The organism is Tritonibacter sp. SIMBA_163, assembly GCF_046535935.1.
Taxonomy (GTDB): Bacteria; Pseudomonadota; Alphaproteobacteria; order Rhodobacterales; family Rhodobacteraceae; genus Epibacterium; species Epibacterium scottomollicae.
On record NZ_JAWJBP010000023.1, the window covers coordinates 1 to 52,616 of the forward strand.

40 protein-coding genes and 8 pseudogenes are annotated in these 52,616 nt (G+C 57.0%); 31 read left to right on the forward strand and 17 right to left on the reverse strand.

All coding sequences use genetic code 11. The features are described 5' to 3' along the window. Positions 1-379 precede the first annotated feature (379 nt). Together R0J92_RS19270 and R0J92_RS19275 are read right to left on the reverse strand one after the other, a co-directional pair. Positions 380-1,069: a phytanoyl-CoA dioxygenase family protein gene (locus R0J92_RS19270; protein WP_411052790.1), complete on the reverse strand. Its 690-nt coding sequence runs from the start codon at positions 1,067-1,069 to the stop codon at positions 380-382. Positions 1,070-1,187: 118 nt separating this feature from the next. Beyond that, positions 1,188-1,562, reverse strand: coding sequence for a hypothetical protein (locus tag R0J92_RS19275; protein WP_411052791.1), 375 nt, complete (start codon positions 1,560-1,562; stop codon positions 1,188-1,190). Positions 1,563-1,641: 79 nt separating this feature from the next. Between R0J92_RS19275 and R0J92_RS19280 the strand changes: the two genes are divergently transcribed. After that, positions 1,642-2,655, forward strand: a complete 1,014-nt coding sequence (locus tag R0J92_RS19280; protein WP_411052792.1) for a LacI family DNA-binding transcriptional regulator — start codon at positions 1,642-1,644, stop codon at positions 2,653-2,655. 595 nt (positions 2,656-3,250) lie between these two features. Here the strand turns inward: R0J92_RS19280 and R0J92_RS19285 are convergent. From R0J92_RS19285 to repA, 4 genes are all read right to left on the reverse strand, one after another. Beyond that, entirely contained in the window at positions 3,251-3,496 is a 246-nt protein-coding gene (locus tag R0J92_RS19285; protein WP_411052820.1) for a DDE-type integrase/transposase/recombinase, read from the reverse strand. Between the two features lie 481 nt (positions 3,497-3,977). Beyond that, positions 3,978-5,057: a plasmid replication protein RepC gene (gene repC, locus R0J92_RS19290; protein ID WP_317387139.1), complete on the reverse strand. Its 1,080-nt coding sequence runs from the start codon at positions 5,055-5,057 to the stop codon at positions 3,978-3,980. 211 nt (positions 5,058-5,268) lie between these two features. Then, positions 5,269-6,261: a plasmid partitioning protein RepB gene (repB, locus tag R0J92_RS19295; RefSeq protein ID WP_411052793.1), complete on the reverse strand. Its 993-nt coding sequence runs from the start codon at positions 6,259-6,261 to the stop codon at positions 5,269-5,271. Beyond that, on the reverse strand, positions 6,261-7,418 hold the full coding sequence (gene repA / locus R0J92_RS19300) for a plasmid partitioning protein RepA (protein WP_205321634.1): 1,158 nt from the start codon (positions 7,416-7,418) through the stop codon (positions 6,261-6,263). The genes repB and repA overlap by 1 nt, the downstream gene beginning before the upstream one ends. 689 nt (positions 7,419-8,107) lie before the next feature. Here repA and R0J92_RS19305 point away from each other — a divergent pair. Continuing rightward, positions 8,108-8,621, forward strand: a pseudogene (locus R0J92_RS19305) (recombinase family protein); the annotation flags it as partial. Position 8,622: 1 nt separating this feature from the next. Here the strand turns inward: R0J92_RS19305 and R0J92_RS19310 are convergent. Together R0J92_RS19310 and R0J92_RS19315 are read right to left on the reverse strand one after the other, a co-directional pair. After that, positions 8,623-8,769, reverse strand: a pseudogene (locus R0J92_RS19310) (recombinase family protein); the annotation flags it as partial. A 58-nt stretch (positions 8,770-8,827) separates the two neighbouring features. Beyond that, positions 8,828-9,943: a tyrosine-type recombinase/integrase gene (locus R0J92_RS19315; protein WP_411052794.1), complete on the reverse strand. Its 1,116-nt coding sequence runs from the start codon at positions 9,941-9,943 to the stop codon at positions 8,828-8,830. A 155-nt stretch (positions 9,944-10,098) separates the two neighbouring features. On the opposite strand from R0J92_RS19315, the gene R0J92_RS19320 reads away from it, so the two are divergent. Then, the gene (locus R0J92_RS19320) at positions 10,099-11,007 is read left to right on the forward strand and encodes a DUF1403 family protein (protein ID WP_411052795.1); all 909 of its coding nucleotides are present in this window, start codon (positions 10,099-10,101) and stop codon (positions 11,005-11,007) included. A gap of 3 nt (positions 11,008-11,010) precedes the next feature. After that, positions 11,011-11,652: an SMC-Scp complex subunit ScpB gene (scpB, locus tag R0J92_RS19325; protein ID WP_411052796.1), complete on the forward strand. Its 642-nt coding sequence runs from the start codon at positions 11,011-11,013 to the stop codon at positions 11,650-11,652. 67 nt (positions 11,653-11,719) lie between these two features. Here the strand turns inward: scpB and R0J92_RS19330 are convergent, their stop codons facing one another. Beyond that, positions 11,720-12,349, reverse strand: a complete 630-nt coding sequence (locus tag R0J92_RS19330) for an IS6 family transposase (RefSeq protein ID WP_411052797.1) — start codon at positions 12,347-12,349, stop codon at positions 11,720-11,722. Between R0J92_RS19330 and R0J92_RS19335 the strand changes: the two genes are divergently transcribed. The 9 genes from R0J92_RS19335 (at position 12,302) to R0J92_RS19375 (ending at position 22,502) form a co-directional block, all read left to right on the forward strand. Further along, the gene (locus tag R0J92_RS19335) at positions 12,302-12,733 is read left to right on the forward strand and encodes a recombinase family protein (RefSeq protein ID WP_411052798.1); all 432 of its coding nucleotides are present in this window, start codon (positions 12,302-12,304) and stop codon (positions 12,731-12,733) included. The two genes, R0J92_RS19330 and R0J92_RS19335, sit on opposite strands and share 48 nt — an antisense overlap. A 350-nt stretch (positions 12,734-13,083) precedes the next feature. Further along, complete coding sequence (locus R0J92_RS19340) at positions 13,084-14,250, forward strand: radical SAM protein (protein ID WP_411052821.1); 1,167 nt, start codon at positions 13,084-13,086, stop codon at positions 14,248-14,250. Continuing rightward, positions 14,250-15,854 (forward strand): hypothetical protein, encoded by a 1,605-nt coding sequence (locus R0J92_RS19345; RefSeq protein ID WP_411052799.1) that lies wholly within the window; start codon positions 14,250-14,252, stop codon positions 15,852-15,854. Before R0J92_RS19340 ends, R0J92_RS19345 begins: the two co-directional genes overlap by 1 nt. Then, positions 15,851-16,852 carry a hypothetical protein gene (locus R0J92_RS19350; protein ID WP_411052800.1) on the forward strand — a complete coding sequence of 334 codons (1,002 nt, stop codon included), beginning with the start codon at positions 15,851-15,853 and terminating at the stop codon, positions 16,850-16,852. The genes R0J92_RS19345 and R0J92_RS19350 overlap by 4 nt, the downstream gene beginning before the upstream one ends. 75 nt (positions 16,853-16,927) lie before the next feature. Then, the gene (locus tag R0J92_RS19355) at positions 16,928-17,293 is read left to right on the forward strand and encodes an inorganic diphosphatase (RefSeq protein ID WP_411052801.1); all 366 of its coding nucleotides are present in this window, start codon (positions 16,928-16,930) and stop codon (positions 17,291-17,293) included. 12 nt (positions 17,294-17,305) lie between these two features. Next, on the forward strand, positions 17,306-18,355 hold the full coding sequence (locus tag R0J92_RS19360; RefSeq protein WP_411052802.1) for a GNAT family N-acetyltransferase: 1,050 nt from the start codon (positions 17,306-17,308) through the stop codon (positions 18,353-18,355). Further along, a complete protein-coding gene (locus R0J92_RS19365; RefSeq protein WP_411052803.1) occupies positions 18,352-19,707 on the forward strand; it encodes an MATE family efflux transporter in 1,356 nt (451 codons plus the stop codon). Before R0J92_RS19360 ends, R0J92_RS19365 begins: the two co-directional genes overlap by 4 nt. Next, positions 19,700-21,733 (forward strand): zinc-dependent alcohol dehydrogenase, encoded by a 2,034-nt coding sequence (locus R0J92_RS19370; RefSeq protein ID WP_411052804.1) that lies wholly within the window; start codon positions 19,700-19,702, stop codon positions 21,731-21,733. The genes R0J92_RS19365 and R0J92_RS19370 overlap by 8 nt, the downstream gene beginning before the upstream one ends. Positions 21,734-21,743: 10 nt before the next feature. Next, a complete protein-coding gene (locus tag R0J92_RS19375) occupies positions 21,744-22,502 on the forward strand; it encodes a class I SAM-dependent methyltransferase (protein WP_411052805.1) in 759 nt (252 codons plus the stop codon). 151 nt (positions 22,503-22,653) lie between these two features. On the opposite strand, the gene R0J92_RS19380 is transcribed toward R0J92_RS19375, so the two are convergent. Then, positions 22,654-23,298 carry an IS6 family transposase gene (locus R0J92_RS19380; protein WP_411052806.1) on the reverse strand — a complete coding sequence of 215 codons (645 nt, stop codon included), beginning with the start codon at positions 23,296-23,298 and terminating at the stop codon, positions 22,654-22,656. Between the two features lie 450 nt (positions 23,299-23,748). Here R0J92_RS19380 and R0J92_RS19385 point away from each other — a divergent pair, with 450 nt between their 5' ends. Beyond that, the gene (locus tag R0J92_RS19385; protein WP_411052807.1) at positions 23,749-24,333 is read left to right on the forward strand and encodes a hypothetical protein; all 585 of its coding nucleotides are present in this window, start codon (positions 23,749-23,751) and stop codon (positions 24,331-24,333) included. A gap of 79 nt (positions 24,334-24,412) precedes the next feature. Here the strand turns inward: R0J92_RS19385 and R0J92_RS19390 are convergent. The 3 genes and pseudogenes from R0J92_RS19390 to R0J92_RS19400 form a co-directional block, all read right to left on the reverse strand. Continuing rightward, positions 24,413-25,193 (reverse strand): annotated as a pseudogene (locus tag R0J92_RS19390) (IS5 family transposase). Between the two features lie 120 nt (positions 25,194-25,313). Then, the gene (locus R0J92_RS19395; protein ID WP_317387142.1) at positions 25,314-26,084 is read right to left on the reverse strand and encodes an alpha/beta hydrolase; all 771 of its coding nucleotides are present in this window, start codon (positions 26,082-26,084) and stop codon (positions 25,314-25,316) included. 71 nt (positions 26,085-26,155) lie between these two features. Then, positions 26,156-27,025 (reverse strand): LysR family transcriptional regulator, encoded by an 870-nt coding sequence (locus R0J92_RS19400; protein ID WP_165798178.1) that lies wholly within the window; start codon positions 27,023-27,025, stop codon positions 26,156-26,158. A 159-nt stretch (positions 27,026-27,184) separates the two neighbouring features. Between R0J92_RS19400 and R0J92_RS19405 the strand changes: the two genes are divergently transcribed. The 6 genes and pseudogenes from R0J92_RS19405 to R0J92_RS19430 form a co-directional block, all read left to right on the forward strand. Further along, positions 27,185-27,697: a TRAP transporter small permease subunit gene (locus R0J92_RS19405; protein WP_411052808.1), complete on the forward strand. Its 513-nt coding sequence runs from the start codon at positions 27,185-27,187 to the stop codon at positions 27,695-27,697. Continuing rightward, a complete protein-coding gene (locus R0J92_RS19410; RefSeq protein ID WP_317387144.1) occupies positions 27,694-29,004 on the forward strand; it encodes a TRAP transporter large permease in 1,311 nt (436 codons plus the stop codon). The genes R0J92_RS19405 and R0J92_RS19410 overlap by 4 nt, the downstream gene beginning before the upstream one ends. Before the next feature lie 28 nt (positions 29,005-29,032). Continuing rightward, on the forward strand, positions 29,033-30,145 hold the full coding sequence (locus tag R0J92_RS19415; RefSeq protein ID WP_243395107.1) for a C4-dicarboxylate TRAP transporter substrate-binding protein: 1,113 nt from the start codon (positions 29,033-29,035) through the stop codon (positions 30,143-30,145). Positions 30,146-30,426: 281 nt separating this feature from the next. After that, positions 30,427-31,130 (forward strand): annotated as a pseudogene (locus tag R0J92_RS19420) (IS6 family transposase). Positions 31,131-31,174: 44 nt separating this feature from the next. Then, positions 31,175-31,444 (forward strand): annotated as a pseudogene (locus R0J92_RS19425) (integrase core domain-containing protein); the annotation flags it as partial. A gap of 49 nt (positions 31,445-31,493) precedes the next feature. After that, positions 31,494-31,646: pseudogene (locus tag R0J92_RS19430) on the forward strand (IS5/IS1182 family transposase); the annotation flags it as partial. A 285-nt stretch (positions 31,647-31,931) separates the two neighbouring features. On the opposite strand, the gene R0J92_RS19435 reads toward R0J92_RS19430, so the two are convergent. Further along, the gene (locus R0J92_RS19435) at positions 31,932-33,164 is read right to left on the reverse strand and encodes a helix-turn-helix transcriptional regulator (protein ID WP_317387145.1); all 1,233 of its coding nucleotides are present in this window, start codon (positions 33,162-33,164) and stop codon (positions 31,932-31,934) included. A 230-nt stretch (positions 33,165-33,394) separates the two neighbouring features. Here R0J92_RS19435 and R0J92_RS19440 point away from each other — a divergent pair, with 230 nt between their 5' ends. Beyond that, complete coding sequence (locus R0J92_RS19440; RefSeq protein WP_411052809.1) at positions 33,395-35,323, forward strand: serine hydrolase; 1,929 nt, start codon at positions 33,395-33,397, stop codon at positions 35,321-35,323. A gap of 521 nt (positions 35,324-35,844) precedes the next feature. Next, positions 35,845-35,961: pseudogene (locus tag R0J92_RS19445) on the forward strand (transposase); the annotation flags it as partial. A 603-nt stretch (positions 35,962-36,564) separates the two neighbouring features. On the opposite strand, the pseudogene R0J92_RS19450 reads toward R0J92_RS19445, so the two are convergent. Both R0J92_RS19450 and R0J92_RS19455 read right to left on the reverse strand, forming a co-directional pair. Beyond that, positions 36,565-37,196: pseudogene (locus R0J92_RS19450) on the reverse strand (tyrosine-type recombinase/integrase). Positions 37,197-37,345: 149 nt separating this feature from the next. Next, the gene (locus R0J92_RS19455) at positions 37,346-38,551 is read right to left on the reverse strand and encodes an MFS transporter (RefSeq protein ID WP_411052810.1); all 1,206 of its coding nucleotides are present in this window, start codon (positions 38,549-38,551) and stop codon (positions 37,346-37,348) included. A gap of 91 nt (positions 38,552-38,642) precedes the next feature. On the opposite strand from R0J92_RS19455, the gene R0J92_RS19460 reads away from it, so the two are divergent. The 4 genes from R0J92_RS19460 (at position 38,643) to R0J92_RS19475 (ending at position 42,350) form a co-directional block, all read left to right on the forward strand. Then, a complete protein-coding gene (locus R0J92_RS19460; protein WP_411052811.1) occupies positions 38,643-39,974 on the forward strand; it encodes a PLP-dependent aminotransferase family protein in 1,332 nt (443 codons plus the stop codon). Between the two features lie 273 nt (positions 39,975-40,247). After that, the gene (locus tag R0J92_RS19465; RefSeq protein ID WP_411052812.1) at positions 40,248-41,012 is read left to right on the forward strand and encodes an SDR family NAD(P)-dependent oxidoreductase; all 765 of its coding nucleotides are present in this window, start codon (positions 40,248-40,250) and stop codon (positions 41,010-41,012) included. Positions 41,013-41,105: 93 nt separating this feature from the next. Continuing rightward, a complete protein-coding gene (locus tag R0J92_RS19470) occupies positions 41,106-41,474 on the forward strand; it encodes a MerR family transcriptional regulator (protein WP_411052813.1) in 369 nt (122 codons plus the stop codon). Between the two features lie 138 nt (positions 41,475-41,612). Next, entirely contained in the window at positions 41,613-42,350 is a 738-nt protein-coding gene (locus R0J92_RS19475) for a putative quinol monooxygenase (RefSeq protein WP_411052814.1), read from the forward strand. A 1,223-nt stretch (positions 42,351-43,573) separates the two neighbouring features. Here the strand turns inward: R0J92_RS19475 and R0J92_RS19480 are convergent. After that, positions 43,574-43,807: a helix-turn-helix domain-containing protein gene (locus tag R0J92_RS19480; RefSeq protein WP_091428958.1), complete on the reverse strand. Its 234-nt coding sequence runs from the start codon at positions 43,805-43,807 to the stop codon at positions 43,574-43,576. Positions 43,808-43,926: 119 nt separating this feature from the next. Here R0J92_RS19480 and hsdR point away from each other — a divergent pair, with 119 nt between their 5' ends. From hsdR to R0J92_RS19505, 5 genes are all read left to right on the forward strand, one after another. Beyond that, positions 43,927-46,281 (forward strand): EcoAI/FtnUII family type I restriction enzme subunit R, encoded by a 2,355-nt coding sequence (gene hsdR / locus R0J92_RS19485; protein WP_411052815.1) that lies wholly within the window; start codon positions 43,927-43,929, stop codon positions 46,279-46,281. Further along, positions 46,282-47,760, forward strand: a complete 1,479-nt coding sequence (locus R0J92_RS19490) for an N-6 DNA methylase (protein WP_411052816.1) — start codon at positions 46,282-46,284, stop codon at positions 47,758-47,760. It begins immediately after the preceding gene. Then, positions 47,757-49,496 carry a restriction endonuclease subunit S gene (locus R0J92_RS19495; protein WP_411052817.1) on the forward strand — a complete coding sequence of 580 codons (1,740 nt, stop codon included), beginning with the start codon at positions 47,757-47,759 and terminating at the stop codon, positions 49,494-49,496. The genes R0J92_RS19490 and R0J92_RS19495 overlap by 4 nt, the downstream gene beginning before the upstream one ends. Before the next feature lie 97 nt (positions 49,497-49,593). Then, positions 49,594-50,355, forward strand: coding sequence for a hypothetical protein (locus tag R0J92_RS19500; protein ID WP_411052818.1), 762 nt, complete (start codon positions 49,594-49,596; stop codon positions 50,353-50,355). Positions 50,356-50,364: 9 nt separating this feature from the next. Next, positions 50,365-52,212 carry an ATP-dependent nuclease gene (locus R0J92_RS19505; RefSeq protein WP_411052819.1) on the forward strand — a complete coding sequence of 616 codons (1,848 nt, stop codon included), beginning with the start codon at positions 50,365-50,367 and terminating at the stop codon, positions 52,210-52,212. Positions 52,213-52,616 lie beyond the last annotated feature (404 nt).

The following is a 52,616-nucleotide window of genomic DNA, read 5'->3' on the forward strand; positions in this document are numbered from 1 at the left end:
CCGAGATCGAAGCCGTAACCTGAACTCAGGTGGGAAAGGGCAAACTCATCCCCGAACCTGATTTGCGCAACAACGCCCTCGGGAATGAACTTTGACTTGGGATGGAGGAGCTACACCACACTCTCAACGTTTCATCAGGGCCTTGGGGGGATCGGATACGCCCTACTCGATAATTCCACGCCTGGCTCGTTGCCTCAGATCGCACTGTTTCAATAGCCAAAAACAGTGTGTCGGATAGTTCGCACAGGTCGTTATAGGGTTTCGCTTACCATTAACGCGCGGCCTCCCCGGCCTGACAGGAATACGACCGTGAGTTTTCCAGTTGGTATGCATGTGTTGATTGCCTCCGAATCCAAATTCTATGTCGCGACGTTCGGATTTAAGCCCTGTTTGCCATAAACATCTGATCGATCCGCTTGGCGAAGCTATGCTCCTCGATCCCCTCAGCCAATGCACGCCGAAAGAAGGCGGCTCGGGTTTCTGGTGCGAGACCGTTTGTCGGCGGATCCCGATCAAGGTTCGTCGGGAACGAGTACCCTTCAGCGGTCGCAGCAATTGCCGCGGACAATTCGGCGGCGCTAAGACTGTTCTCCTGTTTCACGCGATAAGCGTGCGGGTATAGCAGCTTGCACATTTTTTCCCGATCAACTGTCTCCATTGCGCGACCGAACGCCGATGAGACCTGCAAAAGGTTGGCGAAGCGGTGGATGTCGTGACTCGTGTTGGCTCCGGCCGCTTGAAACAAAGCGGGTGAGAAAAACACAGCAGCCCCTTTGGTCAGGGGCAACTGCACATGGCGTTCCTCGAAAAGCGCTCGGAAGTCATCCCGGCGCCATGCCGCATAACCGGGACGATATGCTTGCGAGAACGGCAGCAGTTTGGTTGGGCCGCTCTCCAATGGCATGTCGCAATGCGCAACGGCGCCCTGAAGTGTCATAATTGGCGAGACGTCATGGACATGCGCAGGATAAGACATGCTGACGTCGGCGGTTTGAAACCCCAAATGATAGTCACGATGAGCCTGCTGAGCTGCGCCGCCGGGGTGAACGAGGATTCCCTGCGCTGTCATCTGATAATTCGGCCCTAGCCAAGCTTCGCAGACTGCCGCGATAGAAGTGTTTGCGAAGTAACGCAGAAACGCCTCAGGCGAGGTTTCACAGAGCTTTTGAAGCGCGTTCCATATTCGATCATTCGTTCCCGACGCAGCGAAGTGATCGCCTGCCCCCCCCAGGTCGCTGCTTCTCGTCCGCAATGATACCCTTGTAGATGCGGGTTGCCTCATCCAGAATTGCCAAATGCGGATAGGCTCCCTTCAAGGCTATGACTCCCGCCCCCGAACGCAGGACGTGTGCCCATTCCGCCATGATTCCTCGACGGGCCCGACCATCTTCGAGAGCCGAACGCAGGTTCGCCATGTCATAGATCGGAATGTTCTTCTCAACGGCGGCCGCATGCGGCACCTGCTCGCGCTGCGTCTCTTGTTCAATAAGTGCGGTGAACTCTTCCAGATCACAGGTACTGGGCTCGTAGTAGGCGACTGTGTTGTCGACAGTATCTTTCATGACAGCTCCTCCTTTGTCGCGACCAGGATACAGTCGCGGGGCTTGCGTTGTCTTCAGAAACGCATCAAAAACACATCAAATGACACATCGTTTTCCTATAAAAGAGATCGCGCGGCAGGCAGGTCTTGGCACCGCCACTGTCGACCGGGTTCTGAATGGTCGGGCTCATGTGAGCCCGCAGACAAAGATGCGTGTTACGGCCGCAATGGACGAGTTGAAGGCCCAAGAAGCCCAGCTCGCTGCCCGTGGGAGGCGATTGTTCTTCGACTTCGTTATTGAGGCCCCGTCGCGCTTCAGTCGCGAAGTCAAGGCGGCCGCAGAGGCCATGCTACCTCAGATTGGAACCGCTGTTTGCCGTCCGAGATTTCTACTGCAGGACATTATGGAAGAAGATGAAGTCGTCGCGGCGCTCATGCGGATCATGAAACGCGGTAGCCACGGCGTCTGCCTCAAGGCCCGGGACACAGCGAAAATAAGAGAAGCAGTCAAAATGCTGGCCAACGCCAGAATCCCAGTGGTCACGCTTGTAACCGATATCGGAGGCACCGACCGTCTTGCTTATGTCGGGTTGGATAACGCCGGTGCAGGCCGCACTGCTGCCTACCTTATCTCACTAACAATTGGAGAGCCGCAGGGTATGGTTTTGGCCACTCGCAGCCATGAACGCTTTTTGGGAGAAGAAGAACGCGAGTCCGCGTTTGTCGAAGCCTTGGCTAGCGAACGCCCGGGTCTAAAGGTCCTTGCTGTCCAAGGCGGCGGAGTGGACTTTGAAACGTCAAAGCTTCTAACGGAGAGCATGGGTGACATTCGAAATTTGCGCGCGGTCTATTCGATGGGGGGTGGCAACCGTTCGATCATACGAACGCTGGAGGACAATGGTATTCGCCCTGAAGTTTACGTGGCTCATGACCTCGATAGGGAAAACAGAGAGCTGATCCTGAACCGGCGCCTGGACTTTATCCTGCATCACGATCTGCAACTTGACATCAGAAACGCCTTCAACGCGTTTCTGGGGTACCATCGGCTGTCAAACGAACTGTTGGAGACGCCAATCTCAACCGTTCAGGTGTTAACACCCGAGAATGTTCCTTAGTGAATTGTACTATCTAGGTGTGCCCCATCATCCAAAAAGGTAGACATTACCGCTTTCATTGGCAACTGCCGTTTTCGTCAAATTCGGATGCGCCCTAACGACCACTTGCGGCTGACCGCGGTCCTCTGGGGTAGTTCGCGCCGTTTCTAAGGGGATGCGGAAATAGAATCTCCTCGCCAGGATGAACTAGGAGTTTCCGATGAAGAAGACAGGTTTCACAGCGGCCCACATTATGAGCATCCTGATCCAGAAGGAGGGCGGTGTACTTGCCGTCGAACACTGTTGCGGACATGGCATGAGCAGCGCGGCGGGCGTTGTCACGTTAACTCGCGGAGCTTGTAAGTCGGCATGGTGGTCGTTGATCAAGCGACGTTTACCGCGGATTTCGACTCTCGAATGCTGCTAGTCGATGGTAGCGGATCGTGAGGGCGGCGTGGGGGCGGGCTGGGACAGAGAAACAAATGCGGGTTGCGGGCTTCATCGAGACGAAGCGTTGCAATCCACTCGAAATAGGAAACTCAGCATTATCCGCTCTAATTTTCGGAAAGGGAGATGGCTGTTTTCTATACGTTTATAGAGCCGCATAGGAGCGCGGCTAGTCCGCAATGATCCTTTTGGGAATGAAGCCCCAGCGGTTTATTAACTTGACCGGAAGCCGCTTTGCAGCGTGCTTGTATCTTCTGGATTGAAGGATTTCTTCAAAAACGATGCCGTATTGACTGACCGCGGGCCACCGCGAATATGAGCCGCCCGCTATCTTTACGACGACTTCGTTTATGTGCCAAACATCGCCGGGTCCGGGTCTATGGTTCCGGACACGAGTCGGGAACTTTGGACTGATCCGGGTTCCCTGAAGCGGATCGCCTCGCGGCGGACGACGACATCGTACTCGGCGAGAAAATCATCGACAGTTGCGGCGCACAGCGCAACACGATGACAGGCCCAGACGGCATAGGAGATGACCCTGTGCGGAAAACGAAAGCCTTTTCAGGCATGTAAACAAAGCTGGTATTGTCATACTGTGTCGCTGTTCGTGAAGCTGAGTGCGACTAACTTGGCAGTGCCGTTTGACTATACTGCAATGATCGTCACCAGGTCTGGTTTCGTTGGTCTTGGAACAGTATTTGTTATTGGATGCTGTGTATATAGATCATCTTCGAAAGATGATCTGGATTTCGTTTGCAGAGGAGCTGAGGCGCCATAGATACGCAGATTGTCAGCTGACAATTCATGGCGTTCGAGTGGATAGTCTCGACTTAAAGGACATGCTATCTCTGTACGATCACAGACAATCCTCTTCTCCCGATCTGTCGTAGATGCCTTCACATTGCCGGTGCCCGTGTCATTTTGAGAGAATTGTCAGCTGACAATTCCGGTCCTTTGCGCAAAGCATGCAACATCGGTTCGAGAGAAAAGCGACCGTCCGCGGCTCGCTGTGATAGGCGACGGAGATAGCCGCCAGGGTTTCTGATCAAGTGCAATCGTTCCAACATGCAGAGAATTGTGGAAGCCGCTGTTTCCGATCCCATCATGCGCTGTGCTTGCAGATAGACCGGTGTTTCAATGCCAATCATTGGCACAAGGCGGCTAACCATTGCGTACAGATCCGACCATGATCGGGGTTGTTCTGGAAAGTAATTTTTGTACTCACGGCAGCTTTCCAGAATTTCTATCAGCGCAGGTTCTGGTGGTGATCGGTGCGGGATCTCTTCGTCGTTCTCGTTTTCTTCAGAGTCAAAATATGATTTTATTTCAGTCTGTATGTGCCGCTCATTTTGCTTGTCTGTGCTGCTCATTTTGGGTGATGTCGTGACGGGTTGTGACACGGTTTCGAGCTTTTGCGCAAGTTGGTCTCGCAGCTCTTGCAGGGTAGCGACGGCGAGTTTGCGGCGCAGATGGCGTTGGCAGTTGAGCAGAAGCTCGTCCTGCACCGTGAGACCGTGCTCCAAGAGGTCTCGACGTAAACTGTTGATTTCGTCACGCAGGTTTTGACGATGCAGGGCTTCTGCCGCCGCCGTATTGGCCAGCTCGCAAATATGTCTCGCATGGACGGCCAGGGGAGATAGATCGAAGCCATAAGCCATAGCGCTACCTCGCCGGGAAAAGCGTTTGCGATTGGCACTGTCATGACGGCTGACAATCCCGAGATCCACGAGCCGGGCGAGATGACGACGCAGAGTGCTCTCGGGCATTCCGTGAAGCCGTTCAGACAGGCTGCGGTTGGACGGAAAAACGATGGTGCTGTTGCGTTCTGGATGGATGTCCCGTTGCGGAAGAAAGGAGATCAGAGCGCGCAATACCGACAGGGTACGGTGGTTGAGCTCAAATTCCTCCGCGGCTGCGGTCAGCGCATCAAGGATTTGCCATTTGTCGACCGGGGGCAGGGCGCTAAGCTCCGCCATCCCAGTGACCATTTGGGCGCCATTGGACATAAATTTTATCACGAAGGCAAAGGAATACCGCCCCTATGCCGTGGCACAGAGTTGACAAGACGAGTGAATTGCGGCTATTTCAGAGGTGCTAAGAATGAAATGAGCCTTCTGGGACGTCTGTCCTGGGGGGCTTTTTCTTTACCGGTGCTCGTGCCTCCTGTTCTGTGATTGCATAGGTGCCTCAGTCTTCTGCCGCTTGGTTTTTCCAGCGGTCATGAAGGTCTTGCAGCAGCGCTTCGGCATGGGCTTCGAACCACGCATCAAAGCCGTCGGCGCTGCGGGATGGGATGGTTAAAGTTACGCCACGGGCATTGGATTTGAGATCCGCAAGCGGACTGCCGTCGCGCCGGGTGAGTTGTCGTTTCTGCGGTTTCGCCGGGGCTGCGGGTGGCGCCGGTGCCGGCGCGTCAGCGGCTGTTTCAGCTTCCATTGCAGCGAGAAGCAGTTCAAACCGTTCGTCCGAGGGCAGGGTGGCAAAACTGTCCTTAATGAACAGCCGTGCTAGGCGTTCATGCTTGTCAGGGACGGTCTTGAGCAAGTTGGCGAGTTTTAACCAACGCTCGCGGCCGATGCTTGGGGCCGATCCGACCTTGCGCAGGAAATCTATGGAAAAAGCGTTGCCGACCTTCAGCATGCGCGAGAGCATGGGCAGGTCGACAGAGAGCGCCGCCGCAATTGTCTGCCGGTCATAGTCACTGGCCTGCAATTGCGCGGCAAAGGAAGCCTTCTCGATGAAGGACAGGTCCTGCCTAGAGGTGTTTTCTTGCCCTTGCGCCATCACCAGTGCCTGATCATCCAGATGCCGCACCATCGCCTTAACTGGCTGGCCAAGGTTGCGCAGCGCCATTAGGCGGCGGCGGCCATAGACTATCTCGTAACGGCCCTGAACCTCTGGGTGCGGGCGCAGAAGGACCGGCACTTGTTGGCCATAAGTTTGAATGCTCTCAATAAGCTGCGCCTGAGCGTCCTGATCTATGCCAAGCCGATCCTCGACGCCGGCATCGTCAATCAGAGCGGCGTCAATGTCCTGCACCGCGTTTTCCTGTAACTTGGTGAGGGATGACTGCAAAGCCCCGACCGCCCCACGTGGCATCAGCCGCGGCTTGTCGACCGCGGCCTCATCGGATGGGGCAGGGGAGGTGAGTGCGGGAGTCAGAATTCCTTTGCGTGCCATCAGCGTCCCCATGCAGTTTGAAGAAGGGTTTCGATCTCGTCATTGACCTGATTGAGAGAGTCTACGGCACGATCGTAAGTAGTTCGATGGAACTGCGATCGCTCCACTTCATAGACCGTTTGCTGGGTCAGCCCGGCGTCTGAAATCGCGGTGGATTTCAACATATGCGCGGTCATGACCTCCTTGTTGAACAACTGCCGCAGGAAAGCGACCACCTGCTGCTGCGGGCCGTCATTTGGCTCGTAGCGGTTGATGAGAAAGCGCAGGAAATCGAACTCCATCTGCGCCCCGGCATTATGCACCACATCAAGCAGATCGGCGCTCATTTGCAGGAATTGCGACATCGAGGCCACATCGAGCATATTGGGGACAACAGTAATCAGCACGCCGGTCGAGGCGCAGAGCGCTGACATGGTGAGGTAGCCAAGCTGAGGCGGGCAGTCAAAGAGGATCACATCGTAATTTTCCTCAACCTCTTGCAACACGGTGGCCATGCGGGCAAAAAACGGTGGCTGAATGTTGTTCAGCAAGGCTTGTGGCGTTTCATGTTCGAATTCCTGCAACATGAGACCAGCCGGGGCGAGGTCGATGCTACTGAAATAGGTTTTCTGGATGACCTGGCTCAGGGGGACCGGATCCACATAGCGGATCGCGTCGTAGATGGTGCCGGACTCGAGGAAATCATACTCGGGCCGATAGCCGAACAGTGAGGTCAGCGAGGCCTGTGGGTCGATATCCACGGCGAGAACCCGATACCCCTTGAGCGCAAGCCGCTGTGCGGTGTGAATCGACGAGGTGGTCTTGCCCGATCCGCCTTTGAAGTTCAGAAAGGACAATACCTGCACCTTGTCGCCCTCACGACGACCCTTGAGATAGGCGCCAGGCGTCTTGGCACCGGCTTCAAGCGTTTGGCGAATGGCAATCAGGTCATCTGCCGAATAGTGACGCCGCCCACCGGGGGTTGTATGTACATCCTGAATCCGGTTGTCGAAATGCAGTTTGCGCAGGAAACTGGCGGAGATCCCCAGCATCTCGGCGGCCTCGCCAGCGCTGAACAGGCGTAACTCCTTGCGGGCATCCGGCGCAAAGCTGGCCAGCATATGATGCTCCAGCGCAGCGGTCAGCGCTTCTGCATTCTGACGAATGCGTTGGTTCATATCCAAGGTTTTGGTCACTACCTGCCTCGTGTTGTAACGCTCTGTTTCAGCAAAGCTATATTTACCGTTTCTATAGTTCATTCTGCGTCCGTCTGACAACAGAGTCGTGCAAGTTTCGGTCAGAAAACACTAAATATTGAGGGGGACAGGGGCAGGGGGCGGTATAGCGGATTAGTGCATTTTTGCCCTATTGTCGCCTAAAAAAGTTATCTAATATATTGTAATTATTGATGAATAATAGGGGCCATTCGTTCGAATGGCCTTGCCACGCCGAGATGGGCCTTTGCGAAGGCGCATCGGCCCGTCGTCTAACCCGAAGAGGAGGGATCAGACCGATCAAGACAGCTGCATCATTGCGATTCGGTGGTCGTGTCGCAAAATTCGCCGGTGCGATCAACTTGGCGGTGCCCCTGCACCCCATCAAAAATCGAGGGATGACCGCTAAGGTTTTTCGCCGGTGTCGGCACGTTTATGGGCGTGAGGTTGCTGGCGCATTGATCTGGCGTAGGGGATTTCGATGCAGACATTGAAAATCGGCTGCGAGCCCCACCGGTTTCCACCTCAGATCGTCGCACATGCTGTCTGGCTTTACATCCGGTGCAACCTGAGCCTGCGCGGTCGAGGTGATGATACTGGCTGCGGCGCGCGGTCGATCAACACGGCATCGTTCTTGAGGAAATCCTTCAATCCAAAGCGACACGCTGGTCGTCGTTCGGATCGACCGTCTGGCGCGGACTTTGTCGCGCCTTTTCAAGGTGATTGAACGCTTGGAGGCCAAGGGTACCTTCTTTCGCTCGTTTCAGGACCTGATCGACACTTCACCTCAGGGCAAGTTCACACTGCAAGTCCTCGGTGTGGTGGCGGAGTTTGAACGCGCTCTGATCCGCGAGCGTACCAAGGCGGGCCTTGCCTCTGCGCGCGACGAGGGATGTGTGGGCTGCAATACCGGGCTTCGCACCAAGGATCCCGCCGCGCTTCGCAAGGTACGGCTTACCCGTCAGGATGGCTACGTGGTGCGCCTGAACGAGACGGCGCAAGATTGGGTGCCGCATGTGCGCGCCTATGGGCGAATATGGCCTCGGAGGACGTTCTGCGGATTATCAATGGCTTCTGCCCCACGAATGCCGCTGGACACAAAGTCGATTGCTCCGCGCCGTGAAGGCATATTTGAGCGACGGATTCTCGCCCAACCAAGTGCTTGGTCTACGCGTGCCAACAAAGGCCGCGCGCGATTACCGTCCGAGGTATGCTCTTCAAAGATCTCGGCGCATCCCGCAGACCGCAGGGCCACAGACTGGGGCAGGGAGAGCTGATCCTCGGTGGAGACGCGCACATGACTTATCATGGGCATGAAAGTCGGCCATTTGCAGTTTCATATACCGTCACTAAACGAACGAACGACCGCGCGATCAGAGCCCTGCGGCCTTCGTCAGATTCACGCGGAACCGATCCCGGCTGCGCTGGTAGCGACGGGTCATCTCGGCCGAGGCGTGCCCAAGCTGCTTTTGCACGTAGCGTTCGTCGACTTCCGCAGAACTGGCAAGACCGGCGCGCAATGAGTGTCCGGAGAACAGTGCTAGCCGCTCGCTATCGGGCAAATCTGACCGGATGCCTGCGTCGAGGACCGTGCGCTTGATGAGACGCGCGACATGTTTGTCGTTCAGTCGCGTTTCAAGCGCGCGCTTGCCATCCCGAGAGGTGCCGACAAAGACCGGGCCGAAGTCGATCTTTGCGAAGCGCAGCCATTGTTCAAGCGCATGTACGGGGCAGGTCTGATCCTTGGATCCGCGACAGATCTCGACCTCGCGCCAACCGGTCTTGGCATTTAGCGTGAGCAGTGCGCCTTTCTCCATGATCTCGATCCAGCCGCTGGAATCCGGCGTGTCGTCCTTATGAACGTCGAAGCTGACGATTTCCGAGCGGCGCAGACCTCCGGCGTAGCCGAGCAGCAGAATGGCCCGATCCCGAAGCCCGCGCAGGTCGAAAGGAAGTGTCGCCACCATCGCGAGGATGTCCTCGGCCAGGATCGCCGCCTTTTGCACGGGCGGTCGCGCATGCTTCCGTTTGATCCCGGCCAGTACAGTGGCGATGTGGCGGTTCTTGCGATCAAGGGTGAAGCCCCGCTGCGCAAAGCTCCAGCCGAGACCTGACACGCGGCGGTCAATGGTCGAGACGGAGAGGGGTCGGGACGCCGACCGCGAAGGGGAGCGGCCCGATCCGGACGCTAGATCTGCCAGATACAGCCCGATCATCTCCGGAGAGGGTGGCAACGGTTCGGCGCCCTTCATCCGGCACCAGCGGGCGAAGTGCGCCCAGTCCTTTGCGTAGGCCTTCAGCGTGTTGTCGGACGCCGCAGCGCGCGCGTAGTTGCGCGCGGTGTTGACAAGCCGATCCAGCGCGCCAGAGGCGGCAACGTGAGATGGCAGCGCGATGTCATCGCTGTTCCGTTGATCTCTCTCGTCGAGGGGAGCATCATCAAGCTCATCAGAGCGCGCTGACGTCGATCTCTCGGTCTCTGAGGCCATTTTCCCGTAAATCCAGCCATGAAATTGAACTGCATTGCAGCGTATTCAGTTATGTCCGATAATGCAAACTTATTGGACATAATGAAGAACCGTAAGGCGGGGCGGTTTTACATCATATTGTGGACGAAAGCGCCGTCAAGAGATAGTCTTGTGGCATGACCTATCAGCCAGCTGCCATCTATGACGACGTGGATACCTTACCGAAGTTGCCTTCCTGGGTCACCTCAACGCGTGCCGAAACCATTGAAGATGTTGCGTTTTTGTCGGGCGCAGCCCTCAGCCATCTGCATCTTGTATTGAGCGATGAAAGCGTCCCCCAGACCTTGCTGCGGGCGCGCCTGGCGCTGCGCGTCGCGGAGGCCTGCATGACGCATCAAGGACGCCCGGAACGGGCCGCGGAGCTCCGCGATGCGGTGGCGTTTCTGCAGCCCGGCGACAGCGCGGGACCTGCCGGCGAGGTCACCCTATCTTGGAAACGAGCGGTGGGGCGACCGGTCTCGGTCAAATCGCTGGACCGGGCGCTGCCGGCGATCGACGCGAACCAGATCGCAATGTGGCTCGACGGGTGCGACCTGTGCGGCGCGCGGCAGGGGGCTCCGGTCCTGCGGGCCGCGTCCGCGTTGCAGGCGGTTCTCGCGGATCGTCCGCGGGATCCCGCCGCGGCGTTGATCCTGGCGGACGCGGCTTTGGCGCAGGCGCTTGGGTGGAGTCATGTGCTGCCCGTCTTGGCGCTTGGCCTCAAGCGGGCCGATCTGCGGAAAAGTGGCGCGGAACTGCAGTTGGCTTGTCATCGGGCGATTGTATCGGCAGCGACCGAGGCGGTGCGGGAGGGTGCCGACCTGGCTCGACGTGCGGCCCGATTGAATGCTGCAGCGCCGAAGCTCCGAGCCAAGGGCGCGGAGGAGGCCGTCGCACTGTTCCTGAACCGGGACGCGGTCGCGCCGGCGGTGCTCACCTCGCTCCGGTCTGATCGCGCGGCACGCAGGTTCTGCGACCGGCTGGTGGAGCTCGGCGCAGTGCGCGAACTGACCGGGCGCGACACGTTCCGGCTCTACGGGATCTGAGCGATGTCGAAGGATCACGCAGACCAGGGGCTGGATCGGGAGCTGGAGGATCTGCCCACCGATCTGCGCTGGCGCGAATGGATGCGCCGGATCGAGGCCGTGCTCTTCGCCTCAGCCTCGCCGGTGCCGCGCGAGGACCTTGCGCGCGTGGTCGGGCAGGGGGTTTCGGTCGATCTGTTGATCGACGATCTGATGGCCGATCTTGAAGGACTGTCCTTTGAAGTAGCCAAGGTGGCCGGCGGCTGGATGCTGCGGACCCGCCCGGTCTATGCTGCGGCGATCCGGACCGCAGCGGATGTCGGCGACCAGGATCTCGATCTGCGCGACTATGATGTCGCGGTGCTGGTCGCCATCGCCTATCACCAGCCGATCACCCGAGACGGGCTCAAGGACATCTTTGGCAAGGAGATCAGCCGCGACTTGATTGGGCGGCTGCATGCGCGGGGATTGATCGGGACCGGACCGCGCGCGCCGAAGCGTGGTGCGCCCTATACCTTCGTGACCACGGAGCAGTTTCTGGTGGCGTTTGATTTGGAAACTCTCCAAGACCTACCGGATCGGGAGCAGTTGGCCGATGCGGGATTTGCGGAAGGTCCAGAGGACGGCAGCATGGTTCCGTCGCAAAGTTTCGAGTTCACCAGTTAGGGGCTCGCTTGATCGCCGATTTCGCGGCAAGGCTTGCGTAGGCCGCGAATGGGCAACCACTGCCCAACTACCCTTTCCTGATCATGTGTGCCGTTTCTATCCCGTCCAAAGTTGCTGTTGCCGATCTGAGTGATTTGAAACCCATCATCGGCCTGATCCGCCGTTTGATGCCGCGATGGTCCTGCTCCACAATGTTGTTGAGGTACTTGGATCGATAAACCCTGATCTTGCGGTCAGAGCCAGCCTTGGCAAGCGCAGCGTTCATTCTTTTCAGACCGGCGGTGTTCGCACCGCTCTTGTCAATGGCGCAGGCTCGGGGGAGCCCATTTGAAGATATCGTCTTGGCCAGAAACCGCAGCGCCGCCGTTTCATCCCGGTGTTCAGACAACATGAAATCAAGGGTCTGGCCGTGCCGATCCACAGCGCGATACAAATAGCACCAATCGCCGCGAACTTTCACATAGGTCTCGTCGAGACGCCAGGACGGCGCTGTTCGAGCCTTCCGCCGTTGCGCCACAGCGGCCAAAGCTGAGGCGTATTTCACGACCCAGCGGTTCAGCGTCGCATGGTCGACGCGGACGCCACGCTCGGCCAGAATCTCTTCGAGATCGCGGTATGAGACAGCATATCGGACGTAGAAGAAGACGGCGTGCAGGATCACATCCCGCGGGAACTGCGCACCTTTGAACGAAACCATCGGCTCAACCTCATCGACAAAACGGCCAAGTCAATACATCATCTGCTCGAAAGATGCGACAGAGCCGTCGTGGCTATGAACGGCATGACCTTCGAGCTCGACACACCTCACGGTCGGATGATGGCCACCATGCTGGCCGGGATCGCACAATTCGAGCGCGATCTTCTCAGCGAGCGCGTGAAATCCGGCCTCGCCGCGGCGCGAGCACGCGGCAAGAAGCTTGGGCGCCAGCCGGGACAGCGCCCCAAGTCCGACAAGCTGGCTCCAAAGGTGTTGCAGGCCATCGAAAACGGAAGGTCATACAGATGGATCGCCCGGGACCTCGGCATCTCGAAAAACACCGTCACGGACATCGTCAGGCGGCACCGCCAAAATGCCTTGTGATACGATCCTGCCGCCTACCGGAATCTACCCCCAGTACCCCGATCCGGGCTTAACGCCCTATTCTGCACCGAGCCGGAGTCGATCCCATCCTTTGCCTTTTTGATCCCATCAATCTGATGCTCGGCACGGATTTAGGTTTCGAACTGGCCGATGGCCCCGAGCATGTTGAACAGCAGGCGGCCAGTTGCGTCGGACGTGTCGATATTCTGATCTAGTACGTCACAAATTCATTACAACAACAGCCTAAGATTGAACGATAAATAGGGAATTCAAGGCCTAGATGCAAAGGTATATTTATGCATAGACTCGATACACAATTCAGTGAATTTGACCATTATAGTAAGAAAAAAATGGGTCCGACGCACGAATTCGGAACTCTGCCAGAGATTGACGTAGACATTAAGAATATCGGTTGGACACTTGGTAACGATTGCCCGTACCGATGCACGCACTGTTACAGTATGAATGCGCGTGTGAAAGGCCGGGACATGTCGGTGGAGATGATCGACCGTATTGTCGATCAGCTCGCAATAAACAAGGTAGAGACCGTTAATCTTGGCGGTAACGAACCTCTTTTCACAAACGGCCCGAACCCAAAGAACACTCTTCTTCCTTACATCATCAAGTCTCTTTCTGAACGCGGGATTGAAGTCGGGCTCACCACCAGCGGGATCACACTGATCCATCTCTACAAAGACTACCGGGAGGCGTTTGATCTCCTTAACGATGTCGATGTCTCGTTCGACTCGCCTTTTGAGGAAGAGCACAACAAGAACCGTGCCGCGAAGATCTTCCACCAGGCCGAGCAGTGCATGCGGATTTGTCAGGACCACGACAAACCGCATACCGCGATCATGTGCGGCATGAGCTGGAACTTTTCCCGCGCCCATATCGACGGGTTGGTGGCGCTGGCGAAGAAGTATGATGGAAATGTGCGGATCAACTCAATCAAGCCGACCATGCCCGAGCACATGGACATCTGCCTGACGCCAAAGCAGTTCTACGACGGGTTTAGCCGCCTGATGGAGCTATGCGAGCCTGTGGATCTGGGCGAGCCGCCGATCGCGAGTGTGGCCGACTACGAGGCCGCGCGGCGCTGCCCCTGTGGCCGGACGTCGTTTCGCATCCACTCCATCACCCCAACCGGCGAAATCTACATCAGCCCCTGCGTCTACCTGCATGACTACAAGTCGTCGCTGAACCTCCTGGAGCATGACCTCTACGACATCATTCACAGCGAGCAGTTCAGGGTCTTCCGGCAGAGGAATGCGAACGGCGATCAAGTGGACGGGTGCGCAAGCTGCGAACGCGTGGAGAAGTGCGGCGGCGGATGCGTGGCCCGGTCGTACCTTTACAACCTCCACTCAAATGGAGACCGCAGCATGCTCGCGCGCGACCCCTACTGCCCCAAAGAGACCTACGAAGGGCAAGAGTTCCCGCAGAAGCCTCAACTCGTTGACGATCAGAAGCTCGTTCACATGGACTACCTCTGCACTTGGATTGGGAAGCCAAAATAATGTCGATCCCTCAAAGCTGGTACTCAACCGCCATGGACCTCTTGAGGCATGAAACGCAGGTCGTTGCGTCTGTCGGGTGTTTGCACAAGCTGACACTCGCGGAGGCGGCCATCGTTGCAACCTCCCCGATGCAGCGGTTACGACGGCTCCGCCAGACAGGCTTTGGCTACTTCGACAACCCCTGCTCGGAGCACACAAGGCTGTCCCACAGCATCGGGACGGTCTATTGGGCCAACGCGCTTTTTGAGGGTCTGACCTCGCCGCAGAACTCTGAAGCTTCACAGAATGCCGAGCATTTTCTGGCGCTGACGGACAGGCTGGCGCAGGAGAACGTCAGCTTCGAGCTGCTGATGCGGGTCTTTGCCTTGGTCCACGACATAGCACTTCTGCCGTTCGGGCACACGCTGCGGTTCCAACTCAGTCACTTCTTCGACCGCCGCACCTTCTTCGACGCCATGCGGAATCAGCTTTCGGGCGTCATCCGAGAGCTGGAGCACGGGCCGCTGCGCACCGATCCAGCGGCCTTGCAGGAGCTGAAGCGGCACATCGCCTTGGCCGAGTGCGTCGCCCATGCGCCGCGGATCATACGGGGCGAGGCCGTGCCCGCGCTGCCCGACACCGATGGGAGCGCGCTGACACCTGCGCTGTCTCAGGCCATGCTGGAAGTAATCACCCTAACCTATGACATCGTGCATGGCGTCTACTCCGCGGACCTGATCGACATCTGCGACCGCGATCTGGCAAGCGCTGGCATCAGGTGGACGATGCCCGACAGCCTGCTGAACGGCGGGGTCTTGATCTACGCTAGCAAAGGCGAGCCGGTCTTTCCCGGGCCCGATTCTGCGCCCACAGATCGGGTGCTGCGGTACGGCGTCGGGCGCGGGGGCCAAGCGATCTCGCTCCAGCCGTTGCGCGAACTTGCCGGGGTGCACCGCGAGCGCCTCGAGATCGCAGCGCGCTGCTTTTACGGCGAGCACAAGTGCAACGCGGACGCGATGCTCGACAAGGCCATCCGATGCCTTCAAGGTGATCTGCCGGGCCTCATGGACGACCCGGCGTTTGCTCTGTCCGAGCGCCTTGTGATCGGAGACGACGACTTTCTCGACCTGTTGATCGACACGGCTGAGACGGCGGCCTCCGACACCGCGTTGGCGCTTTTGACGGCGCTGAAAGGGGGGCGGTTGCTCGCCCCTGCCCTGTCCGTCGATGTGATAAAGGAAGAGGCATTGGTGCGACGCCTGGGCGAGGCCTTGGCGACCCCAGCGCTGCGCACTGCGTTCGAGGCAGAGCTTGCCGCAGCGCTTCCAACCGTGCGTTCGGATCAGATCGTCGCACTGGTACTTCCCGAAGACATGCAGGCTAAGTCGGCCGAGACCCCGGCTTTGGGGGCCGACGGGGTCTGGCGCGCCTTCAGCGACCTCTGCGCGCGGGAGCCGCTCGATGCGGGCATTCCGGATCTGCCACAGGCCTACCGGACGCTGCGCCGGGCAAACGTCTATGTCGCGCCCGAGCTTGCGGATCGTGCCGAGGAGGTCGCAGGTGCTGTGAGGCGCAAGCTGACCGAAGAGCCAGTGGAACGGGTCGACGAAGGCCTCGTCGAATGAGCTACGGAGACACCGACGCCGCACTGAGGGGGGCTGAGGTGCCGCGTGGTTTTGCCCGCGCCGCGCCGCTGCCCGTAGGGACAGGGTTCATCGATCTGCATGTCGGAGGGGTCTTCCCTCCAAAAGTTCTGGGGCGCGACACCGTGCGCGCCGTGGACCAGCAGTTGCGGGATCTCGATGCGCTCTTGGCGCGGTGTGGTGTCACCTCAGGCCTGATCGCGGTGACCCTGGACAAGCCAAAACATGTGCCTTGCCAGCAGAGGCATCGCGACCTTCTGGTAGGGTGCATCAAGCGGCTCATGGATCAGGGCGAGCTGCCCTGCGTGGGGGGCGTGCACCTGCGCTGTGAGTTGAGCGACGCGGGGGTAAGCGCGCTGCTCAACCGTGAGCTTGACGCGCACGGCGACATCGTGAAGCTCGTCACCGCGATGGACCACAGCCCTGACCAAGGGCAGTACAAGGAGCCGCGGCAGTGGCGAAAAGCCTTCGCCTACCTGACGTTCGAGCCCGGCTACGGCTTAGACGATTTGGCCGTGGCACGGGCGGAGCACGCCCGATCCGCCTTCATCCGCGACCTTGAAGGTCTCGCGAAGGCGGCGACAGGCCGCGGCATCGCCTTCGGCCTCCATGATCCCGAGTGCCCGGAGCGGTTGGACTGCGCCCACGCCCTTGGCGCGCGCCTCTGCGAGTTCCCGATCACCCTAGAGATCGCCCGCAAAGCCCATGACCTGGGGCAGACAGTTCTGGTGGGCGCCCCAAACGTCCAAAGGGGCGGATCGAAGTTCGGGAACGTGTCGGCAAACGCGCTGCTCGAGTTGGGCCTGGTGGACGCCATCTCGCTGGATACTGACCCAAGGGCGCTGCAACCGGCCTGGTCGCACGTCGAAACAACCTATGGGAGAGATAGGGCGGCACGGCTCTTCACGTCCGGGCCTGCAACCCTGCTGGCGGTCCTGGGGGCTGACACCGCCCAGAGCCTGATCCAAGCTCTGCGCTGATTTGGAACACTGACGACACCCCAACCAACGTGCACCTGATTACTCAACCGGAAATAAGGGACATCGGACCGACACATGCCAAAGCAACTTAAAGAGCTGAAGGATTACACCGACCTGATCGGGCGCCGCCTGCACGTCATGATTGATCGTCCCATGGGCACGGCGCATCCCCGCTTTCCCCAGACGACCTATCCGCTGAACTACGGGTTTGTGCCTGAGATCTTCGCCGGCGATGGGTACGAGGTCGACGCCTACATTGTTGGTGAAACGACACCTGTCGAAGCCTGCACCGGCAAGTGCTTGGCCGTTGTCGAGCGCCTCGACGACGATGAAAACAAGCTGATTGTGTCCACCGGTCCAACCGAGCTGGCAGCAGACAAGCTTTACGGATTTGTCCGGTTTCAGGAAGACTACTTTGACACCCGCATTCATATCTCTTGAGGGGATGGATTGATGTCGTTGTCAAACACTGCTGTTGTAGAGACGATGAGGTGCTCAGGCGTTCCGCATGTCGACAGCGACGCCTACCTCTCGGCGGTCTACGGTAACACCTGGGAGCGGTACGCCTATTCCGACGGTGATGGCGCGTTCCGGCACGTCTGCGTGACACAGCGCCTGAAGGGCACTGGGTACGCGTTCGCGGAAAGCTGGCGCGGCTACTTCGATCCGGTCCTAAGCCGCCAGGATCCGCACCTTCTCGTCAGAGCCTTGGAGGACTACAGCGCCTGGTGCCGGTCCCGCGGCATTGTCTGCGAGTTCATGCGGTGCGACCCGACGGGCGAGGTGGCCGAGTTGATAGCGTCCACGGGCTTCTGCACCGTGGAATGGGGCCAATACGTCGCGATGCTGGACTGCCCGTCATCGATGGACGCCTACCTGTCGTCGCTGCGCAAAAAGCACCGGTACACGATCAAGTCTGCCCGCGATCAGTACGAGGTCGAGCGGGTGACAGCCGCGTGCCGCGACCAGGTTGCCGCGGTGCATGAAGTACTCTTCCACAGCCTTCAGACGCTCGGTACCCTGCCGCGCTGGTACCTCAGCCAAGAGAACATAGCGACCCTTGCGAACCTGAGCTTCTTCGACATCTACCTGGTGCGCTCGAACGGCACGCCGGTCGGGGCCTGCGCGGCGATGACAAGCGGTGCAACGACACACTTGTTACTTTTAGGCGTTAGGGAGAAGTTACAGAACCCCGGCGTTTCAGATCTGATGTACTTCAAGACCATCGAGGGCGCGACCGCCAAGAACAAGGACAAGACATTGGTCCGCCAGATCTGCTTCGGCGGCGGCAGAGGCACCAGCGATGGCGATGGCTTGATCCGGTTCAAGAAGAAATTCGCGCTGGGGCGGCTTGTGCGCTGTCCCTACCTGGTCCTTGCCCATGACGCGGACGCGGTGGCAGCGCTGTCGCGCGCGGCCGGTCAAACACGCCCGTTTGCAGACATCGACCCGTCTTCGCAGCTTAAACTCAAGCACTTTCCATTCCTGTTGTGCCAGACATGACGTCGCAAACCGCTCCCTTGTCGCTCGACCGGATGTTCAGGTCGTCCCTGCTGCCCTGGGGCTCCATCGCCAGCGAGATCTCGCTGGGGCTCCTCCTGGTGGGCATGCTGACGTTTCTGGACAGCCGATTGCTCGGTGTTTTCGGCTACACGGCGGCCTTCCAGGGGTTCTCTTTCGCGTTTGCCTTGGCGACATCGGAGACTACCACCATCCTCGTCAGCCGAAGCCTCGGCGGCAAGACCCCCTCTCAGGCCCCGGCGATTGTCGCAACCGCGGCCGGTCTTGGCGCCCTTGCAACGCTTGCGTTCTGCTTGGCGGTGCTTTTGATGTGGCCGCAGCTGGTCGACATCCTGTCGATCCCGCCCGACCTGCAGGGCGTGACGCTTACGCTGTGGATCTTCCTCTCCGCAGAGGTGCTTTTGCGCGTGTTGCTCTTCGCGCTCCTTGGGTACCTGAGGTCGCTGGGGCACATGCGCCTTTACAGTGCGCTCAACATCGCCCCCGCCGTCCTTCAGCTGGCCGGTATTCTGGCGCTGATCGCTTGGTACACCACCACAGAGGCGCCAGAGCTAACGAGCATCGTCGTCCATGTGGGATGCGTGCTGGCCCTTGCCAAAGCCGTCGCACTTCTGGCGGCGCTGACCATCATTTCCTCTCGGCTGCAGGGGGTGCGGGCAGAACTGCGGTCGGTCTCTGTGACGCAGGTCTTCGCGACCCTGCGGTCGATCTTCATCACGTCGATCTTTACCCCGATCGTGATGTTTCTGTTTGGCTTTCTGATCTCCGCGTCCGGCGAGGACAGCGCGGCCGCCTTTGCGTTGATCTCTCGGCTCCAACCGGTTCTCTTCTCCTATGGTCTGGCGCTCAGCAGCGTGGCTGTCCCGATCCTGTCTTGGTACTTCGGGCGCGCCGACTTTCAGAACATGAGGCGCGCGTTTGACAAATGCCTCGTCTACCTCGTAGGCGTGCAGCTTGCGGTCTACGTCGCGGCCATTGCTTTGGCGGAGGCCTTCATCTTCGCCGCGATGTCTGTGTCCGACCAGGTCATCAGCAGCCTGCGGATCTTCCTTTGGATCGTGCCGTTGACCTATGCTGCGATGTCGATGTTTTCGATATCGGTCCGCGTCTTCAACATCTTCGAGCGCCACAGCGCCGCGATGGTGTTTGCGATGCTGCGCTCGTTCGCGATCTCTATCCCTTTCGTGTCAGTGGGGTTCTTCCTTGCTGACTATCTGGGCGTGTTGCTGGGCTATGCCGCGGCCAACATGCTGTCTGCCATCCCGCTCTACGTTCTGGCGCGGAACTTGATGCAGACGACCCCCGCTCCAACCAGAGAGGCTTCCCATGGCTGAGACCTGTCCGCGCCTTGTTCCGGTGTCCATCACCAGCACGACGGATGCGCAGCGCATCTTGATCTCGCAAGAGCATTCGAGCGCGCGGGTCCACACCTCCTTTGCGCCCTGGAGGGCCTACGGGCCCGCGCATCTTGAGCGCATCCGCGCGTTCTTTGGGCAGTGGCTAATGTACCGCGAGGGCGACGCGCACAGAACGCAGCGCAAGCGCGCCGCCAAGGCCCTTTCGCAGGTGACTTCCCAGCAGGCCTTTCGCAACCTGCCGTGTCACATGCTGATCGACAGCGATGGCCGCATGCACACCGAGACAGTGGCCACGTTCTGCCGCTACGCCCACCGCCAGCTGTGGGGCCTGTCAGAGCAGCAGCATCGCGACATGCTGGCCAAAAGCCGAGCCATCCTTGCGTTTCTGGGCGACCAGCATCCAACCCAAAGCAAGCTCGAACAGACCGTCCACGCGATCACGGATCTCGAAACCTGGTTCCAAACCGAGATATTTGCCGCTGAGGCTTGGCCCTCCATCGCCCGCGAAGCCGGGGTCGATGACGCCGTCTCGCTGAACATGATGGTGGATTCCTATGACCCGATTGAAGCGGCGATGTCGTCGTTCCTGTTCACGTGGGCCCAGTCCGAGGTCAACGGGAAGGCGATGAGCTTCAGCGCGCTGGTGGACGCCGCACTGCGCGCTAGCCCGCCCTTTCGCTACATCAACCGGATCTGCGTCAAGGACGCGTCGACCATCGAGAAGCACTCCATCGATCTGCTGGCCTGCGCGGCCGAAGACACAGGCGCAACCCCGTCCCTCCATTTCGGCTTTGGGCGCCATCTGTGCGTTGGCGCCGCGGCGGCCAAATCGATCTTGCAGTCGGTGCACAACTACCTCGCGGCCCCTGTAAATCGCCTAACCGTGTCCGACGTCCGGGGCGAGCGGGACGCGCGCGACGGGCTCTGCTTTGTCAATGGGATCGCGATCGCGACCACCCCAACACGGACGCATCGCGCGCGTATGCTTGAGGACACCCGAGAGCTTCAGAGAACCGCTGAGGGCGCGTTGGTGCTTGTGCCCGCGCCCCCGGTGCCAGCCCTTGGCCGGACGGATGCGCGCGTCGAGGTGATCGAGGTCGGCGTGTGCGGCTCCGACATCGGCGCCTATCGCGACCTTCCGGGGACGCTCCGGACATGGGGACACGAGATCCTATGCCGGGTTCAGCATGTGGGCCAAGATGTCTCGGGTGTGGCCGCCGGGGACTACGCGGTCGTCCGGACCACCGCGCCCTGTGGCCGATGCGAGAAGTGCCTCGCGCACCAACCGGAGGCGTGCCCTAACTTCAAGCGGCACGCCTTCAATGGCTTTACGAGCGCGTTGGTGCTGCCGGCCCGGCTCTTGCTGCGGGTGCCGGACCGATCCGCCGCGCCCTTTGTTCTGACAGAGCCCTTGAACGTGGCGATTGACCTTCTGAGGGACGCCTGGGACGTACCAGCCGAGCGCGTCCTCTTCGTTGGCACCGGCATGCTCGCGCTGATGGCGATGACCGTGTTGCGGCAGGCAGAGCGCACCGGGGTCACGGCCGTGACACGCCGCGCCGACACCGCGAAGTCCAAACACGCGCGCGCCCTGGGCGCCAAGCTCTTTGAGGGGTTTGCCGCCCTGCCCCAGGCGCATTTCGACCTGGCGATCGTCACCGCGCCCTATGCCCTGATCCCTGCGGTCGTCCCACATATGCGCTACGGCGGGCTAATCACCTACAACGGGATCTCGCCGCAAAAGGAGGTCTGCCTCAACCTGTTTGACCTGCATATGCGTAAACTGACCTTGAAGCCGTCTTTCCCGCATCCCCAGGGCGATTTCGCCCAAGCCATCCGCCTGCTGGAAGGGCACGCAGACGACTTTCGCCCGTTCTTGTCGCATCGGGTCCCGCTGACGGACGCCGCCCAAAGGCTGCCGCAGCTCATCTCCGACCCCGCGGCGATCAAGATAGTTCTTCAGCCCGGCAGCCCGCGGCCCCCAAACGACACACAAAGCTAGGACATACCACATGGCAAAGTACGACATCGATTTTATTTTTCGCGACGGGAAGCGATACGACCAGTTCGGTCTCATGAAGGCGAAGGACATCCCGTTTTGGCTCGGCATGGCAGAGACCTACGGGCCGCGCGTGCTTGAAATCGGCGTTGGGACGGGCCGCGTGGCGGTGGCGCTTGCAAAGCACAGCAACGCGGTGACCGGCATCGATGTGTGCCCGGACATGCTTGCCGAAGCAGAACGCAAGGCCGACGCGGACGGCGTTCGCTTGAACCTCTCGGTGGCCGATATGATCCACTTCGATCTCGCGCAAACCTTCGACACTGTGATCATGCCCCACAACGTGCTCTGCCACCTCTACGAGGTGGAGGACTTCGTGTCCTGCATGGCCGCCGTGCGCAAGCACCTCGCGCCAGACGGACGCTTGATCATCGATGTGTTTGTTCCCGCACCAGAGTTGTTGGTCGCGGCCGAGGCAGCAGAGTTGACCCCGTTTGCCTCGCACAGAGTCAATGGCGACGGGAAAGAGCAGCAGCTTGTGCAGAACTACGCCTACCACAGCGACACTCAGATCCGCGAAGTCTCGATCTTCGATGCGGAGCGGGACACCCAGTCGCTCGGCAAACTGCACATGCGGATGTTCTTTCCACAAGAGCTGCTCGCGCTCATGCAGCTGTCGGGCTTCGAAGTGGAACACAGGTTCTCGAGCTATGAGCGCGATGCGTTCAGTTCGGCGTCGAACAAGCAGATCCTGGTGTGCCGTAGGACGTGATCGCGCAGGCACACTCTTCGTCAGCGGATCCGCTCACAGCGTGCGCCTAGGGTTCCGTCGCAAAGTTTCGAGTTCACCAGTTAGGGGCTCGCTTGATCGCCGATTTCGCGGCAAGGCTTGCGTAGGCCGCGAATGGGCAACCACTGCCCAACTACCCTTTCCTGATCATGTGTGCCGTTTCTATCCCGTCCAAAGTTGCTGTTGCCGATCTGAGTGATTTGAAACCCATCATCGGCCTGATCCGCCGTTTGATACCGCGATGGTCCTGCTCCACAATGTTGTTGAGGTACTTGGATCGATAAACCCTGATCTTGCGGTCAGAGCCAGCCTTGGCAAGCGCAGCGTTCATTCCTTTCAGACCGGCGGTGTTCGCACCGCTCTTGTCAATGGCGCAGGCTCGGGGGAGCCCATTTGAAGATATCATCTTGGCCAGAAACCGCAGCGCCGCCGTTTCACCCCGGTGTTCAGACAACATGAAATCAAGGGTCTGGCCGTGCCGGTCCACAGCGCGATACAAATAGCACCAATCGCCGCGAACTTTCACATAGGTCTCGTCGAGACGCCAGGACGGCGCTGTTCGAGCCTTCCGCCGTTGCGCCACAGCGGTCAAAGCTGAGGCGTATTTCACGACCCAGCGGTTCAGCGTCGCATGGTCGACGCGGACGCCGCGCTCCAGCAGCATCTCCTCGACCTCGCGGAGGCTCAGATTGAACCGAACATACAGCCAGACCGCGTGTGCGATGATCTCGGGCGGGAAGCGGTGACGCTTGTAGCTGATGCTGGAAGGTGTCTGCATCAGCGCTGACTATGTCCAAATCAGCGGCGCGGCAATCGGAGCTCGTTAATGTGACAACTCCGCCTGGAGCATTCCTCGCCAGCCCGTTGCTACATTCGGGTGAACGTCAGACCGCTACCGTTTCGGCCACCGCCAGCGCACGATGAGCTTCTGTCCAGTTGGATCGGGCGATTGGCAAAAGCCAATCACTGTTCTGTCTAAGAGCTTTGCGGCTATCTCGGCTTGGGGCAGGGCAGGGTGCCGGAGCGTATCAACGATCCCGGAGAGATGGACTGGGCCTGTCTCTGCTCGGCAGTTCAACGGACCCGGAATGAAATCGCCGCCATGACCCTTCCTGATACGGTGCATCATGCCGTACGATACGTGTCACGGCATGACTTCCAGTATTGTCCGGGGTGCACGGAGCAAACGCCCGGTCTCGCTCTTCGTCATTGGCGATTCGCGTGGTCGATGACCTGCGAAACCTGTGGTCAATCCCTCGCGGCGAATCATCCAGCCGAAGCCGTATCAGACCGGCTACTTGCGCGCGCTGCACGTGGCGCGCAGGTCTTGGAAACGGCTGTGGCGAGCAACGATCTCAGGCGTTTGCGCCGAATGGATTTGACCCTGTCTATTGTATCGATTCTGGGCGTCGGCAACTCAGCGTCCGTCATTTCCACGAACGAACTCGAAAGATTGATGGTACTTGCTGCGGTTGGTGTCGGCATGACCCGTCCCTTGTTGGGTGCCGCCATCATGCTGAGAGGAAACGGCCAGGTGGTTCGGGAGTTGCGCCGCGTCTTTCCTCAGCATCGCAGGGTGATCGAGCGGGTCCGTGGGTTGTCGCGTGACCTCGATCAACGGTTGACGGGACTGCGCGAAACGGGGCATCCGACCGGCCAGGAAACACACGGAATGAGCCGCCCAAATGCATCCGAGAGCGCTTTGCGAGCAGCACGTCAGGCCATCTCAGAGCTCGGACATGATGCAAATCGTCTAGCGTTACTGGCGTGCGCCGATGCAATCTGGACGCGCTCAAGTGGGGTTAAATCCTGAAGCGAGCAGCCTGTGGATATATTGTAATTAAGGGTACAAAAGTGCCCCAAAATGCCCTGAACCCGCAGATTCTGATTAATTAGGGTACAGTGACACATATCCGGATTGACGTGATGTCTATGAACGCAAGGTCGCTTTCCGCGGTTTTGTCATATCGGGTGGCGACGCGGCGTGCGTTCTTGAGCAGGTTGAAGCAGCGCTCGGCCATGTTGCAAAGTCGGTAAAGCCCGTGATCGACACCGACGCGCATTTTACGGGTCTTGCGCATCAGGATCTGGGTCAGGATATCTCGGTCATTCATGGTTTTTCGAATGCGAGCAGCATCATAGCCTCGATCCGCGAGCAGCACACGCGGCTCTGGCAGGTTGTCATCCATGACCATATCGAACCCCAAATAGTCGGATGTTTGTCCCGCCGTGATGTCCGTTCTCATGGGCAGACCGTGCGCGTTGACGCGGAGGTGGATCTTGGTCGTGAACCCACCTCTTGAACGGCCAAAACCCTGTCTCGGAGTCCCCCTTTTGCGCCCGCTGCCTGATGGTGGGCGCAAATGACGGTGCTATCGATCATTTGCAGGGTGTTCGGGACAGCCCCGCTTTGGTTCAGGGCTTCGAGTATGCCCTCCCAAAGGCCCGCCAGCGTCCAGCGTCGAAACTGCCTGTAAACGATTGACCATTTGCCGAAGTCTTCGGGCAAGTCTCGCCAAGGTAATCCGGTGAGCGAAATCCAGAAAATCCCTTTTAAAACAAGACGATGGTTAGCGAGTTTGCGGCCATTAGGGGCTCGGATCGCAAGAATGAAGTTTCAAACAGCGACCATTCCTCGTCGCTCATCAGGTGTCGGGGCAAGCTGATCTCCATAGCAGATACCAGCTTGAATCACGCATTAGCCGACTTGTGAATCCCTTTTGTCAACATGGCCTAGGCATTAAAATCCAGTCGTAAATACCGCACTGCGGGAGCCGACAGCTATTGCACGATCTACCTCGATGACAAGTTCAGGAAATCTGCGATCCTCGTCGCGATCAGCACACGATCATAATCCAATGTTGCGACATGATATGAGCGTTCCAACCAGCGAAGTTGAATATCGGCCGATCCCACCAAAGTCGCAATGCGATGACCGTTATCGGGATCCACGACATTGTCCCGTCGCGATTGCAGGATAAGCACTGGCTGTTGGATAAGCGGCAGCAAAGCGCCGGTTGTGTTCGTTAGCAGAAAACGCTCTCTCAGCGTTTCTCGCGGAATTTGACCATAGCATATTTCAGACATCCCCGGTTGGGCGATATCCGATCCTATTCCCGCAACGAAATCCTGCCCGTCGGTGTCATAAAGCGGTGCTACGACCTCGGGCCGATAGAGGCCGGTCGATCCATTGATACTGACGACGCCATGTATTTTGCTTGGCATCCGCGCAGCGAGGTTGAGTGATAAAGTGGCACCTAAAGAAAGCCCACCCACAATGATGCGATCACATTGGGACGACAGGGTTTCCAGCGCGGCTTCTGCGGATGCCACCCAATCGCGATGGCCCGTCTGGGCCAGGGCGCTAGGGGTCTTGCCATGGCCGACCAACAGCGGACAATGCACAGTAACACCGCTCATCGAATGCACGTGCTGCGCTACTTCGCGTACGCTTTGGGGGGTGCTCGTAAAGCCGTGAAAAAATAGAAAGCCGACATTGCTGCCTTCGAGAATGAAGGGCTGCGCCTCGGGCACATCGAAGGGATCCATCGTGGTCTGTTTCATATTTGCATACATTCGCGCTATCACCCCGCTAAGCAAATAGACTCGCGGTATCGTCCGATAACTGGACGTGATCAAGCGAGTTGAGGAAAGTGGTTGCGAAACTGGCGCAGAAGGCTGGTATCGGCTTTGGTGCTCCAGGCCATAGAGATCGTTGCTTCTGCGTCCAGCCCGTCAATCAGTGCAAGTTCCAGTGCGGCGGGAAGACTGTCGGCCATGCTCATAGGGAAAAACGTAACCCCGCGGCGCTCGGCCACGCGTTGCAATATCACCTGAACGTCCCAAGCCTCATCGACAACCACCGTGCTAAGGTTGGCATGATCACAAGCGCTGTCGAGAAGCGCGCGCCAAGATCGCCAGTTCTCGCGCAGGCCCATAACAAAAGGCACGCCGTCCAAGTCCTTGACCCGTGCGGGTGCCTCTCCAGCAGGTGTGACGATACCGATGGATGAGCTCCAGACCGGCATCTGGTCAATCCCGGGAGCACCTACCGTAGGATGGGACAGCAAAAATCCAAGGTCGATCACACCAGACTTTAAGTTTTTCAGCATGTTATCGGTAGACATCACATGCATCTCGACCTGCACCCCCGGGATACTATGATGAAAAGCGTCTAGTGTTTCGGAAATTTGGCGTGAAGCTGCGAGCGCGGAGTATCCGACGATAATATGCCCACGCGCACCCGCTGCATTTTGTCTTGATGCTCGGATCGTACGCTCAAACTGCGCCACCGTCTGGCGCGCGTCATCAAGAAAGACTACCCCCTCGGGCGTAGGTAAGACACGCGGCCCACTGCGATCAAAAATCCGAAAACCAAGATCAACCTCAGTGTCTTTCACCGCTTTCGAAATTGCCGGTTGCGCGATATTGAGCAGTTCAGCCGCCGCTCTGAACCCTTGCGCATCTGCCACGGCCAAGGCGTATCGCAGATGGCGAAGGTCCAAGCGAGTGGGTTTCCTGCTGTCGTGCATTCGCATGCTCCATGATGATCGCGTTTCGTTATCACTCGATCAGCTATCGCTATTTGTCAACTGAGCCTCGAGAGAAGAGGTTAAATCGGAATTACGGGTATAAATCCCGTCTTGGTATGGGGAGGAGGCCCGATGCTGAAGCTTTTCAACAGATTGTGCTCTTGGCTGATGTTCGTAGGTGGTATTGGCGTCATTGCGATGATGCTGAACATTGTAGCTGATGTCGTCGCAAAGCTGGTGTGGAATGCGCCAATCCAAGGCACGGTCGAAATGTCTTCCTACTATTATATGGTTGTGCTGGTCATGCTGCCGATGGCGTTTGTCGAGATGCAGGACCAGCAGATATCTGTCGATCTATTGTTCAATCACTTTCCGAACTGGCTTCAGAATCTGGCCTTGTTCCTAAGCTGCATAGCCGCCGCGGCGATCCTCGCCGTTATGGCGTGGCGAACAGGTCTTGATGCGGTGCGGGCGTTGCGTGTGGGCGAGGTGGTCATGGGCGGACGCGAGGTCATCGTCTGGCCGTCACGGATGGTTTTGCCGCTTGGTTTTGGCCTTGCCAGTCTCGCTGCTTTTATACGCGCCGTCCTTCTGGTGCGCGGGCAGCCTGTGACGCAATCGCAGCTAAATGGAAACATGTCATGAGCAACCTTTTGATCGGTTGGATCGGCGTAGGAGCGTTGTTTGGCTTGTTGGCCTTCCGGATGTCCATTGGCACGGCACTCATGGCAGTATCCTTTATCGGCATTACTGTGATGTTCAATCTTCAAGCCGCACTTGGCATCGTCAGTGCAATGCCTTTCAACTTGATCGGGGATTGGTCGCTGACGGCGATCCCGATGTTTCTGTTTATGGGCTTTATCGCGGCCAATACCGGCCTGACGGCGGGTGCGTTTGATCTACTGCGCGTTTTGTTGGCGCGGGTGCCGGGCGGGCTTGCTTCTGCGAGCGTCGGGGCGTGCGGCCTTTTTGCCGCGGCCTCGGGTTCGTCGATCGCGACGACCGCAGCCATGTCAAAGATTGCCGTGCCCGAGATGCTGAAAGCGAAGTACCATCCGTCGCTGGCCACAGGGGTGGTCGCGGCGTCGGGCACGCTGGGTTCGCTTATTCCGCCATCGATCCTGATGGTACTTTACGGCATCTTCACCGAGCAATCGATCGGCCAGCTGTTTATCGCAGGTGTCATTCCCGGCGTGCTATCGGGTTTTGTTTATATGGCAATGATTACCGTACGTGCCACGGTGACGCCCGGGCTTGCACCCGCTGTAATTGAACGGGTTGATCGTAAAAAGCTGCTGGGTCTGCTCTGGTCGGTCTGGCCTTTTCCTGTACTGGTTCTGGGCGTCCTTGGCGGCATTTTTGGCGGGTTTTTCACCCCGACCGAGGCGGGGGCCGTCGGGGCGTTTCTGGCTGCAACGGTCGCGCTGCTACGCCGCTCACTAACCGGCAAAGCACTGGCCGAGGCGATCCGTCAGACGACGTTGGCGACGTCTTCAATCTTCTTTCTGTCCATTGGCGCGGTGATGTTTACCCGGTTCATGGGGCTATCTGGTGTGCCACGGGCACTGACGGATATGATGTTATCGGTCTCTGACAACCAGTTCGTAATCATCCTGATGATCGCTGTGCTGTTTGTCTTCCTGGGCATGGTAATCGACTCGATCGGCCTGATCCTGCTCACACTGCCTATCCTGCTGCCGGTGCTAGAGGCCGCTGACATCAACCTGATCTGGTTCGGCATTATCTGCATCAAACTGCTTGAGATCGGCCTTGTGACGCCGCCTGTCGGGTTGAACCTTTACGTCCTACACAGCGCGCTATCGGGCGAGGTCAAGCTGCGAGACATCATCTCGGGCACCACGTGGTTTATTGCTATGGATATTTTGACCCTGTTTATCCTGATTGCCTTTCCCGCGATCAGCCTGTTCCTGCCCTCGCTCATGGCGCAGTAAAAACATTTCAAACGGAGGAGACGACACAATGAAACTGAAGACATCCCTTTTGGCCTTCGCGGCCTGTGGCCTTGGCACTGCTGCCATCGCACAAAACGCCAACCACTTCTTTGCCGAACGCCATTCGATGGTACGCGGCCCCTATGTCGAGTTCGCCAAACGCGTGGCCGAGGAAACAAACGGGGACGTGAACTTTACCGTTTTCGCCGGTGGGTCGCTTCTGCCGCCGGCCGCGTCCTTGCAAGGCGTGCGAGATGGCGTAGCTCAAGTGACCTATCACGCGGGCACCTACACCCCGTCCGAACTGCCTGTTGCCAACCTGATCGGCAACTTCGCTTTCTATAACACCGATCCGATGGTCATGGCCTTTGCGTCGACCGAATTCGGCCTCACCAACGAGGCCGCACTGGCCGAGTGGAAAGAGAATGGCGTCGTTTTCGGTGGAGGCTATTCGACTTCGCAATATTACATGATGTGCAACACACCTGTCGCTAGCTACGAGGATATTCAGGGCAAGCGTCTGCGCATGGCGGGCGGTGCCTGGTCACGCTTTGCCGAACATGTGGGCGCGGTACCCGTGTCTATCCCGTCAAGCGAGATGTACACTGGCCTCGACACAGGATCGCTTGATTGTGCGGTTGCGGCTGCGGATGCGTTGGATTCCTTTTCGCTTTCGGATGTGGTCACGCACATGAACAGGCTTGCAGTAGGGAACTACTATGCCGGATTTGAATGGGGCTATAACCCTGCGTTTTGGCAAGGCTTGTCTGAGGCGTCGCGCAACGTACTGTTCGACCAGATGGCATACTATCTTGCGCAGCACCGGGTCGAGTTCGACAAGGATGTTGAAAAAGCGGTTTCCGCCGCCAAAGAGGGCGGCATGGAGGTTTTCGAACCTGATCAGGCTCTGACGGCAGCGCTGGCGGAATTTGTGACCGCCGACGAGGCCGTGCTGATCGAGAACGCCAAGAGCCGCGGTATTGAGAACCCCGAAGCGCTGCTGGCAGACTACAAGCGCATCGTTGATCGCTGGGCCGCGCTGCTGGCGGATGTGGACCACGGCGATACCGATGCATTGGCAGCATTGGCCAAAGCAGAGATCTACGACAAGCTGGACGGCGCAAACTACGGTATGAACTAACCCACATATATTATGTACAGTCCCGGGGCGCTGCCAAAGCGCCTCGGGGTTCCTACCGCCCTGCGACCTCATAGCGTTTTGATCGAAACCTACCAGCAATGTAGACTGTCGTTCGAAAGCGCGCAAATGATCAGAAGACGGTTTGCAGCACATGATGACTCTGTTGCACAAATCCACTGATAGACAGAGTTCCCCTTTCCCTAGACGGACTTATTCCACGGGAGTTGTCACATTAACGAGCTCCGATTGCCGCGCCGCTGATTTGGACATAGTCAGCGCTGATGCAGACACCTTCCAGCATCAGCTACAAGCGTCACCGCTTCCCGCCCGAGATCATCGCACACGCGGTCTGGCTGTATGTTCGGTTCAATCTGAGCCTCCGCGAGGTCGAGGAGATGCTGCTGGAGCGCGGCGTCGACGTTTCCTATGAAACCATCCGGCGCTGGATCGCGAAATTCGGGCCGCAGATCGCGCGAAACCTTCGGCGTCGGCAGGTCCGTCCCGGTAATGTCTGGCACTTGGACGAAGTGGTGGTAAAAATTGCGGGCAAATCCTTCTGGCTCTGGCGCGCCGTCGATCAGCATGGCGTCGTTCTCGACGAGATCCTCCAGGCACGACGGAACAAGCGCGCCGCGAAACGGCTTCTGGTCAGGCTGATGAAACGCACAGGTTTGGTGCCCAAGCGGATCGTCACCGACAAGCTGCGCTCATACGGCGCGGCCAAGCGCGAGGTCGCGCCGGGCCTCGATCACTGGTCGCACAAAGGCCTCAACAACCGCGCCGAAAACAGCCACCTTCCATTCCGGAAGCGGGAGCGCGCGATGCATGGATACCGATCTCCCGGTGCGCTGCAGCGTTTCGTCTCTAATCACTCTGTAATCCGCAAAGCTTTTCCGTCCCAGCCCGCCGCTGAAAAGCGCTGACCATACGTTATCACCGGATGCAAGCCATCGATGCCTGGAGGTCGGCGACCGGCATCGCTTGAACCGTTCAGCGAGGCCGTCATGCAGTGGTTCCGCGTTAACGTGACAACTCCGTTCTCATGACTATCAGAAAATCCTGCGCCAGCACGTGTTCAAGGTATCAATGTCTGGCAAAGGTAATTGCTACGATAACGCGGCTGTTGAGACGTTCTTCAATACGATCAAGGCAGAGCTGATCTGGCGGCATCCTTGGGAGACACGGCGCAAGGCTGAGATGGCAATCTTCGAATACATAAACGGCTTTTACAATCCGCGCCGCCGACACTCAGCATTGGGTTGGAAAAGCCCGGTCGCTTTCGAACGCAAGGTGGCTTAAACGAGCACTTGGGGCGGCACTAAAGCGTGACAGGTCCAATGGAGATGCTCTTGCACACCTCAAACTGATCCTTGGCCTGAACTGGCTCCGATTACGTGGTCGGTGCGGGGCGAACGACGAATTTCTCCTCGCCGCCACCGCCCGGAACCTCCGCCAACTGGCCACGATCCTTCCCGCCCCGCGGCAACAGCAAAAAGCTTGACAGGAACGGCGCTCGCGCCCAACTCAAGCAACGGATTCGGCCCAAAGTCGTCGTTCGCGTGATTGGCGGTGCTGCTACGTAATTGATCCTCGATTCCCGACATTCGAGCCGCAATGAAATAGTTCCCCTGTCTATTGAGACCCGACGTTTGCATGCGGCGCGGCTATCTTGCAGCGCCAAGGCTCGCATTGCGGAGCAGCTTCAAAGGAGCGCCGCATCGCTTTTGGGAGGAGATTGGGTATCGAGGCTGACGCATCGACGAAGAGGCGAAAAAGAGTGTTTAGATCAAACTGGAGGCGCTTTAGTTACGCGATTTTTGGGACGAGGCAGCGCGGTCGGCATACCGCCGACCTCGCGCTTGAACGCCTTATAAAACGATGAGCGGGAGTTGAATCCGACGTCATAGGCAATGGTCATGATCGTCTGATCGGTTTGTTCTATCTCGCGCACCGCGTCTTTGATCCGCCAGCTGTTCACATAGTCAAAGAACGTCTCGCCTATGGTTTCATTGAGGGTTTGCGACACATAGTTTGAGCTGGTGCTGATATGCTTGGCCAGATCCCAAAGCGATAGGTTTGGGTCGCGGTACAATTGGTCGCGCTGCATGGCTAGGTCTATCTTTTCAGCAATCCGGCGCGCGTGTTCATTCGTTAGGGCCGAGCGGGTGTATTTGCCCATTTTTAGTCGGTCTTTATCAGGTTCCGTTTGCTGAATCGGTGAAACCTCGTGCGAAAATCCGGGTTTTTGCCGGATCCCCCATAGCGCGGTACACCATAGCGCGGCAACCCCACTTAGCGTTCCAGCAGTATCGGCGTTCGGGACCTGTTTACCCAGCAGCGTGGCTGCCAATCCCAACGTCGTCACCAGCCAATATAGTCCCATGCTCAACGCCAATGCATTGATCCAGCGCAACTCTATGGTGTCAGTGCTGGCGAACAGATCCTTCAATCGGCTGCGATAGGTGAAAAGCCGGTACAATGTCGCCACAACATAGCCTGCTATCTGCAGGTGGAGAAACACGGTAAGTGCCAGCAAAGCATAGCTCACGGCCAATGCAAGGCCCGCAAAGGCGGCCTCTGGAGAGATTGGCGCATCGTCCAGCACATCCATGGGCAGCAACAGATAGGGTAGCGCCACAACACCTGCAAAAAGCGCAGGGGCGAAATGCAGGGGCCAATGACGCCATGGCGCGCGGGTCTCGCGCGTCAGCGCATCAACGTAGAGCCAGAACAGTGGCGCCAGGGCTAGGAGTGCAGGAAAGGTCAGCGCCGTCAGTAAGCGCATCGGGCCGTGCAGCGCCGGCGCCAGATCCGACAGATCCGTCGACAGCTTCCACATCAACGCGCCCAAAAACAGAAGTCTGTGCAGCTCCAGCACACCCTGCGCTATAAAGAACAACGCCAACGGTACATATATGCACCGATTGTCGCGGCGCAGCAGCAAGACATGCGCCGCAAACAGTGCAATGCCCAAGGAGAGCGGTGCGGATAAAGCGTTTAGTATTTCTGCGAGCGTCATCCGGAGGATCCTTTGGGAGCGGGCTTGATTGGCTCTAGACGGTGTAATGAGCACACGTGCAATCTCAAGCCCAGAGCGGCAGGATCTGTCCGACCATGACGGCGCGGACAAATCGGCTGTCCTTGAACACTTGGAAAGGCACATTGCGCAGCGCGCGCGGTTAGAAACGGACGGAACCAACCTCGGTGGATCAACCGAAGTTCCATTCCCGCCTACCAGTGGAGACAATCATGTCAACCTTTAACCTCAGCGCGCTACTGGCACCCGTACAGCAAGCCTTGCAGGACTATTCAACGGCCGAACCGGCACCTGCGATCCTGATCGAAGTTTGGCGGGACGGTGTTTCCGTACAAGACAGCTATGGCGTGTCCGACCTTGAAACTCAAACCCCCGCCGAGGCCGGTCAGGTCTATGAGGTTGGGTCCCAGACCAAGATGATGACCACTGTCGTGGTGCTGCAAATGGTGGCCGAAGGCAAGATGGATCTGGACAGCTCGCTGTCAGACTACCTGCCTGTAGCTGCATTGGACGGCATTGCCAATGCCGACCAAGTCACGCTGCGCCAGCTTCTGTCAAACACAAGCGGTATTCCCGATTACGATGAGGTAGTGGGCGATAGCGGCCTGCCCGTGTTGATCGAGCAGATACTCAGCGACCCGAGTGCGCCACTTGGCCCTAAGGGTTTGCTGGATATCGCCAAGGGGCAGCCCGCAACCTCAGCTCCCGGTACGGAATATGAATACTCCAACACCAACTTCTTGCTGTTAGGCCAGGCGATCGAAGCCGTGTCGGGCAATACGCTGGCCGAAGAAATGCAGACCCGCGTCTTTGAGCCAGCGGGCATGACCAGTACCTCGATGAAGAGCGCAGGCGTAATGGGGGATTTGCTGCACAGCTACGCCCAAAACCCACTGGACGGAGAGACCCTTGATGTCACAGGCATTCCTATTGATCTTGGCGCTGAAGGTGGGGCTGTGTCCTCAACTGGAGATATGATCCGGTTCATGGATGCCCTGTTGGTATCAAAGACCCTGCTGCCAGAGGCGCAATTGGCAGAGATGACCAACTTCACCGAAATTGCAGCGGACCCTGCGACTGAATCGGCCTTTTCCTTTGGTCTGGGGTTAAGCCTAAATACGATCTACGGCCAACAGTTCATTGGCTTTGACGGCGGAACGTTGGGCACCAATACCTCAACCTATCTGCATGTAGAAAGCGGCACGATCGTAACGGTTGTGGCCACGCATTCCGACACATCGCCAGAAAGCCTGGCGCTGTCAGCTTTCGAAACGATCTTCAACGATAGCGCCTGGGCCAGTTTTGACCCTCATGCCGACAGCTTTGACATCACCGGCACCGCCGCTGAGATTGACCTAACCGAAGGTGTCGGCGTTGATGGGGAGGCCCAGACAGACTTTGCTTTGGGTCAGGCGACGCTGACGTTTGAGGGTGGCCTGGACGCGCTGGATGGCGGGCGATTCAACTTTGACGATGGCTCGATCCTTTGGTTGGGTGAAGACGGGCGCGACAGCTTTGATGTGATGAACGACGCACGCGATGCGGCAAATGCCGACAATCAGCTATTGGGCCTTGATGGTAACGATCGCTTATCGGGCGGGCACGGCAATGATGTGTTACGCGGCGGCGATGGCAACGACCGGTTGCGCGGCCGCGATGGCGATGATCAATTAGAGGGTGGGGCTGGGCGGGACCATCTAATCGGCGGTTCTGGCAATGACATGCTGAGTGGCGGTGACGGTCGCGATAATCTGCGTGGCGGGCAGGGCGATGACGCTCTGGATGGCGGTGACGGCCGCGATTTCCTGCGTGGAGGGCAGGGCAATGACGTTCTGGATGGCGGGTCAGGGCGCGACTGGCTGAACGGCGGGCGCGGTGACGATACGATTGAGGGCGGCACAGGCAATGACATGCTGAGCGGAGGGGCTGGGGCGGATCATTTCGTGTTTGCTTCTGACGCGGGTTGCGATGTTATCGTCGATTTCCAAAGTGGCGTTGATCAGCTGGATTTTTCTCAGACCGGGTTGCAACATGCAGATATCGAGATCATTGGCGGCTGTGCCCAGACAGTCATTGAATATGGCGATAACAATATGCTAATTGTGACCGGCGATATCACGCAGTCTGACTTCATATTCTAAAGTCCGACGCTACTCGAGAGTAGGCCCGACGCTAACCTCCGTGATCGGTTCTAGTTGTCAGGCCGGCGCTTCGGCACCGGCCTGAGGCGCTTTCCTGATCTTAGATTCACTGCGTCATTTCGTGATACACTATCTTGTCAACCTCGGGTTTCCTCCTTGATTGTCCGCTTCGCAGCTCAGCAGCACTCCAATGTGCGAATGCCGTGATAGTCGGCTTGCCGTATATTCTCCAGCAGCTTACGGTCGTTTTCATGATGACAGTATGTTCAAGTTTGGTGCTGGAGTGGCGCGCGATGGGTGCACCATTTGGCAAGACGCAGGAGTGGTGGCCGCCGCCCTGCTGTTGATTTTTGCGATCAACTCTAAGAGCCATCAAAACGAACTGGATATACTATGACGATCCACGACCTTGCGGTCCGTGCCGACACACTTGCCGTGACTTGGGAGGATATGACATGACCTGCTGCCCTGAAAAGTCCGCGGTTTGAAGTTAGCCTGTTCTCCAAACGAGGAGACAGACGATGCGGAAGAGCCGTTTCAGCGAAGAGCAGATCATTGGGGTCCTGAAGGAGCACCAAGCCGGGATGGGCGCCAAAGAGCTCTGCCGGAAGCACGGCATCAGCGATGGCACGTTTTACATCTATGGATGTCTCTCCCTTTGCAAGATTTTCGCTGATCTGTTCCACCGCCAGGTCCCAGGTTGCAAACATCTATCCGGCGTCACCCTTCGATGGTGCGCCCAAATGGGAATTCCGCGTGGTGAGCCTCAACAAATGGTCGGCCCCCAGCGCCCAAAAGCATCGTCCCGATAGACCAAAGACCGACGATGCATTAACATTCAAATTGGACCACTCGATGGGGGCACATCAATACCTATGGTGACACCAATTAGAGCTGGCGTAAAAGCTCCCAATGCGCGGGCCAACACAATGACAGACTTCATCGCTTTCAATGCTCTCCCAGGTTATTGTTCAGTCTCCATAACGTCGCCTCGAAAGCAAGCGCTCGTCTTGGTAACCTAAAGCTGTCCGTTGCAAAATGCCACAGGCGCAGTGAATGTCGGCTTGGTAGACCGCATTCGCAGCATCAAATTTAGTGATCGGAGGGCAACAAAGGACCGTTTGGTCAATGATCCATTTTCGGGTTTGCAGCGAATGTCCGGAAATCGGGTTGCTGCCGCAGCATCTTAGGGTGCCACCCAAGGGCAGCTCTGGGCCGCCAGTGAAGGCGACCCGCAGTTGTTAGATTTCAATGGCTTCGGCTATGGCCAGGGCGTCCTCAAGTTCGACGCCGAGGTATCTGACCGTACTGTCCATCTTGGTGTGGCCTAGAAGGAGCTGCGCAGCGCATAGATTGCCCGTCTTCTTGTATATCTGAGTAACTTTGGTCCGTCGCATCGAATGAGTCCCATAGGCGCTTGTCTCCAGTCCGATCGATGTGACCCAATCCCGGACGATCCGCGCATACTGGCGTGTTGAGATGTGCAACCGCTCGTGGAAGCGGCCGGGCCAAAGATACTCGGATCCAACCATCAGCTCGTCTTTCATCCACTTCTCTACCGAAGCGCGGGTACCTTCCGAAATCTCGAAGCGTACCGGTTTTTGGGTTTTGCTTTGCAGAACGGACGCGCGCTCTTTAATTTGACTCGAAGCCATCACGTCTACGACCTTCATCTTGACCAGGTCGCAGCTTCGGAGTTTGCTGTCGATTGCCATATTGAATAGCGCCAGATCGCGATGGTTCTCCGCGAGCTCAAGCCTCACTCGGATCGCCCAGACATGCTTCGGTTTGAGCGGGCGTTTCGACCAACTATGCGGCCCTTGTTCCAGGCAGGGCGAAGCGCGCGAATGGCAGGTAAGTTTGGTGTTTCCATGACTGATCCTCCGATCCGCCATGCCCTCCCAAAACGACAACCCGACGTTGACTAGGCCAGCATATCACAGAATGCTGCGCCGCCTTCGACGTCCGGAACGAGCCCATTCTACCGAATGCTGCGTCCCGTGCGAATGGCAGCTTCGTTAGTCAGGTAATTGCCTTCCGTTCTGTGCATCCGTCACGGCACTTTCCGGCATCGAAGGCTGAGGCGGGCGGAACGGTCCTTCGTTTCCACGACAGCATTATGATCGCAGTGACTGTGATCTGGACCGCTGCGAATACCACCATCGCCGAGCGGAGACCGAGCATATCGGCCAGTGCGCCGCTGGCTATCACGGGAAGTGAGAACCCGAAATACGCATAGGTCAACAGACCCGCCGTCGCCCGCGCCCGGTCGTCCGGCGCACGCAACGAAACTTCCGCCAATGAAGCGAGATAGGTGAAGCCGTAGCTTGCCGCGCTGGTGATGCAGGTGCCGACGAGAACGAATGCAAGAATCTTCAGCCACACACCAGCCAGAAGGACGAGGAAGCCGAGCGGGATCAGAACGAACCCGAGGGCGAGCGCACGGTCATTGGTCATCCGTCGGGCAATCGGTTGGCAGAGAAACCCCACGAAGATTGCCAAGAAGATGACGAGTCCGGTCCATCCACCGAGGTCGCTCGCGGCGAGCTCCAGCGGTACGACCGCGATGGTCATGCCGGTCGTGGACCAGGCCAGCGCCATTGCGGCCCCGAACATCCATGTCCCGGAAGGGAAGACCGGCAGGCGCAAAACGGACGCACTCCGGGGCTTGTCCATTCGGGGCAGTCCGAGGGTAATCACCGCAATGAGCGGAGCCGCCACGAACAGGGCGATGTAGCTTGCAGGCAAGAGTGTCGGCCCCTGCACCCCGAGACTGATACCGGTCGCCAGAGCGCCGCTGCCAAAGCCGAGCGATGTGGCAGAGGTAACGATAAGGGCGGCATTCTTAGCGCGATCCGAGCCAAGAATTTCCGTCATGTAAGCCGTCCCGGCGGTCGTCGCCAGACCGGTTCCGATCCCTAGCAGGGAGCGCGCGACGACAAGACTTGTCCAGCTTGGCACCTGTACGAGAAGCGCCGTCGCAACGGCGCCGAGGATCAACGCCAGTGCAATCGGAACACGTCGTCCGATCCGGTCCGAAAGCCCGCCGAGCAGCAACAGCGTCGGCATGAGCCCCCCAACATAGGCCGCGAACGCGACCGTCACCGCCGTTGCCCCGACCTCACTTTCGACCGCATAGGCATCGTAGAGCGGAGCCTGAACGTTTACGGCGAACGTCACCGTGAACAGACCAAGGGCGAGCAGTGAAACCGGGATCAGTTTGGACATGGGGCGCGAACCTTTAAGATTGACTTGAGTTCGGAATGTCACGAGGTAGTCTGCAGGACAATTTTTCTATTGTACTAGATACAGTGAGAACATGGGAAAAGCCCGATACATACGCCTTGCCGACATGCTCTCGACGGCGATTCAGGAGGGCAAGCTGACTCCGGGCACAAAGCTGCCAACGCACCGCGCGTTTGCGGAACAGTTTAACGTAGCCCTTGCCACGGCGACTCGTGCCTACGGCGAGCTGGAGCGCATGGGCTTGATCGTCGGCGAAGCCGGGCGTGGCACCTTTGTGCGCGATCTCGGATTACCCCCCACGCTGGGGGTCCGACAGACCGCCAGCGATGGCCTCATTGACCTGATTTTCAACATGCCGGGGGACGCCGCCGATGCGGATATGTTGCGGGCCGGCCTGCGGCGGCTTGCGGCGGCGGGCGACCTTGAGGCGATGCTGCGTTACCAGCCTCACGGCGGGCGAACGCACGAACGACGGATCATTGCGGAAAGCCTTGCCTCGACCCTTGGTCCTATCGACCCCGAATGCCTTCTGGTCACGTCAGGCGGCCAGCATGGGTTGGCGACCATCGCCCTCGGCCTCTTTCAACGCGGCGAGAGGATCGCAACCGACCCCCTGACTTATCCCGGCTTCAAATCCGTTGCGGCGTTGCAGGGCCTCGAAATTGTTCCGGTTGAGGGACGGGGCGGCGTGATGGACCCCGACGATCTGGAACGACAGTGTCGCGCGCGCAAGTTGCGGGCGGTCTATCTGATGCCGACTGTCCACAATCCATTGGGTGCGGTCATGAATGAGGCGACTCGCCTGCGTCTGATCGAAATCGCGCGCACGCATGACCTGTTACTCATCGAAGACGCGGCCTACACGTTTCTGGAGCCAGATCCGCCGCCAAGCCTCATCGCTCTCGCGCCGGAGCGAACGGTCTATGTTGGGGGCTTTTCCAAGAGCCTCGCGACAGGCTTGCGCCTGGGCTACTTGATCGCGCCCGCGACCCACACAGACAGATTGCTTGAAGCGATCAGAGCGACAACCTGGAACGCCCCGGCGCTGATCTCCGGTCTGGTCACGGGCTGGGTGGAGGACGGCACGCTTGCCGGTTCCGAAGAGACCCGGCGGCGGGACGGCGCAGAACGCCAGCGGCTTTGCCGAACCGTTCTTGGTGGATCGTCCGTTCTTTCGCATCGCTACGCAGGCTTCGCTTGGTTGCCTCTCGACAAGGGTGTTCGATCCGAACCCATTGTCACACGCCTGAAGGAGCAGGGCGTTTTGGCGTCAGGAGCAGAGCCATTTGCAACGACTATTGCAGTCCCTCAGGCTTTGCGTCTCGCCTTCGGTGGCGTTCCAAAAGATGAACTGAAGGGTGTTTTCCAGACAGTTCGAGAAGCCGTCGAGGAGGTTTCAATATAGTTGGAAAATTCCGATAGTAGCCCATCGAGCGACCGCAGCGAAAGCCAGCTCTGTCCCGCTCTGCCGACCTCGGCCTTCGACAAAGTTCCCCTCTTGCGCGCTGTCGCGACGAAGGTCAGCATGGAGCCCATAGTTCCTGATGCTGCGCTTTGAACCAATGGCCGGTTTCTTCAAAATCTTCGATTTAGGGTAAACAAGTTCTTGACCCTGACGTTAGTGTCAATGCTCTAGACACGTCTCTGATCAACGATGAAAGATTGGAGAAACATCATCATGACCAATAGCGATACATGGCAAGGGAAGGTCGCAATCGTTACCGGGGGTAGCTCTGGAATCGGGTTGGCGACAACACGCGAACTTGTCGCGAGCGGTGCAAATGTACTTATTACGGGACGCAACGCAGATAAGCTAGCGGAAGTCGCCGCATCGAACGACCAAATCGAAGCACTACAGATCGACAGCGCCGATGTAAGCAGTGGACAGCAAATCGTTGAAGCTGCGATGTCTCGTTGGGGGCGTATTGACCTGATTGTAAACAATTCCGGCGCAGGCCAGCTATTGCCTGTAGGAGAGTACGATGCAGAGGTTATTGCAAAGATTTCGGCGGTCAATATCCTTGCTCCATCGCAACTTGTGAAGGCGGCTTACACCGCGTTGCAGGAGAGCAAGGGGGCAATCGTAAACATCGGCACAGCGGTTTCCCGTGGTGCCGCGCCCATGTTGGCACACTATGGGGCGACAAAAGCCGCCCTAGAGCATCTGACCAAATCTTGGGCCGTAGAATTGGCAAAGGATGGTATTCGCGTGAATGCTATTGCACCCGGCCCGGTAAAAACCGGTGCTTTGACCGGTTTCATGGGTTTGCCTGAGCAGATGGCCCAAGAAGTCGAAGCACAGGAAACAGCACAGGTCCCATTGGGCCGCCGAGGAGTGACATCTGATATTGTGCCTTGGATTTTGCGGTTAGGAAGCTCCAAAAACGAATGGCTGACGGGCCAAGTTCTGACTGTTGATGGGGGGTGGTCCTTGCGATCCTGATCCACAGGCCGGGTTGCAGGCGGCTGCGCCCGGCCCACATTGATTTGCACCTACGGCTTTTACATATACGACAATGTTGATGGAGAATTTGGTATGCAAGCAAAGGAAGCTGCGGGCCGGCTCGGGATAACGCAACGGATGTTGCGTCACTATGAGCAAGAGGGGCTTTTGGAAGTCAGTCGCACGCTAAATGGCTATCGAAGCTATAGCGACGCTGATCTGCGAAGAGCTGGCCGCATCCGTGACTTTATCGCAACCGGATTCTCAACCCGTGAAATCCGCGCCATGAGCGAGTGCCTTTCAGATGAAGGTGCTGGCCCATGCGAGGGCGGCATCGAGAAGTTGACCGAAAAACTTGAACATATCGACCGGCTCAGAGCGGAACTTGACGAAAAGCGCAGTGCAATCATCGACAGGCTTGCGGTGCTAAAAAATGGACTATCTACCCTAAGCAGCCATTGAGTTGCGTAGCGGTACTATCCGCATTTCCGCCTTGCTGCCGCTCATGTCTCTTGCGGCTGAGATCCTCAGAGAGCCCACTTTGAAGGAAGCTGCGCCTCTAGGTTTGCCGAAAAAACACCTACCAACTGATGAACATCAATGGAGAAATTGATCATGAAAGCAGTCCCACGTCCAGATCATTGGATTTCGTATAAACCTCTTCCAGAGATGAAGGGCAAGAACATGGGTGTATTCGCTCATGTTGTCGTAAAAGATGGCGCGCAAGAGAAAGTTAAGGATATATATACGAATATTGTCGACATCGCGATTGAAGAAAAAACATGCACCGTATTGTCGGCTTGCACATCTCTCGTGGATTCCACAAATCACCTTTTGTACGAAGAGTGGACAGATTACGAGGAATTCTTTGAGGTTCAGTTTGCGAGAACCTACCGAAATGGCTTCATGAGATGGCTGCAGCCTATCATGGCAAAACCTTTAAGCGCTGAATTTACCGAAATACTTCATAGCACCGGTACACACCCTCATAATGTCAGGCAAAATGCCTTTAGTTTGATGAAGAGCACCCACGTCGCTTCTGGACGTGAAGATGACGCTCGAAAGTTATTTATGGAATACATTGATCAAGTTGGGAAGGATTCAAACAATTTGCATGCGAATGTCCACCAATCTCTCAACAATCCACAGCATTTCATTATTTATGAGGTCTGGAGGAATCTGGGTTACCTCGTGGAAGATGATATGAAAGGTGATCGGCGTTGCGAATTGGACCGCCGTTGTGATGAACTTGCAGATCATGAGCTTCCCGAGCCCGCTATGGAAATATTCCAGATTTATTACGATCCTGAAAAATATAAAGCGCCGAAAGCCTCTTAAACTATTAGATGTAGGCAGGTTTAGGTTCGCTAGATCTTGCCTACCCAATTCAAGATGAACTTTGTGCTACGACACCGAGGATTTACTCGAAAGCGGTGCGCCGTTTACCGATATAGTAGCTGGGAAGCGGACCTTCTCGAAGCTCATGCAAAGGTCGGGAATGTCCGCTTTGCCGACCTTCGTCCTCCGAAAATGCTGCGCCATGGACGAATGGCCGGTCTGGTGTAGCTGCGGCGCGGAAGCGTCGTGGTGGGTAGAAGGCGGCTCTGGGCCGCTAGTTTCTGGCGCAGGTAAGCGAGCTTATCGATATACGCAGTCTTCTGGGTCAGAAATGCTTGACGTTTGGGTCAGAATTGAAAGAGGCAGCCCTATCGTTCCCTCAGGTTTTGGCCGTTGATTGAGCCAAAGGTGTTCGACGTCCCACACCCCTTTGTTGAACGTCAGACGAAATTGACCTAGGCGTCATAAACTGACCCAATCCACTGTTTTTGCCGTGTGGCTTGTTTCGTTGATCTGACCTTCCTTTTGGAAAATCAGGGCTGATTTGCAGGTTCAGTCGGCGAAGCCGCCTGTTCCTGCCAATCTGCCACGTGGCGAACGCGGGAGGGGGCGAGGCAATGCTATTCGACCGGGTTGGTGCGGCCCGCAGGCGCAGCCGAGGACACGGCCCGGTCTAATCGGATTGCCCGAGGGGGAGGGCAGCGCCCTCTCCCTGACGGCCAGGGGCGTGTGGCTTGTCCAAATCCCGCTGGCCCACAAAACAGAAGCGGCGGGGCCATCAGCCCCGCCTCCGTGTTGCGGTAATTCAATTTTGAAAACTGAGTTCACAGGTTTGGGACCCAACCGCTAGTGCTGATACCCGCATCGATGACCGTAGCCAGCCCATTACAAGACATTCACGCGACGCGGATCGGTGCCAATGCTGCAGGCGCGAAGGAAACCGAAAGGTTTCCCAGGAGCGGACCTTCAGACTGTCTCGACAGATTGGAAAGATGCTGCGCCTCGCATGAATGTCAGCGAAGCGCAGATAGCGACCTTTGCAAAGTCGCGGCGCGTCGCCTGCACTATGATCAAGGACGGCCCAAAGCCGCCTTCCGCTTGGGGCGTCAGATGCTGCAGCGCGGCCCGTCGAAGCAGACATTCGTGCATCGCGCATCATTATTCAGCCAAAACGTTGATCAGTAAGACAAAGCTTGGGTAGTCAAGTCGATCATTCTAATGGGTTAGGCTCTTGATAGATTTGACTTCTTTCGAACTACGAGCTCAAGTTCGTTTGCTTCTAGCAAAGATAGTACTGTTTCTAATCGTACACCTTGATCACCATTTTCTACTTTTGAAACCGTTGCCTGCCGAAGGTCAGCACGTTCCGCAATTTCAGCCTGAGTTGAGGCGGAAGCCTTTCTAGCTTCGGCGAGCAGAGCACCCAAGCGTTGCGGGCTAGAAATCAGACTATTCATCGCGCGTCCATTGCAAGAAAGATCACACTAGTCAGTATACGCTTTTGCGTATAATTGTATAGCCTAAGAACCTTCGCTCTGTATAGCTTAGCAAAGGGATTTTGGAGTATTAGAAGCAAATGTCGCTGCCCCCTGGAGAGAAGAAGAAGCTCAGTGAGTCCGATATCTGCGACCTCTATATTACCCCAGCACTGAAGCGCGCTGGCTGGGATCAGTTTACCCAGATAAGGCGAGAAGTGACTTTGACGCCGGGGCCAATCATCGTCCGCGGTAACATGTCTTCCCGCAACAAGAAGAAAAAGAAATTTGCCGATTACGTCCTATCCTGGGAGCCATCTCTTCCCGTGGCTGTATTGGAGGCCAAAGACAACAATCATTCTATAGGACACGGGATGCAGCAGGCGCTTGGCTACGCCGAGATCATGCAGATTCCAACGGCTTTCAGTTCAAATGGCGATGGTTTCGAACAACACAACAAGCACCCAAGCTCCGGCGAAGACATTGAAACATCTCTTTCTTTGACTGCGTTTCCAGACCCCCAAACCCTTTGGGCACGTTACAAATCGTTTCGTGGCATTGAAGATGGTGAACAAACCTTGCTCATGGAGCCTTACCATGATGACGGGTCGGGCAAAGAGCCGAGGTATTATCAGGCCGAAGCGATCAACCGCACAATTGAAGCTGTCGCCAAGGGCAAGAATCGAGTGCTATTGGTCATGGCGACCGGAACCGGTAAGACCTACACGACTTTTCAGATCATTTGGCGGCTTTGGAAGGCTGGTGCTGCAAAGCGCATTTTGTTTTTGGCTGATCGTAACATTCTTGTTGATCAGACTCTTGTGAATGACTTTAAGCCCTTTGGTTCAGTGATGACCAAAATTGGAAGTCGGAGAATTGATCCGTCTTATGAAATACACTTGGGTCTATATCAGTCACTCACGGGCCGTGAGGAAAGTGATAAGACGTTCAAGACCGTTTCCCCAGACTTCTTTGATTTGATCGTCGTAGATGAGTGTCATCGCGGAAGCGCATCCGAAAACTCGGAGTGGCGTGAGATCCTCGAGTATTTCAAGGGTGCCATACAGATTGGTTTGACGGCGACGCCAAAGGAAACCAAGGACGTTTCGAGTAGCACCTATTTTGGCGAACCAGCCTACACATACAGCCTGAAACAAGGGATCGAAGACGGATTTCTAGCGCCTTACAAAGTAGTGAAAATCGATATCGACAAGGATGTCGAGGGTTGGACCCCGCCACCCGGCACCATCGATGATCTCGGCAACCCGCTTGAAGACCGACAGTACAACCAGAAAGACATGGATCGACTTCTGGTGCTTAACCAACGCACCAAGCTGGTCGCCGCGAGGGTTATGCAGCTTCTCAACGCTACTGACCCTTTCAGCAAGACCATCATCTTTTGCGAAGACATTGACCACGCCGAGCGGATGCGCAAGGCAATCGTAAACGCTGCCGGCCAGATCGCGATCGATAATCCTCAGTATGTCCGACGTATCACCGGCGATACTAAGGAGGATGGCAAAGCCGATCTGGACAATTTCATCGACCCGGAAAGCAAGTTTCCCGTCATTGCGACAACATCGGAAATGCTTACCACTGGCGTAGATGCGAAGACCTGCAAGCTGATAGTCCTCGATAAAACGATCACATCCATGACCACCTTCAAGCAAATCATTGGGCGGGGAACCCGCGTCGATGAGGAGCATGGCAAGTGGTACTTCACCATCATGGACTTCAAAAAGGCCACAGAGCTATTTAACGACCCAGACTTTGACGGGGAAGCGGTCGTTATCTACGAGCCAGGCAATGATGATCCGCCCGAACCACCTGATCCCCCAATTGATCCGGAGGACGATCATTTGGAACTGCCAGATAGTACTGGAATAACCAAGCTAGTCGTCAGCGGCGTTGAAGTGGAGATCATTGCGGAACGCGTCAGCTTCATCGGTCCCGACGGTGCTTTGATCACGGAATCTTACAGGGAATTCGCGCGGAAACAGATTTTGACCGAGTTTTCGTCGTTGGACGACTTCATCCGCAAGTGGAACGACGCAGACAAGAAGGCCGCGATCATCCAAGAGCTGGAGGAGCATGGCATCTTGTTGGAGAACTTGGCCGAAGAGGTCGGCAAGGATTTCGGCGATTTCGACCTGCTCTGCCACATCGCATACGATCAGCCGCCCCTCACGCGCGCGGAGCGGGCCAACAACGTCAAGAAGCGCAACTACTTCACAAAATACGGAGACGAGGCCCGCAAGGTCTTGTCGGCGCTTCTGGACAAGTATGCGGACGAAGGGGTGCGCACGATCGAAGACGCCCGCATCTTGCGTCTTGACCCCTTCGATGAAATTGGAACACCGGTCGAGATCATCCGCGATGTGTTCGGCGGCAAAGAACAATACGAACAAGCCGTTAGAGAGCTTGAGCAACAGATATACAGACAGGCGGACGGATAAATGGGTGATCTTACCAGCATCATTAAGGCAATTCAGGACATCATGCGCAAAGACGTGGGTGTCGATGGTGATGCGCAGCGCATCGGCCAGATGGTGTGGATGTTCTTCCTGAAGATTCTCGATGACCGCGAACAGGAACTTGAACTCATCGATGATGACTTCGTGTCGGCACTTCCCGACCACCTAAGGTGGCGCAATTGGGCGGGCGAGCGTGAAGGCCTGACCGGCGAAGGTCTGTTTGACTTTGTGCAAGATACGCTCTTCCCAAAGCTAAAGGCTCCTGTGAAGACGCAAGGCCCGCAACGAGAGCAGGCGCTCATTATCCAGCGCGTCTTCGAGAACGCCTACAACTACATGAAATCCGGCACGTTGCTGCGGCAAGTCATTAACAAGATCAACGAAGTCGATTTCAATAACCGCGAAGACTGGCACACCTTTGGCGGCATCTATGAGCAAATCCTGCGCGACCTGCAAAGCGCGGGCAACGCTGGCGAATTCTATACGCCTCGCGCCGTCACCCGCTTTATCGTGAACCGCGTTGACCCAAAGCTGGATGAGGTCGTCTTTGACCCAGCCTGCGGGACCGGGGGCTTCCTGACATGCGCGATCGACCACAAGAAAGAGCACTATGCGAAAACCAGCAAAGACCGCCAGCAGCTCGCCAAAACCATCAAAGGCGTAGAGAAGAAGCCGCTGCCTTACATGCTTTGCATGACCAACATGATCCTGCATGGGATCGACAGCCCCTCGAACATCCGCCTCGATAACACGTTGGCCAAACCCTACCGCGACTATGGCGACAAGGATCGTGTGCACTGCATCATCACCAACCCGCCCTTTGGCGGGATCGAGGAAGACGGGATCGAGCAAAACTTCCCGGCAGGCCTGCGCACCCGTGAAACCGCCGACCTTTTCATCGCGGTCATCATCAAGCTGCTCAAGAAACACGGCCGCGCTGCGGTCGTCCTACCTGATGGCTTTCTGTTTGGCGAAGGCACGAAGACACGGCTGAAAGAGTCACTTTTGACCGAGTGCAACCTGCACACCATCGTCCGCCTGCCCAATGGCGTCTTCAACCCCTACACGGGCATCAAGACCAACATCCTGTTCTTCACCAAAGGAGAGCCGACGACGGATGTCTGGTTCTACGAACACCCCTATCCAGAAGGTGTGAAAAACTACAACAAATCCAAGCCCATGCAGTTCGCGGAGTTCCAGCCCGAGATCGACTGGTGGGGGGATGAGGCCGATGGCTTCAAGGCGCGCAAGGAGACCAATCAGGCGTGGAAACGCAGCGTGGAATACTTCGAACAACGCGGTTTCAATCTCGACGACAAGAACCCGTTTGAGGCTGCGAAGAAGAACCTGGACCCTGACGATCTGTTGGAGGACTACCGGATCGCGCAAGACGACATTCAAAAGCTGCGTGATCAGTTGAAGTCCATCTTGTCGGATGCGCTAAATGGGGGCGGCCCGTGACAGATGTGAACCAGTTGATCACCGACCATCTGGATATCTGGACGGCGGCGACCGAAAAGAAATCCAGTGCAGGACGAGGCAATGGAGGCAGTGTCAGCCTTCATGGGATCAAGAAGCTGCGGGAATTAATCCTGGAGCTGGCAGTGCGGGGCAAGTTGGTTCCGCACGATGATACCGATGTTCCTGCGGATGGATTGCTTGACCAACTGCATCTTCAACAGGCCCAAATGTTTGCCAAGGGCATCATCAAGAAACCCAAACCAGTTGCCAAGATCGCCGCATCAGAACTTCCTTTTGAACTTCCGCGCGGCTGGACATGGTGTCGCGTATCTCAGCTTGGCCACGACTGGGGGCAGAAGGTTCCGGAAAGCCAGTTCACATACATCGATGTCGGTTCCATCAACAAAGAGTTGGGCCTGGTTTCTGAGCCAACGGTTCTTGAGGCGAGCAACGCGCCATCACGGGCGCGCAAGTTGGTTCGGAATGGGACCGTAGTCTATTCCACGGTTCGCCCATATTTGCTGAATATTGCGGTCATCACGGAGACCTTTGAACCTGAGCCGATTGCGAGCACCGCCTTCGCTATCCTGCATCCATTCGACGGAGTTTCGGCCTCTTACCTATATCGCTATTTTCGCTCACCAACCTTCATCTCCTATGTTGAAGGGTGCCAAACTGGTATCGCGTATCCGGCCATCAACGACAAACAGTTCTTCTCCGGGTTGGTGCCGCTTCCCCCAACCGCCGAACAACACCGCATCGTGGCCAAGGTGGATGAGCTGATGGCGCTGTGTGATGCGCTGGAGCGGCAGGCCGAGGGCAGCCTCAAGGCGCACCAAACCCTCGTCGAAACCTGCCTCGCCACCCTCACCAACAGCCAATCCCCCGAAGAGCTCACCAGAAACTGGACCCGCATCGAAGCCCATTTCGACACCCTCTTCACAACTGAAGAGAGTGTGGCAAGACTTGAAACGACCGTACTTGAGCTGGCCATAAGAGGTTTGCTGGTTTCCCAAGACCCGAGTGACGAACCAGCGGCGACATGGTTAGAGCGTGCTGTCCGCACCAGAGACAAACTCGTCAAAGCAAAGACAATCCGAAAGCCAAAGGCCACAAAGGATGTGGACGGATTGCCGAAGCCTTATCCTTTACCCGAGTCTTGGGCATGGGCCAGATTGCCCGAGGTCGGCGAGCTTGCCAGGGGAAAATCAAAACATCGGCCTCGGAATGATCGGCGTCTGTTCGACGGTGGCGAATACCCTCTTGTTCAAACGGGTGACGTTGCCCGCGCAAATCCGTTCATTGTCGAGTCTGAAAGCTTTTATAACGACTTTGGCCTCCAGCAGAGCCGACTTTGGCCGAGTGGGACACTCTGCATCACAATCGCCGCGAATATCGCCGATACTGGCATCCTCTCAATAGACGCTTGTTTTCCAGACAGCGTGGTTGGCTACATCCCGTTTGAAGATGACGTAGACGTCACCTACTTCGATTATTTCATTCGCACCGCCAAGAACGATCTGGAGCACTACGCTCCTTCCACGGCGCAAAAGAACATCAATCTAGAAATACTTGGCGAGGTTCTTGTGCCCTTGCCACCAAAGGCGGAGCTAAACCGGATTTGCGATCGAGTCTCCGATTTGTTGAAAATTTGCAAGATGCTGCGCCAGCGAATTCGAGATTCAAAAGGTGCCAGCGTGAAACTGGCCGACACCCTTACCTCCAAAATTCATTGAGAAATCATGAGTTTAAAACAAATCTGGATTAGCGAATACAAGATCCTTCGCAAAGTTACTTCTGCCCTGATCGCTCAGCGCCGCGAGGTTGATGTAGATGTCTTGGCCTGATTTCACCGAATTGACCTTCGGTTTCGCTTTCTTGCGGGAGTTGGAGCAAAACTACGCGCCCGGTGGAAAGTTCCCAAAGGCCCCTGACTTCATCAGTCAGGGAGCCGAGGCGACGAAGGGCTATGATGTCGAGGTCACCCTTGACGGATCAACACCCGTCTTCCTCCAGCTGAAGCGCTCCTATGTCCTGGAGCGCAAAAGCGCACGGGAGATAAAGGATGGGCTTTACGCGGACCCTAAGGTCTATCGCATGAATCTGCACAAGAATGGCAAGTACCGCCAACACAAGGCGCTGCAAGCGCTTGAGGCGCTTGGCAACGCCGTGTTCTATGTGACCAGCCAGATACACACCCCCAAGGAATTCTCAGACGCCTACAGCGCCGGAACGGTCGTGTCCCAGGCCTCGGCCATGTTCGCGCCCAATGAGATCATTTTGCCGGACGACACGAAGGATCATCACGTCAGCTTCAAGCCGAATGATAGTTTTGGCTACGTGTATTCCAAAGAACCGCACCCGTTTGAACGAAAGTTTCAGAGCTTTGATAGCTGGCTTCCTGTCGTTGGGCAGCGCGCGCAAAGTGCGATTGAGAATCGGCAACTGCTTGAGAAGACGGTTGAGTTCTTGAAGAAGAAACGAAGGCCTCGCGATCCGGTTCTGCAGATGATCCGCGACCAACCGCTCGAAGCCCAAGCCGCGATCCTCGCCTATTTTATCCTCGACGCCCAACTGACTTTCGTGAAGACATAAGGGAAATCTATGCGCCTAAAATCTGTCTGGATCAGCGAGTATAAGAACCTTCGTGACTTCACGCTCACCTTCGATGGCGACAGTTTCCTGGACATCTTTGTCGGCAAGAATGGAACGGGTAAGTCCAATTTCTTCGAGGCGCTGGTGGAAATCTTCAACTTCGTCTTCGCCTCGACGAAGCGGCGCAGCGAGATCGGTTTCGACTTTGATATCCTCTACGAGATCGATGGCGATGACGTGCGCGTTTGTCGTGAGGGTGGCCAGTTGCAGGTCAACGGAGCGAACCGTTCGAAAATCGCCGACGCGCTGACACCCGACAACGTGATCATCTACTATTCCGGTCACAGCGACAAAATCACGTCTACCGTAGATCAGTACGCCCGGGCCTACGCCCGCCGGAACCGCAAATGGACCGGCGAGGAGGCGCGGGAGTTCATCAGCATCGGCGCGGAGTACAAGGAGATGCTGCTTTCGATCCTGCTAATGCAGCCTGACGATTGTGCGGCCCGTCGCTACATCTGCCAGAAGCTGGGGATCGAGGTCACGTCTGAAACCGTCACACTTCGGCTTTCGCCGCCCAGGTTTAAGCACAGCGATGTCGAAGTCGGCGATGTGGCTTCGTTCCTATGGGGGGCGAAGGGCCAATCGCTCGTATTCGTTGAACGGTTGCTCAACTGTGTTAGGGGCGAGTTCACACGAGACTCGATTTATGACCGTGGGCTGGATCGATATACTATCCGCATTAATCTTGAGCTCTTCCGCGAAGAGTTTGCCGACGCATCATCGTCCGATCTTTTTCGCCAATTTGACAACCTGAAAACACTTGGCATGTTCGAGAGCTTGTCTATTCCGATCGGCTTGGGTGATGGAAGGCCGATCCTTGTCGGAGATTTTAGCGACGGCCAGTTTCAATCCATTTACATTTTTGCCATCACCGAATTTTTCAAGGACCGTAACTGCATCACTCTCCTCGATGAACCAGACTCCTTTCTGCACCCGGAGTGGCAGTTTAGCTTTCTCAAGCAGGTAGAAGACATTGCGGCCACCGAAGCCGCGCAGACCAATCACGTTCTACTCAGCAGTCACAGTGCTTCGACGATCGTCGAGGCCAATGAACCGCAGATACGCCTTTTTGAGATTGCGGATGGCAACGTTTCGGCGGTGCAGCGTGATAAAGCGGCAGTAGTTCAGTCACTCTCGGCTGGGCTAATTACGTTTAGTGAGCGTGAGGCGCGCCTCAACATTTACCACAATCTCAAGAACACCAATGGGCCAGTACTCATGGTTGAGGGAGTAACGGACGAAATCATCTTCGAAACGGCTTGGCGCAAGTTGTATGGAGCTGAGGTGAACCGGCCCTTTGAGATATTGAGCGCATTTTCTTGCACAACACTTGGCCGTTTGATGCGAAGCAACGAATTCTACCAAGACAATCAGGGGCGCACAATTTTTGCGTTGTATGATTGGGATGAAGCTTACAACGAATGGAACATGAACCACAGTCAAGTAGTTCAAAACAATGTTTCGCGTTGTTTGACCAAAAAACGGAATGGAGTGGACGGCTACAACCTGATGTTGCCAGTTTCCGAGGAGCATAGCTGCTACGGACAAGTTGTGAACGCAGCCACCGGGGAGCATTATAAAAGCAAGTCAAGTTTTCCTATGGAGCTGCTTTTTCGTGACGCGCCTGGAGTAGGCGCACATTTTGAAATCGACCCGACGCGCCCCGGCGATTGTCAGCGCTTCAAGGGTGACAAGGCAACCTTTGCTAAGGAAATAGTTCCCGCTCTACCGTCTGTGGCGTTTGAGCCCGCCAGGCCCGTTTTTGACTTTATCCTGCATACTATCGGCCAATAGGAGCCAAATCAGCTGCCATGTGAATCTCCTGTCAAAGTCCGCTTCGGTGAGTCTGTGCCAATGCTCGCGCACCTGCAGCGAAGGTCCGCAATCCGCCCGGCCTGCTGGCGGGCTCATCCGATGCAGGTGCAGAACGAATGTCCATAAAGGGCTGACAGCAGTCAACTAGGTCTGTCGATCAGACCGGCGACAGAGTGTTCAGGGTGAAAACCACACGCTGCACCGCCGCAAGTCCGCTGTGAGCCCAGGATGCCAATATTCTGTGATGCAGCGAATGTCGGTTTCGGGTGCCGAGACCAAGAGCAGAGACAAACCTTTGCCCCTAGGTGATGTGCCCCCATCGAGTGGTCCAATTTGAATGTTAATGCATCGTCGGTCTTTGGTCTATCGGGACGATGCTTTTG

What these genes read in the sequence shown, in the direction of transcription:
- R0J92_RS19270 (WP_411052790.1), bottom strand. Translation starts at nt 1,069, where the DNA reads ATGACAGCGCAGGGAATCCTCGTTCACCCCGGCGGCGCAGCTCAGCAG.
- R0J92_RS19275 (WP_411052791.1), bottom strand. Translation starts at nt 1,562, where the DNA reads ATGAAAGATACTGTCGACAACACAGTCGCCTACTACGAGCCCAGTACC.
- R0J92_RS19280 (WP_411052792.1), top strand. Translation starts at nt 1,642, where the DNA reads ATGACACATCGTTTTCCTATAAAAGAGATCGCGCGGCAGGCAGGTCTT.
- repC (WP_317387139.1), bottom strand. Translation starts at nt 5,057, where the DNA reads ATGGCGGAGCTTAGCGCCCTGCCCCCGGTCGACAAATGGCAAATCCTT.
- repB (WP_411052793.1), bottom strand. Translation starts at nt 6,261, where the DNA reads ATGGCACGCAAAGGAATTCTGACTCCCGCACTCACCTCCCCTGCCCCA.
- repA (WP_205321634.1), bottom strand. Translation starts at nt 7,418, where the DNA reads ATGAACCAACGCATTCGTCAGAATGCAGAAGCGCTGACCGCTGCGCTG.
- R0J92_RS19315 (WP_411052794.1), bottom strand. Translation starts at nt 9,943, where the DNA reads ATGGCCTCAGAGACCGAGAGATCGACGTCAGCGCGCTCTGATGAGCTT.
- R0J92_RS19320 (WP_411052795.1), top strand. Translation starts at nt 10,099, where the DNA reads ATGACCTATCAGCCAGCTGCCATCTATGACGACGTGGATACCTTACCG.
- scpB (WP_411052796.1), top strand. Translation starts at nt 11,011, where the DNA reads ATGTCGAAGGATCACGCAGACCAGGGGCTGGATCGGGAGCTGGAGGAT.
- R0J92_RS19330 (WP_411052797.1), bottom strand. Translation starts at nt 12,349, where the DNA reads ATGGTTTCGTTCAAAGGTGCGCAGTTCCCGCGGGATGTGATCCTGCAC.
- R0J92_RS19340 (WP_411052821.1), top strand. Translation starts at nt 13,084, where the DNA reads ATGGGTCCGACGCACGAATTCGGAACTCTGCCAGAGATTGACGTAGAC.
- R0J92_RS19345 (WP_411052799.1), top strand. Translation starts at nt 14,250, where the DNA reads ATGTCGATCCCTCAAAGCTGGTACTCAACCGCCATGGACCTCTTGAGG.
- R0J92_RS19350 (WP_411052800.1), top strand. Translation starts at nt 15,851, where the DNA reads ATGAGCTACGGAGACACCGACGCCGCACTGAGGGGGGCTGAGGTGCCG.
- R0J92_RS19355 (WP_411052801.1), top strand. Translation starts at nt 16,928, where the DNA reads ATGCCAAAGCAACTTAAAGAGCTGAAGGATTACACCGACCTGATCGGG.
- R0J92_RS19360 (WP_411052802.1), top strand. Translation starts at nt 17,306, where the DNA reads ATGTCGTTGTCAAACACTGCTGTTGTAGAGACGATGAGGTGCTCAGGC.
- R0J92_RS19365 (WP_411052803.1), top strand. Translation starts at nt 18,352, where the DNA reads ATGACGTCGCAAACCGCTCCCTTGTCGCTCGACCGGATGTTCAGGTCG.
- R0J92_RS19370 (WP_411052804.1), top strand. Translation starts at nt 19,700, where the DNA reads ATGGCTGAGACCTGTCCGCGCCTTGTTCCGGTGTCCATCACCAGCACG.
- R0J92_RS19375 (WP_411052805.1), top strand. Translation starts at nt 21,744, where the DNA reads ATGGCAAAGTACGACATCGATTTTATTTTTCGCGACGGGAAGCGATAC.
- R0J92_RS19380 (WP_411052806.1), bottom strand. Translation starts at nt 23,298, where the DNA reads ATGCAGACACCTTCCAGCATCAGCTACAAGCGTCACCGCTTCCCGCCC.
- R0J92_RS19385 (WP_411052807.1), top strand. Translation starts at nt 23,749, where the DNA reads ATGACCTGCGAAACCTGTGGTCAATCCCTCGCGGCGAATCATCCAGCC.
- R0J92_RS19395 (WP_317387142.1), bottom strand. Translation starts at nt 26,084, where the DNA reads ATGAAACAGACCACGATGGATCCCTTCGATGTGCCCGAGGCGCAGCCC.
- R0J92_RS19405 (WP_411052808.1), top strand. Translation starts at nt 27,185, where the DNA reads ATGCTGAAGCTTTTCAACAGATTGTGCTCTTGGCTGATGTTCGTAGGT.
- R0J92_RS19410 (WP_317387144.1), top strand. Translation starts at nt 27,694, where the DNA reads ATGAGCAACCTTTTGATCGGTTGGATCGGCGTAGGAGCGTTGTTTGGC.
- R0J92_RS19415 (WP_243395107.1), top strand. Translation starts at nt 29,033, where the DNA reads ATGAAACTGAAGACATCCCTTTTGGCCTTCGCGGCCTGTGGCCTTGGC.
- R0J92_RS19435 (WP_317387145.1), bottom strand. Translation starts at nt 33,164, where the DNA reads ATGACGCTCGCAGAAATACTAAACGCTTTATCCGCACCGCTCTCCTTG.
- R0J92_RS19440 (WP_411052809.1), top strand. Translation starts at nt 33,395, where the DNA reads ATGTCAACCTTTAACCTCAGCGCGCTACTGGCACCCGTACAGCAAGCC.
- R0J92_RS19455 (WP_411052810.1), bottom strand. Translation starts at nt 38,551, where the DNA reads ATGTCCAAACTGATCCCGGTTTCACTGCTCGCCCTTGGTCTGTTCACG.
- R0J92_RS19460 (WP_411052811.1), top strand. Translation starts at nt 38,643, where the DNA reads ATGGGAAAAGCCCGATACATACGCCTTGCCGACATGCTCTCGACGGCG.
- R0J92_RS19465 (WP_411052812.1), top strand. Translation starts at nt 40,248, where the DNA reads ATGACCAATAGCGATACATGGCAAGGGAAGGTCGCAATCGTTACCGGG.
- R0J92_RS19470 (WP_411052813.1), top strand. Translation starts at nt 41,106, where the DNA reads ATGCAAGCAAAGGAAGCTGCGGGCCGGCTCGGGATAACGCAACGGATG.
- R0J92_RS19475 (WP_411052814.1), top strand. Translation starts at nt 41,613, where the DNA reads ATGGAGAAATTGATCATGAAAGCAGTCCCACGTCCAGATCATTGGATT.
- R0J92_RS19480 (WP_091428958.1), bottom strand. Translation starts at nt 43,807, where the DNA reads ATGAATAGTCTGATTTCTAGCCCGCAACGCTTGGGTGCTCTGCTCGCC.
- hsdR (WP_411052815.1), top strand. Translation starts at nt 43,927, where the DNA reads ATGTCGCTGCCCCCTGGAGAGAAGAAGAAGCTCAGTGAGTCCGATATC.
- R0J92_RS19490 (WP_411052816.1), top strand. Translation starts at nt 46,282, where the DNA reads ATGGGTGATCTTACCAGCATCATTAAGGCAATTCAGGACATCATGCGC.
- R0J92_RS19500 (WP_411052818.1), top strand. Translation starts at nt 49,594, where the DNA reads ATGTCTTGGCCTGATTTCACCGAATTGACCTTCGGTTTCGCTTTCTTG.
- R0J92_RS19505 (WP_411052819.1), top strand. Translation starts at nt 50,365, where the DNA reads ATGCGCCTAAAATCTGTCTGGATCAGCGAGTATAAGAACCTTCGTGAC.